At 54.4% G+C, this 57671-nt stretch carries 48 protein-coding genes and 1 pseudogene (1 of these 49 running past the window's edge); 19 read left to right on the top strand and 30 right to left on the bottom strand.

Annotated features, from left to right (window positions below; genetic code table 11):
- Positions 1-461 carry the 5' portion of an EmmdR/YeeO family multidrug/toxin efflux MATE transporter gene (locus FCN80_RS11265; protein WP_306767871.1) on the bottom strand. It extends 973 nt beyond the left edge of the window, so only the first 461 of its 1434 coding nucleotides appear in the window; the start codon lies at positions 459-461; its stop codon lies off the left edge, out of view.
- A gap of 252 nt (positions 462-713) precedes the next feature.
- Between FCN80_RS11265 and FCN80_RS11260 the strand changes: the two genes are divergently transcribed.
- Together FCN80_RS11260 and FCN80_RS11255 are read left to right on the top strand one after the other, a co-directional pair.
- Positions 714-899 (top strand): hypothetical protein, encoded by a 186-nt coding sequence (locus tag FCN80_RS11260; RefSeq protein WP_196239156.1) that lies wholly within the window; start codon positions 714-716, stop codon positions 897-899.
- A 484-nt stretch (positions 900-1383) separates the two neighbouring features.
- Positions 1384-2676 carry an MFS transporter gene (locus FCN80_RS11255; RefSeq protein WP_136990261.1) on the top strand — a complete coding sequence of 431 codons (1293 nt, stop codon included), beginning with the start codon at positions 1384-1386 and terminating at the stop codon, positions 2674-2676.
- Between the two features lie 14 nt (positions 2677-2690).
- Here FCN80_RS11255 and FCN80_RS11250 read toward each other — a convergent pair whose 3' ends face one another.
- Entirely contained in the window at positions 2691-3401 is a 711-nt protein-coding gene (locus FCN80_RS11250) for a glutathione S-transferase family protein (protein WP_136990260.1), read from the bottom strand.
- 160 nt (positions 3402-3561) lie between these two features.
- Entirely contained in the window at positions 3562-3840 is a 279-nt protein-coding gene (locus FCN80_RS11245; RefSeq protein ID WP_136990259.1) for a hypothetical protein, read from the bottom strand.
- 252 nt (positions 3841-4092) lie between these two features.
- Between FCN80_RS11245 and FCN80_RS11240 the strand changes: the two genes are divergently transcribed.
- Entirely contained in the window at positions 4093-4815 is a 723-nt protein-coding gene (locus tag FCN80_RS11240; RefSeq protein ID WP_136990258.1) for a response regulator transcription factor, read from the top strand.
- 3 nt (positions 4816-4818) lie between these two features.
- Entirely contained in the window at positions 4819-6279 is a 1461-nt protein-coding gene (locus FCN80_RS11235; RefSeq protein ID WP_136990257.1) for a sensor histidine kinase, read from the top strand.
- A gap of 107 nt (positions 6280-6386) precedes the next feature.
- On the opposite strand, the gene FCN80_RS11230 is transcribed toward FCN80_RS11235, so the two are convergent.
- The 7 genes from FCN80_RS11230 to FCN80_RS11200 form a co-directional block, all read right to left on the bottom strand.
- On the bottom strand, positions 6387-7616 hold the full coding sequence (locus FCN80_RS11230; protein WP_136990256.1) for an Ig-like domain-containing protein: 1230 nt from the start codon (positions 7614-7616) through the stop codon (positions 6387-6389).
- Between the two features lie 40 nt (positions 7617-7656).
- A complete protein-coding gene (locus FCN80_RS11225; protein ID WP_136990255.1) occupies positions 7657-8604 on the bottom strand; it encodes an Ig-like domain-containing protein in 948 nt (315 codons plus the stop codon).
- A gap of 102 nt (positions 8605-8706) precedes the next feature.
- Entirely contained in the window at positions 8707-9636 is a 930-nt protein-coding gene (locus FCN80_RS11220) for a hypothetical protein (RefSeq protein WP_136990254.1), read from the bottom strand.
- Between the two features lie 500 nt (positions 9637-10136).
- Entirely contained in the window at positions 10137-10526 is a 390-nt protein-coding gene (locus tag FCN80_RS11215) for a hypothetical protein (RefSeq protein WP_136990253.1), read from the bottom strand.
- 523 nt (positions 10527-11049) lie between these two features.
- A complete protein-coding gene (yjiA, locus tag FCN80_RS11210) occupies positions 11050-12006 on the bottom strand; it encodes a GTPase (RefSeq protein ID WP_136990252.1) in 957 nt (318 codons plus the stop codon).
- A 63-nt stretch (positions 12007-12069) separates the two neighbouring features.
- A complete protein-coding gene (locus FCN80_RS11205) occupies positions 12070-12273 on the bottom strand; it encodes a YbdD/YjiX family protein (protein WP_136990251.1) in 204 nt (67 codons plus the stop codon).
- Positions 12274-12342: 69 nt separating this feature from the next.
- Entirely contained in the window at positions 12343-14493 is a 2151-nt protein-coding gene (locus FCN80_RS11200) for a carbon starvation CstA family protein (RefSeq protein WP_136990250.1), read from the bottom strand.
- A 311-nt stretch (positions 14494-14804) separates the two neighbouring features.
- Here FCN80_RS11200 and FCN80_RS11195 point away from each other — a divergent pair, with 311 nt between their 5' ends.
- A complete protein-coding gene (locus FCN80_RS11195; RefSeq protein ID WP_136990249.1) occupies positions 14805-15431 on the top strand; it encodes an NADPH-dependent F420 reductase in 627 nt (208 codons plus the stop codon).
- 2 nt (positions 15432-15433) lie between these two features.
- Here FCN80_RS11195 and FCN80_RS11190 read toward each other — a convergent pair whose 3' ends face one another.
- A complete protein-coding gene (locus FCN80_RS11190; protein WP_373880328.1) occupies positions 15434-16609 on the bottom strand; it encodes a winged helix-turn-helix domain-containing protein in 1176 nt (391 codons plus the stop codon).
- A gap of 330 nt (positions 16610-16939) precedes the next feature.
- Here FCN80_RS11190 and FCN80_RS11185 point away from each other — a divergent pair, with 330 nt between their 5' ends.
- Positions 16940-17935: an Ldh family oxidoreductase gene (locus FCN80_RS11185; protein WP_136990247.1), complete on the top strand. Its 996-nt coding sequence runs from the start codon at positions 16940-16942 to the stop codon at positions 17933-17935.
- Between the two features lie 34 nt (positions 17936-17969).
- Here the strand turns inward: FCN80_RS11185 and FCN80_RS11180 are convergent, their stop codons facing one another.
- Positions 17970-19940, bottom strand: a complete 1971-nt coding sequence (locus tag FCN80_RS11180; protein ID WP_136990246.1) for a hypothetical protein — start codon at positions 19938-19940, stop codon at positions 17970-17972.
- Between the two features lie 176 nt (positions 19941-20116).
- Positions 20117-20740, bottom strand: coding sequence for an NADPH-dependent FMN reductase (locus FCN80_RS11175; RefSeq protein ID WP_136990245.1), 624 nt, complete (start codon positions 20738-20740; stop codon positions 20117-20119).
- Between the two features lie 71 nt (positions 20741-20811).
- Here FCN80_RS11175 and FCN80_RS11170 point away from each other — a divergent pair, with 71 nt between their 5' ends.
- The gene (locus tag FCN80_RS11170) at positions 20812-21303 is read left to right on the top strand and encodes a MarR family winged helix-turn-helix transcriptional regulator (protein WP_136990244.1); all 492 of its coding nucleotides are present in this window, start codon (positions 20812-20814) and stop codon (positions 21301-21303) included.
- Positions 21304-21417: 114 nt separating this feature from the next.
- On the opposite strand, the gene FCN80_RS11165 is transcribed toward FCN80_RS11170, so the two are convergent.
- Together FCN80_RS11165 and FCN80_RS11160 are read right to left on the bottom strand one after the other, a co-directional pair.
- Positions 21418-21660: a hypothetical protein gene (locus FCN80_RS11165; protein ID WP_230492614.1), complete on the bottom strand. Its 243-nt coding sequence runs from the start codon at positions 21658-21660 to the stop codon at positions 21418-21420.
- Between the two features lie 313 nt (positions 21661-21973).
- Positions 21974-22876 carry a LysR family transcriptional regulator gene (locus FCN80_RS11160; RefSeq protein ID WP_230492626.1) on the bottom strand — a complete coding sequence of 301 codons (903 nt, stop codon included), beginning with the start codon at positions 22874-22876 and terminating at the stop codon, positions 21974-21976.
- 106 nt (positions 22877-22982) lie between these two features.
- On the opposite strand from FCN80_RS11160, the gene FCN80_RS11155 reads away from it, so the two are divergent.
- Positions 22983-23864 (top strand): aldo/keto reductase family oxidoreductase, encoded by an 882-nt coding sequence (locus FCN80_RS11155; RefSeq protein ID WP_136990242.1) that lies wholly within the window; start codon positions 22983-22985, stop codon positions 23862-23864.
- A gap of 116 nt (positions 23865-23980) precedes the next feature.
- On the opposite strand, the gene FCN80_RS11150 is transcribed toward FCN80_RS11155, so the two are convergent.
- The 6 genes from FCN80_RS11150 to FCN80_RS11125 all read right to left on the bottom strand — a co-directional run bounded on the left by FCN80_RS11150 (position 23981) and on the right by FCN80_RS11125 (position 36010).
- Positions 23981-28867: a hypothetical protein gene (locus FCN80_RS11150; protein ID WP_136990241.1), complete on the bottom strand. Its 4887-nt coding sequence runs from the start codon at positions 28865-28867 to the stop codon at positions 23981-23983.
- 657 nt (positions 28868-29524) lie between these two features.
- Positions 29525-30430 carry a MarR family winged helix-turn-helix transcriptional regulator gene (locus FCN80_RS11145; protein ID WP_136990240.1) on the bottom strand — a complete coding sequence of 302 codons (906 nt, stop codon included), beginning with the start codon at positions 30428-30430 and terminating at the stop codon, positions 29525-29527.
- A 42-nt stretch (positions 30431-30472) separates the two neighbouring features.
- Positions 30473-32578, bottom strand: coding sequence for a N,N-dimethylformamidase beta subunit family domain-containing protein (locus FCN80_RS11140; protein WP_136990239.1), 2106 nt, complete (start codon positions 32576-32578; stop codon positions 30473-30475).
- Between the two features lie 11 nt (positions 32579-32589).
- Positions 32590-33606, bottom strand: coding sequence for an ABC transporter permease (locus FCN80_RS11135; RefSeq protein WP_136990238.1), 1017 nt, complete (start codon positions 33604-33606; stop codon positions 32590-32592).
- Between the two features lie 35 nt (positions 33607-33641).
- Positions 33642-35135: a sugar ABC transporter ATP-binding protein gene (locus FCN80_RS11130; RefSeq protein ID WP_136990237.1), complete on the bottom strand. Its 1494-nt coding sequence runs from the start codon at positions 35133-35135 to the stop codon at positions 33642-33644.
- A 2-nt stretch (positions 35136-35137) separates the two neighbouring features.
- The gene (locus tag FCN80_RS11125; protein ID WP_170975370.1) at positions 35138-36010 is read right to left on the bottom strand and encodes a sugar ABC transporter substrate-binding protein; all 873 of its coding nucleotides are present in this window, start codon (positions 36008-36010) and stop codon (positions 35138-35140) included.
- Positions 36011-37127: 1117 nt separating this feature from the next.
- On the opposite strand from FCN80_RS11125, the gene FCN80_RS11120 reads away from it, so the two are divergent.
- Positions 37128-37925: a PhzF family phenazine biosynthesis protein gene (locus FCN80_RS11120; protein WP_136990235.1), complete on the top strand. Its 798-nt coding sequence runs from the start codon at positions 37128-37130 to the stop codon at positions 37923-37925.
- Between the two features lie 221 nt (positions 37926-38146).
- Here FCN80_RS11120 and FCN80_RS11115 read toward each other — a convergent pair whose 3' ends face one another.
- From FCN80_RS11115 to FCN80_RS11090, 6 genes and pseudogenes are all read right to left on the bottom strand, one after another.
- Positions 38147-39289, bottom strand: a complete 1143-nt coding sequence (locus tag FCN80_RS11115; protein WP_136990234.1) for an MFS transporter — start codon at positions 39287-39289, stop codon at positions 38147-38149.
- Positions 39290-39331: 42 nt separating this feature from the next.
- Positions 39332-40255, bottom strand: coding sequence for an aKG-HExxH-type peptide beta-hydroxylase (locus FCN80_RS11110; protein ID WP_136990233.1), 924 nt, complete (start codon positions 40253-40255; stop codon positions 39332-39334).
- Positions 40256-40899: 644 nt separating this feature from the next.
- Positions 40900-41778 (bottom strand): N-acetylmuramoyl-L-alanine amidase AmiA, encoded by an 879-nt coding sequence (gene amiA, locus FCN80_RS11105; RefSeq protein WP_136990232.1) that lies wholly within the window; start codon positions 41776-41778, stop codon positions 40900-40902.
- A gap of 589 nt (positions 41779-42367) precedes the next feature.
- Positions 42368-42780: pseudogene (locus FCN80_RS11100) on the bottom strand (GTP-binding protein); the annotation flags it as partial.
- Positions 42781-43083: 303 nt separating this feature from the next.
- A complete protein-coding gene (locus FCN80_RS11095; protein WP_136990231.1) occupies positions 43084-44169 on the bottom strand; it encodes a porin in 1086 nt (361 codons plus the stop codon).
- Positions 44170-44386: 217 nt separating this feature from the next.
- Positions 44387-44611 carry a hypothetical protein gene (locus tag FCN80_RS11090; RefSeq protein ID WP_136990230.1) on the bottom strand — a complete coding sequence of 75 codons (225 nt, stop codon included), beginning with the start codon at positions 44609-44611 and terminating at the stop codon, positions 44387-44389.
- On the opposite strand from FCN80_RS11090, the gene FCN80_RS11085 reads away from it, so the two are divergent.
- Complete coding sequence (locus FCN80_RS11085; protein ID WP_136990229.1) at positions 44610-45425, top strand: helix-turn-helix domain-containing protein; 816 nt, start codon at positions 44610-44612, stop codon at positions 45423-45425. The genes FCN80_RS11090 and FCN80_RS11085 overlap by 2 nt on opposite strands.
- An 80-nt stretch (positions 45426-45505) precedes the next feature.
- On the opposite strand, the gene FCN80_RS11080 is transcribed toward FCN80_RS11085, so the two are convergent.
- Together FCN80_RS11080 and FCN80_RS11075 are read right to left on the bottom strand one after the other, a co-directional pair.
- Positions 45506-46801, bottom strand: a complete 1296-nt coding sequence (locus FCN80_RS11080) for a BNR repeat-containing protein (protein WP_136990228.1) — start codon at positions 46799-46801, stop codon at positions 45506-45508.
- Entirely contained in the window at positions 46798-48075 is a 1278-nt protein-coding gene (locus FCN80_RS11075) for an MFS transporter (protein WP_136990227.1), read from the bottom strand. Before FCN80_RS11075 ends, FCN80_RS11080 begins: the two co-directional genes overlap by 4 nt.
- A gap of 557 nt (positions 48076-48632) precedes the next feature.
- On the opposite strand from FCN80_RS11075, the gene FCN80_RS11070 reads away from it, so the two are divergent.
- The 9 genes from FCN80_RS11070 (at position 48633) to argE (ending at position 56657) form a co-directional block, all read left to right on the top strand.
- Positions 48633-49508, top strand: coding sequence for a MurR/RpiR family transcriptional regulator (locus tag FCN80_RS11070; protein WP_136990226.1), 876 nt, complete (start codon positions 48633-48635; stop codon positions 49506-49508).
- 246 nt (positions 49509-49754) lie between these two features.
- Entirely contained in the window at positions 49755-50723 is a 969-nt protein-coding gene (locus FCN80_RS11065) for an agmatinase (RefSeq protein WP_136990225.1), read from the top strand.
- 75 nt (positions 50724-50798) lie between these two features.
- Complete coding sequence (locus tag FCN80_RS11060; RefSeq protein WP_136990224.1) at positions 50799-51581, top strand: transporter substrate-binding domain-containing protein; 783 nt, start codon at positions 50799-50801, stop codon at positions 51579-51581.
- Positions 51578-52966, top strand: a complete 1389-nt coding sequence (locus FCN80_RS11055) for an MmgE/PrpD family protein (protein WP_136990223.1) — start codon at positions 51578-51580, stop codon at positions 52964-52966. Before FCN80_RS11060 ends, FCN80_RS11055 begins: the two co-directional genes overlap by 4 nt.
- Positions 52967-52970: 4 nt before the next feature.
- Entirely contained in the window at positions 52971-53660 is a 690-nt protein-coding gene (locus FCN80_RS11050; protein ID WP_136990222.1) for an amino acid ABC transporter permease, read from the top strand.
- Positions 53657-54316 (top strand): amino acid ABC transporter permease, encoded by a 660-nt coding sequence (locus FCN80_RS11045; protein ID WP_136990221.1) that lies wholly within the window; start codon positions 53657-53659, stop codon positions 54314-54316. Before FCN80_RS11050 ends, FCN80_RS11045 begins: the two co-directional genes overlap by 4 nt.
- A complete protein-coding gene (locus FCN80_RS11040) occupies positions 54313-55062 on the top strand; it encodes an amino acid ABC transporter ATP-binding protein (protein ID WP_136990220.1) in 750 nt (249 codons plus the stop codon). The genes FCN80_RS11045 and FCN80_RS11040 overlap by 4 nt, the downstream gene beginning before the upstream one ends.
- Before the next feature lie 24 nt (positions 55063-55086).
- Positions 55087-55494 (top strand): RidA family protein, encoded by a 408-nt coding sequence (locus tag FCN80_RS11035; RefSeq protein WP_136990219.1) that lies wholly within the window; start codon positions 55087-55089, stop codon positions 55492-55494.
- An 11-nt stretch (positions 55495-55505) separates the two neighbouring features.
- A complete protein-coding gene (gene argE, locus FCN80_RS11030) occupies positions 55506-56657 on the top strand; it encodes an acetylornithine deacetylase (RefSeq protein ID WP_136990218.1) in 1152 nt (383 codons plus the stop codon).
- A 254-nt stretch (positions 56658-56911) separates the two neighbouring features.
- Here argE and FCN80_RS11025 read toward each other — a convergent pair whose 3' ends face one another.
- The gene (locus FCN80_RS11025; protein WP_136990217.1) at positions 56912-57493 is read right to left on the bottom strand and encodes a hypothetical protein; all 582 of its coding nucleotides are present in this window, start codon (positions 57491-57493) and stop codon (positions 56912-56914) included.
- Positions 57494-57671 lie beyond the last annotated feature (178 nt).

Genomic DNA, 57671 nt, shown 5'->3' with positions numbered 1-57671 from the left:
CGCAGATAACTCAACGCCAGTGTTTTGACCTCCGGCTCGGCCTGATTGGCGATAAGATCGATGATCCAGGGACCGATAAATTCGATCACCACGGCAATCAATACCGATACCAGCGTCAATAGCGCGATGGATTGCCGGGCGGCGGTGCGGGCCTGTTTACGATTACGCCGACCCAGATTAAAAGCGACCACCACCGTGGTGCCAAGGTCAACGGCGGTAAAAAACGCCAGGATCACCATATTGAAACTGTCGGCCAACCCCACAGCGGCGACGGCTTCCTTACCCAGCCAACTCACCAGGAACGTACTGAGTACGCCCATTAATAATACGCAAAGGTTCTCGATAAGTATCGGGATGACCAGGGGAATCACTTCGCGCCCCAAAAGCACGCGGTTGGAATGCCGCTTACGATACCAGAAGGTATGCTTAAGCTTTTCCGCCAATATTACGCTGTAGTTCACCAAGATAGTTCCGAACGCACGGCCATACCCGTCCGACTGCAAGTGGTCTCTTGGTTGGCCGCGGTGGCTTTGCCGCCGCGGCGCAACCCGGAGTCCTCAGAGTATAAACAGCAAATTGAGATCATTAAAATCATGTGTAAGAATGAGCAAATAGGCAATATTTTTTCATTTGTTTTTAAACTTTTAGTTATTACAGAAAGTGAATGCAGCCCATTGCGATAGCCGGCATATACACTTGCGAATTCACATTGCATGGTGGCCAGTAGGGGCTTTGCCCTCACCATCGCCTCGGATGCGCATACCACCGCCCATCGGCGGTATGCCTCAGCCCTTCAGCTTATCGGCCAACATAATGACGTCTGGTCGACGCTATCCATACCCGGCAATCACATCGTCCTGAAAACCACCGAACAGATCCTTTCCGACTGGCGGCATTAGCCAATCCCCTCCCCCGGTTGCGTCGTTTACCGCGTAACCGGCGGCGAAAACGCGACTCACCGAAAAAATCGCCTGTGGTACATATAGGGCTAATGCCCAACGGCATTAACCAAAAAGTTGAGCAGCCCTCCATTTTATGTATGCAAACTCATCGTTTGCATTTTATATGTGAGATCTATCTCAAAGAAACAAACTTATCATACTTGAATGGTAGTTCTACATGTTTTAGCGTGCTCTCGATATCGGTACCTTCCCATCCCATCCGTGCGACGAGAATGCCCCGCGCCGTAACGAATCGCCGGGTCAGATGGGAAATCGCCTTGATCGATTTAATGACGGGCGCCGCTGGCAAGCGCCTTAGCGCCGCAACCGTTGCGCACAGGCGAAGGCCCCGGATGCCATTGACCATTGACAGGGCGGGCGCTCGGGGGAATGTTGCGCCTGCCCGTCCAGCGACGTGTTTTGTCCGTACAGGAGCATAACAATGAAAATAAAGCATTTGAGATGGTGGATGATAGGCTTGGTTTCCCTGGGAACCATTATTAACGCTCTGGCAAGAAGCTCGCTTAGCGTCGTCGCACCGACGCTATTCAAAGAAATCCACATGTCGGAACAGCAGTATTCGTGGGTGCTTAGCGCGTTTCAATTGGCATATACCGTCGCCCAGCCCATTTGCGGTTATATCAACGATGTCATCGGGCTTAAACTGGGCTTTTTCATCATGATTGTCGTCTGGTCGCTGGCTAATATGGCCCACGCCGGCTGCGCCTCCTGGGGGGGATTGGCTTTCCTGCGCGGCGTCATGGGCATCAGCGAGGCATCGGCCATTCCCTCGGGCGTCAAGGCCAATTCCGAATGGTTCCCGGCGACGGAAAGAGGTATCGCCGGCGGCATCGCCAATATCGGCACCTCCATCGGCGCCATGCTGGCGCCTCCGCTGGTGGTCTGGGCCATCATGAATTACAACTGGGAAATGTCTTTCGTCATCACCGGCGGTATCGGCCTGGTGTTCGCTGTCTTGTGGTGGTTTTTGTACGATACGCCGAAAAAGCACAAATTACTGACCCAGGAAGAAGCGCAATATATCGATCAGGGGCAGGAAACCTTCCTGCAGGCCGACGGCAAGAAACCCGCTGTGCTTTCGCTGCTGCGTAAACGCAACTTCTGGGGCATCGCGCTGCCGCGTTTCCTGGCCGACCCTACCTGGGGCACGATCAATTTCTGGCTGCCGGTCTACCTGATGACCGTGCGCCACATGCCGTTAAAGGATATCGCGCTGTTTGCCTGGCTGCCGTTCCTGGCCGCCGATTTCGGTGGATTGGCGGGCGGTTTCCTTAACAAATTTCTGATGCGTCGCTGGGGCATTAATACCATCAACGCCCGCCGCCTCAGTTTTTCCCTGGGCGCGTTGATGATGCTGCCGCTGTCGCTGGTGGGATTTGTGCATAGCGCCTATGTGGCGATCGGACTTGTGTCCATTTGCGCGTTCGCGCATCAGATGCTGTCCACGCAGGTCATTATCATGGCCACGGACCTGTTCAAGCGCGATGAAGTTTCCACCGTCAGCGGTTTCGCCGGATCCGCTGGCTGGGCCGGCATTCTGATCTGTACGCTTATCATGGGCGCGCTGGTGAAAACCATCGGCTTCAACCCATTCTTCGTGTTCCTGAGCGTACTGGATGTGCTGGGCGCCATCATCCTCTGGACTTTCGTGAAAGGGCCCAATGCCGGCAACGCCACGCAGCAAAGCGAAACCGCACTGCCGTCATTGCATTGATGCAAGGTTATGCATTAACGCCCGGCGCCCTCGGGGTAATTGGATGGAAACAACGCCCTGCGGCTTTGCTCATCAAAATCCGTCTTGAAACTGTGGTCCCGGCCCAGGGCGCGGGCCCGTTCCACTGCCGGACGGGCGTTAACCCGCGCATACCAGGCTTGCAGATGGGGGAACGACGCCAATGGCGGTTCCTCCCCTTTCAAAACGCGCGGCGCCCGGTCGATCCAGCCCCAGGCCGAAATATCGGCGATACTGTATTCATGGCCCACAATATACTGCCGATCGGCCAAATGGGTATCCAGCACGCGATAATGCCGCTCGGCCTCGCGGCGATAACGGTTCAAGGCATAGGGCACATCGTCGGGCGCCGCGAATTGGAAGTGGACGGCCTGCCCCGAGAAAGGGCCCAAACCGGAAGCGATGAACAGCAGCCATGACAACAGTTCCGGCCTAGACTCGGGGTCGCCCAGCAACATACCGGTTTTCTCCGCGAGATAAAGCAAAATCGCCGTCGAATCGAATACCCTGGCCTCCTTATGGCCGGGACCATCGGTATCGACGATCGCCGGCACCTTGCCATTGGGATTGATCAGTCGGAAAGCCGGCGAGTGCTGTTCCCCTTTGCCGGTATCTACCGGCACCAGTTGATAGGGCAGTTGCGTTTCTTCGAGAAACAGGGCGATCTTGGCGGGGTTAGGGGCGAGGTTGTAATAAAAACGGATCATTATCTTCTCCTGATGATGCGTGCCTGCTGCCACTATATTCCGTGTTGCGGTCAGGCGGCAAGTGCGCCGAACCCCGGCAAAATGCACTTGAGGGTTTAAGTTGTATTAGCTCAGACCTAATGATACCGTCAGTATCCCTTGGTAATCACACTAAGACAGTTTAAGGCATACTGCTTTGTTTCATATTTTCATTCCCCATTTTGCTTTGCGGCATGGCATCTTTTGATAAATTGTCATGACTCATGGCGTTTTTCCCTGTCATGGCATCTTCAGGGGTTTTCTTTTTCATAATTTTCTTTTTTTGCATATGACCATGAGACATTTTCCCCGTGGCATTGTTATTCTGCATGCTGTTTTGGCTCATGGTGTCTTCGGCATATGCGCCAACCGCGCTCAGCAACAGGGCAGCCGTTAATACTGTCATAAGCGTTCTTTTCATGGTATCGCCTTCTATTAAAGTTTATTGAGTTATTCGGGTATTTTTGAATATGAGTAAAATCGCCATATCCTGATTTAACCGGCGGCCGAAAATCCACTGAACAGCCTTATTCGGCCAGCCACGCAATAAAGTATTACCGGGATCTGTTCACCATGGCCTCACGCAACCTTAAACAAAATGTGATAACTTGGCGGGCGCCGGCTGTGTAATATGTCTAAAGTATCGGCAATGCGGTCGGCAAAGGTGAAAACAATGGATAAACGAAAAAAACTCCTGGTCGTCGAGGACGACCGTGATATCGCGGAACTGTTACAGCTACATTTGCGCGATGAAGGATTTTCGGTAAGCCATGCCGCCGACGGTGAACGCGGCATGGCCGCGTTGGAACACGGCGATTGGGACGCATTGATTCTGGATTTAATGCTGCCGGGTATCGACGGCCTGGAAATTTGCCGCCGGGTTCGCCGCATGACCCGCTACACCCCGATTATCATTATCAGTGCCCGTTCCAGCGAAGTGCATCGGGTATTGGGTCTGGAGCTTGGCGCCGATGATTACCTGGCCAAACCGTTTTCACTGCTGGAACTGGCGGCCCGGGTTAAAGCCGTTTTTCGGCGTCAGGAAGCCATGAGTATGAATTTACGTCTGGACGCCGGGACGTTGAAAATCGCTGATTTAATTATCGACCCGGTTTCCCGGGAGGTGCTACTGCAAAAGCAACCGGTCGACCTGACCCCCCGCGAATTCGATTTGCTGTATTATTTCGCTAAAAATCCGGGCAAGGTCTTTTCACGCCTGCATCTGCTCAATGAAGTGTGGGGATATCAACACGACGGTTATGAACATACGGTAAATACCCATATCAACCGCCTGCGCATCAAAATTGAATCGCAACCGGCCCGGCCGGAATACATCCTGACCGTTTGGGGTAAAGGCTATAAGTTCGCGCCCGCGGACCAGGAGCCCAAGGCATAATCCATGAATCTCACACTGACGCAACGATTGACGCTGGTTTTCACTGTATTGCTGCTGTTGTGCTGCGCCCTGTCGGGCTGGATGCAAATTCGCAGCAGCAATCAATATAGCCAGGCGGTCATCCAGCAATTGTCCGATCGTCTCGCCGGCCAGATTGCCGAAAGCTACCCGCTTATCGGTCCAAACGGGTTTAACGCCAGGGCCGTCAAAACCGTTTTCGATCAGGCCATGGCGGTCAACCCCAGTGTTGAAATCTATCTATTGGACGCCCGGGGTCGGATAGCCGCGGACGCGGCGCCGCCGGGACACATCAAATACCGCAATGTCGACCTGCGACCTATCCATGCCCTGCTCAATGGCGCGCGTATGCCGGTCTATGGCGACGACCCGCGCGATCCGGCGCAGCGCAAAGTATTTAGCGCGGCCGCGCTGAACGCCGCGGGGAAACCGGCCGGCTACGTTTATGTCGTTTTGCAGGGGGAAGAATATAATGCGTTGGCCGGTAACGCGCATTCTGCGCTGTTGGCGCTCTCCACCTTCCGATCAATGGGCTTTGTGCTGATTTTCGGCCTACTGGGCGGTGGCTTTGCCTTTCGCTGGGTGACCCGGCCGATACGGCGACTCACCCAGCACGTGGGCCGCCTGGACCAGGACGGTATCGCCGCGGTGCAAGCGCTGGCCAATAGCGACATACCGGTACGGCGCAACGACGAGGTGTCTTCACTGACCGCGGCGTTCATTCATCTTTCCCGACGGATCGCCAGGCAATGGGAACAGTTATCGCATCAGGATCAGCAACGACGGGAATTTATCGCTAACATTTCCCATGATCTGCGTACCCCGCTGACATCGCTGCACGGCTATCTGGAAACCTTATCGCTGAAAACCGACCGACTGTCGGAGGAAGAGCGGCGACGTTATGTGAATATCGCATTGGCGCAAAGCGCCAAAGTCAGTCAGTTGGCCCAGGCGTTATTCGAGCTGGCCCGGCTGGAATATGGCGTGGTGAGACCGCATAAAGAAATGTTCGCCATGGCGGATCTCGTGCAAGACGTCTTGCAAAAATTCGAGCTGGCGCTGGAGACCCGCCGGCAACGGATGATGATAGATATGCCGGCGGATATGCCGCTGATCCACGCGGACATCTCTATGATGGAACGGGTATTGACCAATCTTATCGATAACGCTATCCGCCATACGCCGGCACAGGGTGTGATCGCACTGCACTGGTGGCGGCAGCGCGATCAGGTCATGGTTCAGTTGACTGACAGCGGTCCTGGCATCCCCGACGCGCTGAAGTCCGACTTGTTCGAACGCCCGCCGCTTTCGGACAAGACCCATCGCCAGGCCGGCGGGCTGGGATTAATGATAGTGCGACGAATTTTGCAACTGCATGGCGGCGACATCATGCTGTGCGACAGCGACCATGGCGCCTGTTTTCAGTTCACCCTGCCGGCGGTCTAGGCCTTCCGCGGCTCCACTGCTACCGGCCAGTGGGGATAAGCCCGATAAATCAATCCGTCTCCGGCAATTTCGCGGCGCTCTTGACGCCGCGATAGGGCTTGAATGCGTTAAAGTATGAAGGTCAAATCGACATTGCTATTGGTGATCGGTTCACTTGTGACACTGGTCGTGACCCTGACTTGCTGGGGTATCGTATTGGTCAACCCCAATTCAAACTGACCTTGCGCATTGGTTGTTCCCGAGGAAACCGCAAGCTGGGCATTGCCGGTAACGGAGAATGTCAAACCGATATTCGGCTGAGGCATATTGTTCGCACGGGATAACACGGTGAACCGAACCCTATTTTGCGCCGAACCATTGGCCAATGCATGATCGGTCAAGACTTCATTGGCGATAAAATAGCGCTGCACCACCGCGGTAAAAACGACGACCACATGAATAGGCTGCAACCCCGTATCGGTGGCATTGGCCGTCACCGTGATATCTCCCGCCACACTGCTGGATACGTCAACCTCAACCTGGCCGTTGGCGTTAGTTAATGCGCTGGCGGGCGTCACGCTTGCCGTGGAAGGTGAGACACTGAAGCTCAGTTGCTGATTCGCCGCCGGCGCATTATCCGCGGTAAGCATGAACAGGATGCGGTTAACACCGCTACCGGCCGGCGTATTATTGACGAGCGTATTGGACGTCAGTAAAAAGACCGGAATCCTGATAAATTCCAGAAAAGTGTAATTAGTGGCATTAGGGGCAGAGGGAACCTGGGCTGAAACCAATACCTGTTGCGCGACGTTATTCGTCAGGGTCAGCGGAAATTGGCCTTGGGCGTTGGTGATACCCGATGGACTTGATAAGAGCGCGCTTCCGGTGGTGGAAAAATCAATTTGCACGCCAGGGACGCGCCTTCTGGCGGTGTCGTAAACGCTATAAAGCAATTCATTAGGACTGATACCATTGGCCGGCGCCTTATCCGTTACCACTTCCGCTGAGATATCAAGCCCGCTTTGCGCAGCGGCATTGAAGCGGGAATAACCACTGGCTTGCAGCTGGTAATAAACGCAAGTGATGTTTACCGTTTCCTGTACCGTATCGGTAAAAAAAACCGTCGCATTGCCATAGGCATCGGTAATGGCGGTAGTCTGTTTACCCCCTTGGCTAAATATCGCATGACCGGACAGAAGAAAACTGACTGGCTGACCGCTTATGGCGCAACCGTTTCGCGCTAAGTGGGCGGTGGCGCTATTGGTTTCGATACCATCGGCTTTGGCCAGGGAGGTCGTGGTCAATGTCAACGTGTTTTCATGCCGGCAATCCCCGGGGGGAAGAATCGTTTCTGACATAAATCACCTCTACTTGAATGATTGCATGAATTCAGTATTGCTAAATGAAAGTGACATCAACGTTATTTTTGACTGTTGGGTTAACTACCCAACTTCCCGACACTCTCACCTGTCCTGGAATTTGATTCACGATATTCACGTCGATCTGACCGTTGTTATTGGTCAATCCACTCGTCGGCGAGAGCGAAGCATTATTGTTGGCTGTAAAAGTCAACTGCTGTTGCGGCCAGGGTTGCCCTTGCAGGGTCATCAACGTAAACCGGACCACAACTGGTCTTAGGCCGTTGGCCGGCGCATGGTCGCTCAATACCGTCACGGCTAAAATGGCCGATTGCACGGCGCTGAACATAACCTCGGTGAATTGAAAAACATTCGGTTGCGACACCAGCGCGGCACGGACAGTCACCGGCCCGGATAGCCCGCTTCTTATCGCCAGTTCAAATACGCCAAGATTATTGGTCTGCCCCCGGGCGGCGCTCAAAGTGGCCTGTCCTTGGGTTACGACAAAATCAATCAGTTCGCCATCGACAGGATTGCCGGCGGCATCACGTACCGTATAGGCAATCAGGTTATTAGTCGTATTATTGGCCGGTGCGTTGTTGGCGATGATTTGCCAATTCAGACTTAAGGATGACGGTACGCCACCCTGGAAGGTGGTATATTGTGAGGCATAAACTTCCTCACCAACGATATCGCGATAGGAAGCCAATATTCTCGGGCTTTCAGCCACTGTGTTGGTAAAACTGACATCGGCATTGCCAAGACTATTGGTCAATACCGTGCTTTGTTGCGTGCCGTTGGCGAACAACGCGCTTCCGAAGAGCTCAAAGTTGATGGCTTGCTTATCCAGAAAAATATTGCCTGTTCGCAAAGTGGCCCTTACCGCATTGGTCGCGCTACCGTTCGCCAATGCGTTATCCGATGTTACCACCAAGGACAAGCTATAATCAGCGAACAACTCAGGTTCGGGTTGGAATTTAGCAAACATATTCAGCCTCTGGCGTCTTATAATTTCTTGCGAGTCTGTCCTTAAGAACCTATCCCATTAGGGCTAATCCATGATCACTGCCAAACTGCGGGCCAGGCCCCTTTAAGGTTCCGGCACAAAAACCATTTCCCGCATAACCACGGAACCACTGGCTTCCGGTAAAGTAAGGGTGACATTTACCCGTTCAGCGACCCGGTCGAAGATATCAATGGTCGCCGATTGATCGCTGTTGAGCAGAATATTCCCCACCTGACCCACGCCCACTATCTGCGCGCTGCCGCTGACCTGCGCCCGGACCATGGTGATGGGATTGCTCCGATTGGAGGTACGCTCGGTCATCAAATAAAGGGAATTAAACGTTCTGCCGTTGGCGGGGGCCCCGTTACTGTGATTTACCCGGATAATCCGGTCCGATCCAACCGTGAAGGGACCAAAAACCGTCGAACCCGAAAAAAATGCCCCGGAACCGGGATCAAAGGCGGTAACCTGATTATTCCCCTGAGAAAATGAGAAAAGACGAAAATCCGCTTGTCCGAAATTATCTAACCTGGCACTGTAAAACTGCGAATTATTCACATCAAATCTGGCATTTCCGAGCACATTGAGTTCTATAAGCTTTCCCGGCTCACCGTAAACGACGCCGCGATTGAATGGATAGACTTTTATAGCGTCGAAATCTTGATTTACCGCGCCGGTTGTTAAGAGTAATGACAATCCCGCCACAATATTGACATTAACGATTTCCGACAAACTTGTATTGAAAGCCCGGTCAGTAACAGTGTAGTAGATGTTGCTGATACCAAGGCTTATGTAAACCGTGGGAATCTGCCCGGAGATAGGGAAAAACTGCTGCTGGCTGGAAATGATGTACTCCCATACCTGCACGCTATTCCAAAACACCCGTATCCTGTCATCAACCGCCACGTTTGCATAACGTGGAATTTGGAAATACAGTCCGCCGCCATTTTGGATTACCGGTAAAGAAATATTCCCGTTATTGGCTTGTGGTAAAATAGGAGGTGCAAGTGCCATATACGCCCCTTAAAAAATTAAAAAGCGATTCACAAAATGCCTCTACCAGCCTGAGATTTATTCCATAAAGATAAAACATGGGGATTCCATTGCAATGTTTTTTTTTACCAAACCGCATGCTAAAAAAAACACCTTTCTTCTCTTACATGGATAACTTCAACCCGGAAGTTTATTAAGTATTGACCCCAGCAACTCTTTATGTGACTCATCTAAGCGGCATGCCCAAAGTGTGGTCCAAGGCGCCTCGGCGGTAATTGAAAACAAGCGACGTGTGAATTGCCTCCGTAGCCTAGAGAGCCATTGCGATGTTGCAGCGCCCTGATAAGGGTCTGACTCACACCTGTCCCCGTGAAAATTTATTCACGGCCACGTTGTCTGTAAGCGTCTTATCGAGCTGGGGAGCGGTGACTGATAATTCTGCCGGCATCCGACATCGTCAGTGCCTCCCGCGATACTGCCGGCAAGTTCCTCCAACAGGGTAAACAGCGCGCTTTGTTAACTTAACTGAATACCAGCTGAATTCGGCTGGTAATTTGGGGCGCATCCCATAAAGTGACGTTTATGGCCACCTCACTGGCAGATTGTTTAATCACATGCACCCGATATAAACCTGCGGCGTCGGAATAGGCGTATACCGGCGTGGTCGCATTACCATTACTACCAGAGACAGTCTGGTTCGCGACAAGGAAACTGCCCGGACCGGTCATACTGATCGTAGCAAGCACATTCCGCGAAGGCGCCCCGGTCAAGGCATCTCTCACCGCGAAATTCAAGCCGCCAATATTGCCAGTACTGGGAAAGATCACGGTCTGAAGACTCATGGAAAATCCAGACGAAGCGGTAACGGCGGCATCAGCGGGAATAACTTCGCTATCATTGAGCTCTGACATAATAAACCTCCAGTCGCTAATAAGTCATATCTCGGGCTACCAAGCCCGGTTTGGCATTCAACATTATGGTGTATACCCAAAATCATAAAACGACGAGATGAAGTAAGACGAATTGCTATACTGTGGCAAAACAGTGTAATATTAAAATTATCCAATTATTTTATCGAATACACTTTTCAAATACACTACTGATGCTTTTTCGATAGCTGATATTATCCCCCCTTATCCCCCCAGTCGCACAGATAACTTTGTCATTGGGCCAAGCGAGCATAAACAACAAAGGGGTGACTTGGATTTATGAAAAATCGCTATTCTCTCGCTGTTGATTAACTATGTCGCACGGACTGGCGTTTATCAATGTCATTTTTTGATCGTCGGCATGCTAAAAACAGAGAGAAACAAGCGGCATCGCTTTTGGATCAAGGGAAAATGATCCGGACAGGCATTCCCCGCGCAGCGTGGGCAGTCAAAAAAATGCGGGTTATGTTGGTATCTCAACCTGAATACCCGCGATTATCCCGTGTTAATTCAGGGCCGCAAAGCCGGCGCGTATCTCGTCTTCCGGCAAATCGATGCCGATAAATACCAGCACGCCGGCGGGCGTTTCATCAGGCGCCCACTCCCGGTCCCAGTCAGCGTTATACAACCGTTGCACCCCTTGGAACAACAAGCGGCGCGGCTCGTTTTTGACCGCCAGGATGCCTTTATAACGCAACAGGTTATCAGCATAACGGGTCAGCATTCCTTCCATAAAATCAGACAAGATGGCCAGATCCACCGGCTTGTTCAAATTCACCACCAGTGAACGAACATGATTTTCCGTTGGAATAAGTGGCCGGAAACGCGGTTTGGCCATTATCCGATCGTTGAGAATGAAACCCTCGACGCCAAATAATTGATTGACGGCGATATCGCCATTAACCACCCGGTACACCGGGGCGCGGGCATTGATGGCCTGCAAACGCCGCTCCAGCGCGCCGGCATCCGCGGCGACATCGGTCTTGGTCAGAAGAATGCGATCGGCAAAACCCACCTGGGCCTGAGCCACGGGAAACCGATCCAGTTGCTGACCGCCATGCACCGCGTCCACCAAAGTGATCACCCCGTCCAGCAAAAAACGGCGGTTGATGATGTCATGGGAAAAAAACGTTTGGATAATGGGGCCGGGGTCGGCCATGCCAGTGCATTCGATCACCAGCCGCTCGAACGGCGTTTCCCCCCGGTCAAATCCGTCCAGTAAATCCAGCAGCGCGCGTTCCAGCTCATTGGCGCTACTGCAACAAATACAACCGTTGCTCAATGTGGTGATTTGCGTGGCGCGTTCCCCCAACAGACTATCGTCGATAGGCGCGGCGCCGAATTCATTTTCAATCACAGCGATCTTTTCGCCGTGGCCGCCATCAAGAATATGACGCAGCAGGGTGGTTTTCCCCGCGCCGAGAAAGCCGGAAAGCAGCGTAGCCGGCAAAGGTTGGTTCATATTGTTACACTCCCCTTAAGACCGCCCCGCGCCGGAATCAGGCGGCGGTGACCTCGCAGTCCGCTAGCAGCAGCGAAAACCGCCTTTGCCGCTGCCGCCATAACGCGCTTCCTGCCGATCACGGAAGAAGGCTTCATAATCCATCACGGGTTGATCGGGATGATTGGCGGCCATGTGCCGGACGTAATTGTCATAATCGGGAATGCCCACCAACATGCGGGCAGCCTGCCCCAGATATTTACCTGCCTGACCCAGATTTCCAAACATAGGGCGCCTCCGGATAAAACAACCCGCACGGCCGGGCGTGGCCGTGCGGAACACAGATGACGCAACGCCCTAGTGGCTTGACACGGGTGTGACGCCGCCTTCGGGCAATGCGATATAAGCGGTTTCCTTATCAGTGCGTTTGCCGGATTTACGGGCATCCAGCACCGTCCTGATTCCATAGAACAGGATGCCATAAACAACAATCAGAAACAGTACGCTTAATACCGCATTGGTATAGTTGTTGACGACAATGTGATGCATATTGCTTATTTGCTGCGCGGTCAGCGTAGCGCCTTGCTCGCTTATCTTACGGCTGTAGCTGCGGGCCAGGAACAAGAAACCTTCCAGTTTCGGGTCCTGGCTGAACAATTTGAGTCCCAGGGCCCAGGTCGTGCAGATTAGTAGCCAAACCGCGGGGATCACGGTTACCCAGGCGTAACGGGCGCGCTTCATCTTGACCAGCACCACCGTGCCCAACGTCAACGCCACCGCCGCCAGCATCTGATTGGAGATGCCGAACAGCGGCCATAAACTTTTCACGCCGCCCAACGGATCCACCACGCCCTGGTATAACAAATAACCCCATAGACCGACGCAACCGGCGGTACCGGCGATACCGGCCACCAGCGAGTCGGTTTTTTTGAGGAACGGCACGAAATTGCCCAGCAGATCCTGCAACATAAACCGGCCGGAACGGGTACCGGCGTCCAGCGCGGTCAGGATGAACAGCGCTTCGAACAGGATGCCGAAGTGATACCAGAACCCCATATCGGCGCCTGGCAGCACTTTGTGGAAAACGTGGGCAATGCCCACCGCCAGGGTCGGCGCGCCGCCCGCGCGATTGAGAATGGAGGGTTCGCCGATATCATGGGCGGTCTGCAAAATCTGATCAGGGGTGATCACAAAACCCCAGGAACTGATGGTCGCCGCCGTGTGCGCCGTCACATCGCGCAGGTTGGCCAGAATCATTGCCGAGTCCGGCCCGCCGAGATTATGCAGATCCGGCATGGTAATGCCCAGGCCGGCCGGCGGTACATTCATGGCGAAATACAGTCCCGGCTCGATAATGGAGGCCGCCACCAGGGCCATGACCGCCACGAAGGATTCCATTAGCATCGCGCCGTAACCGATGAACCGGGTATCGTTTTCACTGGCCAGCAGCTTCGGCGTGGTGCCCGAGGCGATCAGGGCATGGAAACCGGAGACCGCGCCGCAAGCAATCGTGATGAACAAGAAGGGAAATAGCGCGCCCTTCCACACCGGACCGCTGCCGTCAATGAAGCGGGTAACCGCCGGCATTTTCAAATCGGGGCCGATAAACAGGATACCGACGGCCAAGCCGACGATAACGCCGATTTTGAGAAAGGTCGCCAAGTAATCCCGCGGCGCCAGAATAAGCCATACCGGCAGCAATGCCGATACAAACGCATAGCCGATCAAGGTATAGGTAATGGTGGTGTCTTTAAAGGTCAGCGCCGGTCCCCAATAGGGATCGTGGGCGATAACGCCGCCGAACCAGATGGCCGCGAGCAGCAGTACAACGCCGATGACCGAGACTTCACCCACCCGTCCGGGCCGGATGAAACGCATGTAGATACCCATCAGCAAGGCGATGGGTACCGTTGAGCAAACGGTAAAGACCCCCCAGGGACTTTCCGCCAGCGCTTTCACGACAATCAGCGCCAGCACCGCCAGAATGATGATCATGATGAGGAAGCAGCCGAACAGGGCGATGGTGCCGGGTACCGGCCCCATTTCCTGTTTGATCATTTCCCCCAATGAGACGCCATTGCGCCTGGAGGACATAAACAGCACCATGAAATCCTGCACCGCGCCGGCCAGCACCACGCCGGCGAGAATCCATAGGGTACCCGGCAGGTAGCCCATCTGCGCGGCCAGCACCGGGCCGACCAGTGGTCCGGCGCCGGCAATGGCGGCGAAATGGTGCCCAAACAGGACATTTCTGTTGGTGGGCACGTAGTTGAGGCCGTCGTTATTGATAACGGCCGGCGTGGCGCGCTCCGGATCCAGTTGCATGACGTGTTTGGCGATATACAGGCTGTAGTACCGATAGGCCACCAGATAAACGGCCACCGAGGAAACCACTATCCATAGGGCGCTGATTTGTTCGCCGCGGCGCAAGGCCACAACGCCCAGACAGCATGCCCCTATCAGGCCGAGGATAAGCCAGGGAATATGCTTAAGAAGTTTATTTTTCATGGGTACAATCTTCAGTAGGGGTAATCGTGACTGTACTTTATGCCGACGATGAAGAAACACACCGAGGAAAATGGTTTACCGGTCGAATAGCCGCGAGAGCGGTCGTATAGCGGATTAAATGGTTGCCGTTTTCCAGCCCCCGCCGCGCCTTTGATAGCTTGTGCTCTCTGCGGCGTTACATGCATTTTGGGACTGTTCAATCCAGGTTAATAGGCTATGGTGGAGGTTTCCCGCCCTCCTTGATGTCGCTGCTTTACTTGCCGCGACGCGAATCGGGAAGGCTTGGCTTAGTTACGGAGAAATCACAAACCATGAATATCGGTATCATCGGCGCGGGCTATGTGGGCCGGACATTGGCCTCGGCGGCGGTCAAACAGGGACATGACGCCATGATAAGCAATTCGCGCGGTCCCCATACGCTGTTTAGCGACGGCGTCATCATCGGCTGTAAAACCGGCACCATCCAGGAGGCCGCCGCCTTCGGCGAAATCGTGATTGTCGCCATCCCCCTGGCGCATTACCGGTCTGTGCCGGTTCAACCGCTGGAAGGTAAAATCGTTATCGACACGAATAACTATTATCCCCAGCGCGATGGAAAAATCGCCGCCCTGGACCAGGGCCTGACCACAAGCAGCGAATTGCTGGCCGCGCACTTGCCTAAGTCCCATGTCGTCAAAGCGTTCAATGCCATCATCATGACCCATATTGAGCGGGATCGTCAGCCGGCCGGTTCATTCGACAGACGCGCCCTGCCCTTATGCGGCGATGACGAACAGGCCAAGAAACGGGTAGCCGAACTGTATGATCAGTTCGGTTTCGACGTGGTGGATGTCGGCCCGTTATCCGAAGGCTGGCGATTCCAGACCGGCACCCCGGCTTATTGCGTGCGGTTTAACAAAGAATGGCTGCCAAAAGCGTTGGCGGCGGCGACCCGCTGACTTCATAACCGCCCGGCGCCGCCATTATCCATGGCGGCGAGATGAAAAAGCTCGAACTTATCCAGCGCTTGTTCAATAGCGGCCTTGAGCGCCGGACGAGCAGGAGTTAGCCAGTGCCAATTCTGAACAAGCAACCGGCCGGCCTGACGGTCCATTTTCAGATCAAGGGCGGCGACAATCTCATCCCCAACCAGTACCGGCAGGGCGAAATACCCCATGACCCGTTTGTGTGGGGGGACGTAAGCTTCAAAGAGATGCTGATAGCCGAAAAACAGCGCCAGCCGCTTGCGCTGAATGATCAGCGGATCGAACGGCGATAAAATGTGCGTCATGGGTTCCGTCGCCGGCGTGACGGGCATCTCCAACTGATCAGGTTCCGTCCAATGGGCAAGGCCGGGCGCCTCGGCCAGATTCACCGGCACCAGTCGCCGCCGTTTTACCGCCGCGTCAAGCCATTGGCGTACCGCGGCCTTGGCGGCGCTGTTGCCGTAACAGACCGAATCGACACTGACGATACCTTGCGATCGCAGCGCCCGGTTTATCAGGTAGTGGGCGAATTGCTGATCGCTGACGGGGCGCGGCCGCTGTCGCCAGCCAAAGTGCCTGACGGCAAGTTCATAGGTTTTCAGCATGCCCGTGCGTCTGCTGACGGTCAAATCCCCTGAAAAAAACCCCCAGCGCAACGTTTGCCGGGACGGTTTCCGGCTGCCCCAGGGATGGGTCTTTTCCACCAGCGCCTCATCTTTGAAGTCCCGTATCGACAGCGCGCCTTCCTCGCGAATACGCCGCAGAAGACCGGCATAATCCCGCGCGGTCACCGTGGCGTAACCGGCGGGCGGAGCGGCGCGAAACCGATTCATGGCCGGGACGAACATACGGTAATCCCGGGTGGGTATATAGGCCAGAGCATGGGTCCAATATTCGAACACCGATTTGTCCTCTGACTGCGCCGTTTCCAAATCCGTCGTGTGGTAATCCGGAATACGGGTATACAGGATATGATGATGGCTGCGTTCTATAACATTGATGGTATCGATTTGTACGTAGCCAAGATGTTCAACGGCCTTGCGAACAGCGCCCGGCCCGGCGCCAAAAGGCGCGGCGATATCCAGCCTTTGAGCGCGAAGCCAGATGGCGCGGGCCTGCGAAGCCGGCAGCGAGAGAAAGGGTTTTGACATGATCCTCATCCGGGGATAACTGGCCGCGGTCTGCGTAAAGAAGTGGATTTACATCAGTATACCCATCGCGAGAGCTAAAGTTTACCCTTCATAGGCTTACCCATGGCATTTTGTCCATGGCGCGTTCCGCCCCCGCCCCCCTAACGGCCACCCTCGCGACACACATTTCCAGTCCTCTGTCAGGCATGATCCGGATACCGGTTATCGGTAGAATCCTCAAGGAAATACGTGCAATCACCCATATGATTGGTAATATCGTCGCCAAAACGGGCCAAACCGGGCGCGCCCGGCCGCCGCCGAAAATCCACGAATGCAAGGGGAAAGAAGCAAATGAAGACCATCAGTATTCAGGCTGTCGTCACCCTCGCCCAGGCGGGACTTGAACGCCTGGGCGTGCCTTCCCCCGCCGCCGCCGAAACCGTACAGGTCCTATTATCGGCCGAGCGCGCCGGCGTTCCTTCTCACGGTTTCGCCCGTTTGCCGTTTTACCTCGCTCAACTGCGAAGCGGAAAACTGCAGGCGGCGCCCACGGTGTCCTGCCGGGAACAAGGCGCGATTATCGTGATCGACGCCGGTTACGGTCTGGCGTTTCCGGCGGTGGCGCTGGGATTGCGGCGCGGCATGGTCAATGTCAAGACCAATGGCATCACCGCCGTCAGCATCCGTCGCTCCCATCATTTCGGTATGGCGGGCTATTATGTGGAACAGGCCGCCGAACGAGGCGTTCTGGCGCTGGCGATGAGCAACACGCCGGCGGCCATGGCGCCCTGGGGAGGGTGCCGCCCGGTATTGGGCACCAATCCACTGGCTTTTTCCACGCCCCGGGCCCGTAACCGGCCGCTGACGATGGATTTGTCATTATCCGAAGCCGCTCGCGGCAAGATTATGCTGGCTGATCAGCAACATCAGCCCATCCCCGCCGGTTGGGCGCTGGACGCGCAAGGCCGCCCCACCACCGACGCAAAGGCGGCCCTGGCCGGCAGTTTGTTGCCGGCCGGCGGCGCTAAAGGCGCCGCGCTGGCCTTAATGGTGGAATTGCTGACCGCGGGTCTGGCGGGGGGCAACTTCGCTTTCCAGGCCAGTTCGTTTTTTACCGCCGAGGGCAACGCGCCAGACGTGGCGCAATTATTGCTGTTGATCGATCCGGGCTTTTTCCACCCGGGATACCTGGAACATATCGAAGCATTGTTGTCCGCCATGCTCGAACAGCCGGGGGTACGGTTGCCCGGCGATCGGCGCGCGCGGTTTGCGGCGCGCGCCGAAGAGAACATCAGCTTATCCGACAGCCTGCTGGCCGATCTGACAACCGCCGCTTCGGCTGGTTGAGCGTCGTGACGGCGAGTCGCCGGGATGGCCTGAGTCAGGCCACGCCGCGTTGCTTCATCAGCAAATTGACAATCGCCTTGATAAATAATTGCCCCACCAGTCTTTCCGTATCCCTCTCACTTCTGCCGGACCGACCGATATAATCCTGGTTGTAAGCTCTGGACAACGCGATATCGTGGATATATTGCGCAATGGAGTCTGCGTTATCCATCATGATATTCCGCTGTAGCATAGGATCCTCCTTAACCTTTTGCAAAAATTGGGCAACGCTAACCTGCACATTCAGAAAATGTTCATAACTTTGGATAAATAATTCATCACAAGCGATTGCTTCATTACCGTAGGCGTATAACGCTTCATTAAACACCTCAAGGATTTCACTGGCGTCGCCGACAAACCGGGTAATGGGTGAATAAACAAAATCCCGCGAACCCGCTTGGATATGCGACGCTTCATGCAACATGGTAATATGCAGGCGATTATTCAAAATAATACCGTCTTCAAAATAATCCACCATTAGCACCACCCGATTGGCATTATCCATCGGCATCACAAATCCCAGCAAGGGTTGCTGGGAATTGATGCTATCGTAACCGGGCTGTTTCGCCGTAGCGAATATAATGTTACTTTTGTATTCATCAAAGTATCTTTTCAACTGTAGTAGATAATATTCTAGTCGCAGCATCGCCTGATGAAGAATATTCTCATCATCGGTTCCCAAAGCGCCGCGGAGGTAGACTTTAATTGAATTTTTCGGCGCATACTGCAAGTAGCCATAATCATTTCGGAGGGTGGTGCGCTGAAATTTATATAATGCCAAGTTAACCAGGCTTTGTGCTTTTTCTATTTCGCCACGAAAATCAATAATATTATTTTTCAGGAACTGAAATCTTTCGGGTATGGTTGCGTCACTATCGACAAGACGATGCAGGTAAATATCGCTGGTTCGATAATTTGCAGCGATATGCTGCTTCATGGCCTCTAGCTGATCGGCTTTTTCATGACCAAAAAGCCAGCGATAATAATTCATTGGATGGATAAATTGCGATAACCGGGGGATGGCCTCAATTCCCGTTTCATAAACCACGCCGCCAAGGTGGGGTCCTGGCAACGCTTCAGGGGACAGGGTGACGATGTCCGCCGCGGCACGTTCTCCCGTATCCTGCCCAAGTGCGGTCCCCGCCGCGCCGCTTTTGCTGGCGGGCGTCACGATAGGGATCATGGGTTGTTCCCGCCGCGCGTTATTTTTAGCGTTATATGGCTTGGTTAATTCTTGCGCCGGCCGCCCGGCGGCGCCGGTGGCTATCCCTGCGACGACAGCCCCGGTTCCCGCCACGGCCAGCGCGCCGCCCAGCAGTTTAATGCCGGTTCCCACCGCGCCGGCCGCCGTACCGACAACACCGCCCATCGCGCTTGCCGCCCGGTGGGTATGGCCCCCGGCGATTTCGCTCATTACCGTTTGCCGGGCCGCTGTTCTGGCGGCGGCCCGGGCTTCGGCGCGCGCCCTGGCCCTGGCCTTTTCCCTGGCTCTGGCTTTGATACGCTTTTCTTTTTTCACCCGTTTTTCGGTGTCGCATGCGCAGGTTTGCATTCTTTTGCGGCGACTCGTAACACCTGGCCATGCGCCATGACCGATACCATCGCAATCCGTCTCGACGACCTCCTGAGGTGAGGCCATGCCGTGGGCCGTTGCGGGAAATGGCGGCGACAATGAGGTTGCCAACGCCTGTGAGCCTTCGCGAGCCAGTCCGTCGACACCCGCGACGGCGGTAAGAAGCAGCACGCAGTTGACCAGCGACATTGTCGATATGGGCTTGCCCTTACCCACGGCGGGCCCGACAGGGGGGATCGCATACCGGCAACACCGCATATTTACGAGCGGTTTCGGTATCGCCGCCGTCCGACCGGCGAGTTGCTCCCGCCGGTCGGTCAATTGTCGCCGATAGGCATGAAACCAGAAATCGTTTTTTTGACGCTGGGGATAATGATTTAATGAAATAGGCATGTCCGTTCCTTTATACGATCCGATAAGGCCAGCGGTGTCATCCAAGCTATAAATTGTTTTATACGATTGGGACAATCGCTGGGAACGTATTGGGTCCCGCCAACAAATAAGCCACGTTACGGTAAAAGGAGTATAGGGTTTGTTCGTCGGCGTCTGCCGTAATATCCGAAAGCCCGTTAGCGCGTTATTGATGAAATTTCTTTTTGCAGTTCGCTCAAGGCACGCCGAATCGTCCCGGCATACGCCGCTAAATCCCGCTGTGGATCCAGCGGCGCACCTTGGCGGATCACCGCGTCGTCCAATGTCAATGCCGGCGCGGTCGCCACCATCGCCATTTTTAACGCGGCGGCCACCTGCCGAAGTTGCTCGGCGCACTTTTCCCCGCCATGGCCGCCGTAGCTAATGATTGCCGCCGGTTTTCCCCGCCATTCGCTATAAAGATGGTCTATGGCGTTTTTCAGTACCGCGGGATAGCCCCAATTGTATTGCGGGGTGACAAAAACGACGGCTTGCGCGCTGCGGATTTTCTCGCTCCAGGCGCGGGTATGCGGTTGAGCATAGCGCCCCATGGCGGGTATTGCAGGCTCATCGTCCATCGGCAATAACCACTCGGCCAGGTCCACCGGTTCAAACGCCAGGTGGGTACTCGAGCATCCTATATCGGCCACCCAGCGCGTGATCGCCGGACAAAGCCGGCCGGCGCGAACACTGCCCATAACCAGCAGCGCCAGTGGAGGGCGTTGTGTTTCGATCGCCGCCCGGTTCGCCAATGACGCCGCGCGGGTTCCGGTGGAGCACATAATAAGGCCTTCCCGTTTATTTACGTGTATGATACATGTAATAGTATCCCTAAGAAGGATTGAAGTAAAGCATGTATGATACACGTAATACCGATGCGCTCGCGTCGGCTTTGCTGGATTTAATCGGTTGTTTGAACAGCCCGCGTCAGGATGAGATTTTATTGCGCGAAGCGGGCATCGCCCTTGATCGCGCCCTTTTTCCCCTGTTGGTCGGCTTGAGCCGCTCACAGGGGTCGGCTATCGCTCAGTTGGCGGAACAGGTCGGCCGCGATCCCTCCACCATCAGTCGCCAGATCACGCGGCTGGCGGAACTCGGTTATGTCAAGCGCAGGCCCGGCGAACACGATAGGCGCGTCAAGGAAGCCGCCGTTACCCCCGAAGGCTTGCACGTTATTGAAGCCATTACCCAGGCCCGTCGTAGGTTATTGGCGCAATTGTGGCAGGATTGGAGCGAAAAAGAACGGCAAGCGCTGCCCGCGCTGCTGCAAAAGCTGGTGCGCGCCATGAAAAGCAGGCAACAAGACCTGCCCAGGCCACGTGAGGGAAAGGAGAGCATGTCGTAATCGGGCATGCGCCATCGCGGGCGGTTATCCGTTGTGCAAAAAGATATGCTTGCGATGATAGGCCAGTTGCGACAGATCGGGAGGGTAGCTGTCGGGCAGACGGATGGGTTTGCCTTACAATTCGCGATCGGTTTTCGATGCGCCGCGCAGGCCTGTTCGGCCGGACTCAATGATGAAGGGATCGAGGCTGGCGAGATTCACCAGTTTCATGGCCAACGCGGAAGGCGTACGGTTGATCAGCGCCGCAAAACGGATGATCTCGGGATTGCGCGAGTGCAGTTTGCCGAAGGGAAGTTGACTATATAATGTGAAAGCGACCAATAACGGGTCCCGCGTCCAGGGTTGAGAAACAGCCATGCGTTTTTTCCCGTCAATTTATTGTCTTTTTTCGGTGCATTTAAACTATATATACTCTAAATAATTCAAGCCGCATCGCGGCGGCAAGGGAGTCCAGTCCCCGGGAGCATAGATCACAATGTGACTGGGGCGAGCAAGCGCAGCCAACCAAGAGGCAGCTTGAAGTATGGCGAGTATACAACCGATTATGCTGCTAACTATGACAGGTATTATCCGGCATTGCGTAGGATCTTCCGGCGGGAACGGGCAACCGCCACAGCGGATGGCCGGGTAATGGGCACGGTAACACTGTTGATCGAGTAGATGTAAGCGTTCACCAACGCATGGTCTGCACAAAATCCACAAACGCGCGCAGCGGCGCGGGCAGATAACGGCGGCCCGGATAATAAAGCGAAGGACCGGTAAACGACGGCCACCACGGTTCAAGCAATGGCGTCAGCTCGCCGCGATCCATATAAGGCCGCAACCATTCCTCGAAAAGATAAATCACGCCAACGCCGGCCACCGCGGCATCGACGGCGAGGTCCGTCGCGGCGCCCAGGCCAACGATAAGCGGTCCATCCGGCTCAACAATCAGGGTTTCGCCACGGCAGGTGAATTCCCAAGACGGCATGGCGCCGCTGGCGAACCGTCCGCGCAGACAGATATGCTCACGCAGCGCGTCAGGATGCGCCGGCTGGCCATGCCGTCGCAAATAGCCCGGCGCGGCGGCAAGGGCCATTCTTTGCCGGCGGGGGCCGATAGGGATGGCCACCATATCCTGCTCCAGCCGCTCTTCATAGCGAATACCCGCGTCACAGCCTAATTGCAGGAGATTGACAAAGCGATCCTCGGCGATGATTTCCAGGCAGACTTCCGGATAAGCGGCCAAAAAGGGGGGAATGATCCGTGGCAGAACCAGTTTGGACGCGCTCACCGGCACGTTCAGCCGCAATTTACCGGCCGGCCGTTGGCGAAAACCATTTACAATATCCAGCGCCGATTCGACTTCCTCCAATACGGGCGCCAGCCTATCCAGTAAGCGAGCACCAACTTCAGTGAGTAGGACACTGCGCGTTGTGCGGTGAAAAAGCCGGACGCCCAGCCTGGATTCCAGACGACGGATAGCCTCGCTCAAACTTGACGCGCTCACGCCCGACATCCGTGCCGCATTGCGAAACCCTCCCTGCCGGGCCACGGCGACAAACGCCTTCAGATCCTGCAAATCCGTCATGATAAACTCTGGTATTGTCCTGTTTTCCGCACAGTGTGTTCCACTGTATCGTATTGTCTTATAGCCGGGAAGCTTACAAACTGAAGACCCTCGATTAAGGAGCGTAATCATGACTAAAGCAAAACTTGCCGGCGTCTATCCACTGGGCGATGTGTCCGTAACGCGTATGGGCTATGGCGCCATGCAGTTAGCCGGACCACATGTTTTCGGCCCCCCCGCCGACCGGCAATCCGCCCTCGCCGTGCTGCGTGAGGTTGTCGAAAGCGGTATCACCCATCTGGACACCAGCGATTTCTATGGTCCGCATGTGACCAACCAGCTTATCCGCGAAGCCCTGCATCCTTATAAAGAGGATTTGGTCATCGTCACGAAAGTCGGCGCCCGGCGCGGCGCCAACGCCTCCTGGGAGCCGGCGTTTTCGCCCCATGAACTGGAATCGGCGGTATATGACAATTTACGCCATCTGGACTTGGACGTGCTGGATGTGGTGAATCTGCGCTTGATGTTCAATACCGCCGGACCCGTAGAGGGGGATATTGAGGAACCTTTGACGGCACTGGCGCAATTGCAACATAAAGGACTGATCCGGCATATCGGGCTGAGTAACGCGACCGCGCGGCAGGTCGCACAGGCGCGGTCCCTCACGCCAATCGTTTGTGTGCAAAACCTGTATAATTTGGCGCATCGCGGCGATGACGATTTAATCGATCATCTGGCGCGGGCCGGCGTGGCCTACGTGCCCTTCTTTCCGTTGGGTGGATTTACGCCTTTACAGTCCTCGGCGCTCAATGCCGTCGCCGAGCGGTACAACGCCAAACCGCTGCAAGTGGCGCTGGCCTGGTTGCTGCAACGTTCACCGAATATCCTGTTGATTCCCGGCACATCCTCGCCGGCGCACCTGCGACAAAACATCGCCAGCGTCGATATGACTCTTGACCCCGAAGCCATTGACGCGCTGAATAACATCGCCGCGGCCGGCGACCCACTCTGATCACGGCCGGACAAACCGGAACCCGGTCCGGCGATATCCGCCCGGCCGCCGCCTTTTCGGCAAAACAGCGCCGATCGGGGCGCCACCCTCCGCCGCGGGCCGCGCCCGGCCGGTATTCAGGGCGCATCGCCGGCCCGTAAAACGATTTCCGAAAGAATATAAGTGCCATTAGACGGGCCCACCGCGCTGAAATCGCCGATATCATGCAAGGCCAGCAGGCGATCAAAGGCATTGTCGAATTTGAGGGCCATCTGTTTGGGTTTGGGGTAATGCGCGTCAGGCAGGACCAGTCGCGCCAACGGTAAAAAATGATGGCCCAACGAGGCGGCCATGGTTCCGTTGGGGGTGTCGTCGATGCGGTATAATTCAACATAGCCGTCGGAAAATCCCAGCGCGGCAATCATATTCAAGGCGGAAAACGCCACGCTGACCACCGCGCCCAACCCGTAACCAGGCCGTTTTGGCGGCATGTCGCGTACCAACCGCTGCCAATGTGCGTTGCCAATGTCGAATAACAGTATTTCGTTATTCCCCTGGTCGGGATCACGTATGTTATAACCGATATAGCGCTGGTCCGCGCTGACGAAGTTCGGACGGTACCCTTCCGGCGCCACCCATCGTTTTTGGCATTGATCATGGCGGCGCCAATGGGTGTCCTGTGGGATGAACAGCTTCCCCTCGTCGGTTACCCACCACAGTTCCGGAGAACCAATGAAGTCAGTAACCAATAATGTTTCATAAGCTTCTAGACTTTGCGGGGTTTCTGACCGGCTTTCTCCCGGAAGACGATAAAATTCCGCCCGTTGCAAAGAAGATGAAAGGGAACGAATCAAAACCACAATGGCGCCATCGGGGGACATCACAATAGTGTCGACTTTTATTGCCGCCGGGCAAGACTGACACAGTAGCCGGGTACGGGTACCGTCTGGCGCCTGTACCCAAATATCGCCATATTCGTTTGTCCATAAAGTGGGCTGACGAAAGCCTGAGAGGTGAACTTTCGATACAATCGTATGCTGTATATGGCGATTGGCCGGTAACCAGCGCCGGATACCCGGCCCCTCGGAAATGGGTGACGCATAAAGGCCGTCAGCGAGAATATTTACCGCAAAATCAGTATTATTAGGTCCATGGGTAGCGTCTTCGACTTTGTTTAACAGGAAAATATGCTGTTCATGGCCTTGAGTCATCATCACTGGTGGCGGTATCCGCCATGCCCCCTCTTTTACCCGGGAGAGTATCCTACTAAGCCAGCTTTTATCGCCCGCTTGGCGCGACAGACAGGTATTGATGATATCTTCGGCCCGGGCCCATAATGCCAATGCCGGAAACTCCACCGGCCAAAGGCTCCCCCGTGCCCTCTCCATCAAAAAGGTGCGTAAAACGGCGCTTGAAGCATGCAGCAGCGCTTTGCGCCGCTTTTCATCAAGACGCAACAATAATGCTACCTGACGCAAACGCGCATTCAGGGCCGATTTGCCATATTCGCCCCCCACATGATGGCAAAGCGCGTGCAACGTCGGATAGTCTTCCTGATTGAATAACCGCCCGGCAAAAGCCTCAAACCAGGATGCGCCCACCTCCGCGAGAGAAAGCGGAATGTCGTCGGTTTCACCGACCAACTCGAAACTTCCGGTAAACAGTTCATAACGCAAGGTCCAGTCCATCGGGGTACCGTCTTCCCGGGTACAGGCATAAAAAGCATTGTGCAATGGCGCAATGCCGACCGTCCGGTCGCCGATTCGCAAAAACAGCCGGTTGCCGTCGCGAAACGCCCCGCACAACAACGGCGGCAATAAGTATTCAGAGAAACGCGACGCATTCGTCGGCGTCTGCATTTCAATTTTTTGCCGTAATAACTCGCCAATACGGTGGACATGCAATGCCGCGCTTGGCGCCGCCAATACAAAACCATTGTTGCCCACGGTATAAGACAGCCGATATGCGGGCCGCTCGGATTCCCGAGGGTGAATAAGCAGGAAGGTGGCGGCATGCGGCTGTGGACTGAGCCGGAAACGGCGTTCGCCTATTTTGACATTTAATGTAGTATCGTCGTGGATAGATACCGGTCCTGCCGAAGACGCTTGATCCGGTAACACATAATCCGCAACCAACGACAACCATTGACGGTGATGATAAAAAGCGGCGGCACGGTTGTCATCAGCCTGAAAAGGGATCAGGCGTAGGTTGAAGGAGCGGTTGTTTGTTCCAGGCTCAAGCATGGCGATCGTCTCTCTGCGGCTACGGTGCTCCTCCCGCCAATTATCGCTGTCGCCCACTTGCGCCAAGGCGCCGCTATGACGTTCAAATCCCCAGCGCCTGCCATCTATCTCAAAAACAACCCAGGAGGTATCGACATGGGTCAGGCTGCTGAAGGGATACGCCACCGCCAGGCGCACGGGCGTATTCAGCGAAAATGAAAACCGCCACTCGCCGCTTTTTTTTATAAAAAGCGTCTCAGTGTTATTTAATGTATTGTCTAATTCCGGTTGGCGGTAGATCTCCAGCCGGCAAAAATCGCCGCCACGATTGACGCAAAGGTATTTCTTAGGAAAGCCCCGTTGATTCTGGATATCCAACTGGACATAAAGCGGATGACCGCTATGGGCCATTTCTCCCGTTTCCACTACCACCAGGCTACTGTTTTTAAGCCGTAAAACCGAATAAGACACGCCTTTGATATCGACATTGATAGGGTCGAGTCCGTCTCTGCCGTAACCATAGATAATCGGGAAATCCAGCAAATCCGTTCCAAGGGCAATCTTGGGCAATTCAAGGGCAATTTTTTTAAAGCTGGAAGCGAGTGGGGCAAGAGGCAATATGGATTTATCGGTTATCGCTCGAAACAAGCCCTTACTAATAACACTAAGAGCGCTCAATGGCACCACACCCGGGTCCAATATCATCAAAAATTCTTTACCGATGACATTCAGGTACTGTATGGCCTGAGCGCGCGTGCCTCGTATGCCTCCCGCGATTTGCGTGGAAGTGGGAAGGGTAGTTTTGAAGATTTGTCGTTCTGATGCCCGAAAAGCCGGACCAATGGTGGCTTGCGCCAACGTCATGGCGCCACCGCGAAAAAGCGTCTTTCCCGCTTTGATACCGGCGAAACTGAATGGGATCGCAACCAAGACGGCATCTGTCAGGCACTCAGTGAATGCCGCCTTGTGATTTTCATTGATCAGAGAATTGATGCAACTGTAAAATGGAATAATATAATCGACAATAGCGTGCGATATTTTGGAAAAATAAGAAGTATCATTTTCTAAACCTTTTTCATAAATTTTTCTGGAATAATAGCGATAATGCAATTCGGCGTATTCGGCAAGCAACTTTACCAGAGGTTGGGCGGTTGATTTACCGGCCCCCTCTTTCTGCCAGGCCACAATGGATAATTGATGATAACTGGCGATGTCAATGTCAGGCCAATTTTCCATATAGGGTCGTAATTCATCCAGGTCGGGAGTGGACAAATTGACTTTTTTAATCGTATAGCCTTCCCGCGTGATCTTTAACACGAAAAACCGTGTTTCTCCCGACCACTGCGCCCTAAAAAATAATGTATCGGGCTTGTTGTAATAGACTACCGCCCTATTGGAAAAAAACATTTCTCTTACCTGTCTTTTACGAATAAGTCGTAACTTCACCCATTGGGTCTGCGCTTTAAGTAAAAAAGCATAATCGTTGTGCTGTAGATGGTCATCACTGATATCGCTGGGTCTAAACGAGGCTTTCAACAAAGCGATATCCAGCTTTCTAATTTTCTTGGCATAAGCTTCCACGGCGCGGGAAAAATAGACATCCAGATGGGGTATCCGCTTTCCGGTACTTCGGCATCGTTGCCCGGAAGGTTTTTGCATTAACTGTCTCACTGGATCCGGTCTGGAAATAAAAGGGCGCATCTGCAAATAGGATGTGTTGACCAAAGACAACGCGCCAATGCTTCCGCAATATTTTCGCAGCAACATTCTGGCGGCATTTTCTCGCGAGCGCCAGACTAATTGCTCATAACCTTTCTTATAGTCGGCAAGACTTTCCTGCACCTGCCGCACAACAGATTGATAAGTCGCAAGCTCTTCGATGAAGTCTCCGAACGCCTGCCGAAGCACCCCTTCACCGTTTAATTTATCAAGAGTGAATTTCGGCCGCGCTCTCAGGTAAAACAATAGCAACCCCAAGTACATCGTCGCCTCAACGCCGGAAACCAATTGGCCTTGTCGGAACAGGTCGGTTAATTCCAACCCCAGGGCCATCATTTGCCCGGCGGTCGCCGATTCCAGTTTTTCCGGGTCTTGCAGCGCAATCAGGCGCGCGCCAAATTGCATAAGCGTCCACGTCAGACTGCCCACCCATAGATTATCCGTTTTCTCCGCATCATCGTGTTTATCGTCTTTACGCCGGCCCCCGGGTTGGGTCCGAAAAGCATCATGGAGAACAAACACGGGTATTTCGAACGCGAGGTAACGCAACCGCCAAGCCCGTCGAGCCTTTTCCCCCAGACAGTTTTCGCCGCACGCGCCCACCCGTTTGATGAATTCCCCTTGCGTCACGGCACGATTCGCGGCGAACAATCGGGCCAGATACATTTCGATACCGTCTTCCCCATATAACAGTTGGCATAATGCCCGGCCGATCAAACTCTTCTGTTGAACCTCGGCGAGGCGTTCGCCTTTGCGTTCGCCGTAAAACCGACTGCCGCCTAATGTCAGCCGCGCAATCTCGGCGGTCAACGCGGGAAAACGTTCGAGACCGTCCAGGATAGTCTCGGCAAGCGTCAGGTCATCAAACCGCGCCAGATCGAGTTGTGCCGCGGCATGTTGCCTGAGGTACCAGGCGACATGGTATCGCCAGTCAGCATGCGCGGCTGGCGGCAACACAGGGGCGTTGCGTCGCGTTCTGCCCCTGCCGGGACTTATTGGCCGGGCAAGGGGGGCCGGAGACGATGCGACGGCAAAGAACGCCCCATCAATACCGGTCCCGCCATAGGTTTCAGATAGGGTCATCGCATTTAACGGTTCCTGCCGGATCGCATTATCAACACGATATTGTTGCAAAGTAGAAAATATCGCCAGGGAATACACCAGGCGCTGCGAAAAATTACCGGGTTTTTTCCACAACTTTTGTGGGTAAGATCCTGAAGGATTCTTTCTTCTCTCTTCCATTTCCAATGTGAGTAAAAATAACTCTCGACCGCTTTTAAAAAAATCAGAACATTCCCGCTGATGAGCATACTGCGAGACAGCGTAAGGCTTTTTTCTTAAAAAAAAACGACCGTCCCTGGGACATTCCTTCATTGTTCCGTTTAACGACACACCTATAGGGGAAAAGCTGTGCATCATGATATCCTTATATCTGATTGATACGTTATTCCCTTTTTTCCTTGGTAAAACACAGCACGGCGTCGCTCAAATTGATATTGCAATTATTATATACTCGTACTTATTCGGGCCATGCCCCGGCGCAGGGGGAAATCGCCCGAATGTAGCCAACCCTGTTATCACGGTGTACGAGCGCGTCCAAGAGGCGACTTGAATTATGTCAAGTCTGATTTAAAAGCAGGGATAGCGCTCAAAGATAACCGGCGATTGACGAGAAAAGCCAATTATCAAAATTCAAAGAGAATTTTCTTACCGGGTTGACCAAGTCTTGGGAACGCACGCTCAGCCGGCTACAATATTGAAAGGAAGACGGGCGACCTGGCAGGTAAGACGCTGAAATTCAGGCACGGCCAATGGCGGTAACGGTTGTATCAGAGCCTTTTGTAACCGCGCCAACCGCCCGCGCAGCTCGGCATGCACGCTGCGACCCGTATCGGTCAGCGACAACAGCGAGCGCCTGGCGTCCAGCGGATCGCGCGGATCGCGCATCATGTGCGTGCGCACCAGCCGCATAACCATACGCACCGCGTTACTCTCCTCAATGGATACGCGCAGCGCGGCACCGCGGATATCAATATTCGGGCTGGCGGCCACGACATCCAACAGGGCAAACAGAGAGCTGCTGATATTGTCATCCACCAGCTCACGCCACAATCGCCGATAGAATCGACAGGCCTGGCGCAGGAAAAACCAGGGATAATGCTCAAGCGTGGGAATACCGCCGCCATCCTCGTCCAGTGGCCTCTCCGGCTCTTTCTGCATGACGTTCTCGGCCAGGATCGCCCAGCTTTGCACCAGGGCCGCCTGCTCGGCAAGGCTCAGGGGCGCCATAAGCTGGCTATCCACCCTTTTAACCTGAACCGCCATCTCAGCCAGGGCTGTTTCGCCCAAAGGTTGTAATGTCAGCACCGAGCGGCGGGAGTCCTGGGGATCTTTGCGGCGCTCCACCAACTTTTGATCGATCAGCTTTTTGAGGATGGGACCAATAGTGGCCCGATCTATTCCCAACATATCCGCCAGGCTGTAATGGCCGCTGCCAGGCTTATGGAACAGACCGCACAACGCCAGGAATTGCGGCTGGGTAAAGCGATTATCGATGGTATTGCGCCAAAGGGCCGTGCTCATCTGCTCCGCGGCGGTAAGAGCGAAACCAGGCGTGGTGATAATAATCGGCAAATTATCGCTCATAATGTCGGCGGCGACGCCGCCGCCCGCTCTCCGCTCAGGTTGTCATGTCCGCCGCCTGCCGTTGAAATTCACAATGACATTGTACAGCAGGCGCGCAACGTTATTATCGCCCTGGTTCACCGGCAACGCGCCGGTAAAAATGATGGAACCGACGGAAAATACCGCGCCGCCCCCGGGATGCTCCACCAGTACCATATCGGAGCGAACCTGACGATTATAACGGGCGTTCAACGTGTTAGATACCGTTGTCACATCTTCCGGCACCGGCACATACCATTCGCTGTGCGGCTCGGATGACGCCAGGACGATAGTTTGCGCCGGCGTGCCATAACGATAGTCGATACGATCGATCTCATCGCCACTTGTCCCGTTCATGATAAAACCGAAATTCCCGATGACGTTCTCTTCGATGCCCGCAAATACCCAGGCGACGTCCGGCTGGCGGGAACGCGCGGTGCGGCGATAGCCCGGCGCCTTATTATCCCAGCCGTGACCCGCCATACCGATGCCGAACAGGCCATGCGCGCTTCGCCCGCGACTGCGCCAGATCCCCCCCAACTCCCCTGTGCCGGCGTGATAACGTTCGCCCGGATCGGCATCCCAGTGCCGCAAACCTTCCGATTTCCGCACTTCCAGCACATGGGGCATATCCGGTAACGGCGTGGTGACCCAGTAAAAGCCGTCGCCTCCCGGATACATCAGCCCGCCGCCGTCGGCGACATGCCGTTCATAGGCGTCCAGCATCGCCCCGCTATAGTATTCCGGATGGCTGCCGGTTATCACCGTCTGATAAGGCGCCAATATCGTCCGGCTTTCCTGATGCAGGTCATGCTCGGTTAAAACATCGAACGCCAGTCCCGACCGGGTAAGAAACCAGACCAGGTACAAATCCGCGGAGAAACGGCGCGGCGCATGGAAACCCCAGAAACGATAATCAGGACGCATATTGGCAATGGGACGCAGCGCGCTCGAATAGGCCACGCCCGAACCATCGTTATGCAAGTCATAGTGGCTCTTTCCCCATTCTTGATGGACAGCCACCAGATCTTCCCAATCCCCGGTTTGCACAGGGATCTCGCTGCCTTGTTCGAAATCGCCCTCGGTAAGGTGTTCGTTGGCGTAAGCCAGGTAGGTATAGGTCGCCAGCACCAGGGCCACCGGGGCGGTTTTCGCGCCATCGCCCGGCCTGACCGCCAAAGGAATATAATCGGTTTTTTCAGCCGGCGCCCGCAATCGCACGCCGTAGACGCCGCTTGGCAGATCCGTCGGAATCGTCAAATGGGCGCCGATGGGCCAGCAGGCATCGGATAAATCATCCTCATGGAAATGAATGGCATCATACTGTTCCGGCGCTTGTTTCCAGTCATGCACCCGACTATCCCAATCCGGCCCGGTCATGGCGCGGGTTGGCGCGTTGACCAGCGATAGCGGGCAACAATCAAGACCGTCAGGCACCCGCTGAGTGTGCATTTGCTCCGCCATTCGCCAACGCGCCACTTCCCTGCCGTCCACGCTGAGCGCAGGCCGGGCGATTTTCCCATTATACAGACCGATGGGAAAATGCCGCCCGGCACGTTCCTCGGTCCGGATCGCCGCCAGCATGACGGTACTTTGGCCTCGAAATGCCACGCCCGCTCCGCGAAACGTCTGTTCCGGCATCCCTTCGAGACGTATTCGCACCACCGAGGCCTCGGCGGTCATGTCGACTTCCACGAGATACCAATGACGCGCCAATAGGCATTGCCCGGATTCGGTTACCCTTTGGTCGCCATGGTATAGGGCAAGGTTTCCTTGGGGGGTGAGACCGATAAAAATACCCGTTTCGGGGAAACTGAAAACAGCCTGAATACCACCGCGGCATGGCAGGGTTGGCCACAAGGCGAACGACACTTGTAGCCGCCGGCCCAGCGAGACAGCCGTTTGCCCCCGGGCATAAGACCCGATTGGCGTCGGCTGCTCCTCCCCCTGGATACGCTGCGCGGCGATCTGCGGGATCTCGTCATACAAAAACCCCGGCCCCGCCGGATTGTTGTCCCCATGAATGAGCCGGACGAGATCCAGGGTGACCTCAGCCGCCGTACTGCTGACCATGACATCCACCGATTGTCCCGCGCGACAGCTCAGCGCGGAGAGGTAACCGATTAACATGCATTCGCTCCTTAACGGGTTTTATGAATGAAATACCGCGCGGCCTCCAGTGCCGCGGCCAGCACCAACACACCGCCGGTGATGATACCGCTGAGCTCGGTGCCGATATCCATAAGAATTAGACCGTTGCTCAGCGTACCGATCAGCCATACGCCCACCAGCACCCGCCAGATGCTGCCTTTCCCACCGGTGAAGGGGACGCCGCCCAACAGCACGGCGGTCAGGACAATGACCTCGAATCCCTCTCCCAGCGTGCCCGATGGCGCGCTGTTCAGGCGCGCTATCTGCAACAGGCCGGCGATGCCCACCGCCAGGCCGGTAAGGCTATACAGTATCGTCACAATCAGGCGCACGCGGATGCCTATCAGGAAAGCCGCCCGGGGATTCACGCCGATGGCGATGATCTTGCGGCCTACCGGAAAACAGGTTGAGGCGATAACACAGGCAATACCCACCAACACCGCGACAATCACCAGGTTCGGTATACCGAAACTGGCGTTGGAACCGAAATCGGCGAAGGCGTTCGGAAAACCGTAAATGGACCCTTGCCCCAGATATTGGGCAAGACCACGGGCCGCCGCGAGTCCCCCCAAGGTCACCACAATGGGTGAAAAGGACAACATGCCGATCAGCACGCCGTTGATAACGCCCGCGATAATCCCCACGGCCAGGCCCACCAGAATACCCGGCCACAATCCCCAGGCGTTCAAGGCCAGTCCGGCGGATACGCCGACCAGCGCCAACACCGACCCCACCGAAAGATCGACATACCCCGCCATCATCAGCAAAGCGAAAACGCTGGCGACGATGAACGTCGGCGTATTCTGGGTGGCAATGGACAATAAATTATCCACCGTGAGAAAAACCGGTGTTTGCGTAGAAAACCAGACCATCAGCGCCACGGTGGCCACCGGTAAAATCCAGCGGGTTATCATTAACCCGATATGTTTGACGCCGGCCGTACCGGCCTCGACGCCCGATTTGGCGTCAAACAGCGTCTGGGAAGAATTCTTCAGGGAAGTCGACATGGATATTCCGCCATAAACAAGACGCGGGCCGCTTGTCAGCCGTGCGCCAGGGATAACAATTTTTCTTCGCCGATATGGGGAGACACGACATCGGTCATCCGTCCCTCCACCAGGATAATCACCCGATCGGCCAACGCCACAATCTCCTCCGGATCGCTGGAGGCGAATATCACCGCATGCCCGGATTGAGCCGCATAACCACGGATCAATTCGTAAAGATCGTGACGCGCGCCGATATCCACTCCCTGGGTAGGCTCGTCGAGCAGCAATAAATGACTGCTGTCGACACCTGTCATCCAACGCCCGACCATAAGTTTCTGGGCATTGCCGCCGGAAAACTGGGCGCCCTCACGCTCCGGATCCGGCGGTTTCAAACCCACCCGTTCCGCCAGTCCGGCAAAAAGAGAGCGCTCATGCCGGAAACGCCGCCATGGTCTGGACAGGAGGTCATAATGGGGAAGCAACAAGTTATCCAGCGCGCTCATACTGGCGAACAGGGATTGTTCCTGGCGGTCTGAGGCAACCAGTACAATGCCCCGCCGACGGGCTTTGCGCGGGGATTGACAGGCGATATCCCTGCCCCTGAGCAGCAGTTGGCCCGTGGCGCGCCTGACGCCGGCCAACCCTTCAAGCAAGTTGGTGCGTCCTGATCCCAACAGACCGAAAACCCCGACGATTTCCCCTTCGCGTACCGACAAATCCACCGGGCCGGTCCAGGTGGAGCGGTAATTTTTGAAATCGATTAACGGCGTGTGAAGACAGGTATCACCTTCCCGGCGGGTTATACGGTTTTCCGGCGAAATGGCATGCACCAGATCATCCAGGTTGAGCGCTTCAATGGGCCGGGTCCACAATATGTCCCCGTCACGCAGGACTGTCACGGTATCCGCTACCTCCAATACTTCACGCAGCAGATGGGTTACGTAGATGATAATCAAGCCGTGTTCCTGCGCCAGCCGACGGACCAAATCCAGTAATGCGGTAATTTCGTGTTCACTTAGCGCCGCCGTCGGTTCATCCAATATCAATACCGAAGGTTCTTTGAGCAGCGCCCGGGCGATCTCAACCGTCTGTTGTTCGCCCACGCTCAATTCTTCCACCAGCCGGCCAGGCTCGACATTGACGCCCAGGGATTCCAGAATCTCACGGCTTCGCTGCAGTTGTTCGCGTTTACGCAACGCGCCGAAAGCGTTGCGCATTTCGTTTTCCAGAAAAATATTGTCGCTGACGGTCAACGATCCAATTAACTGAAAATGCTGATAAATACTGGCGATCCCGGCTTCGAAGGCCGAGGTCGGCGTAAACTGTCGATAAGCACGGTCACCCAGAATGATTTCCCCGGAATCCGGCGTGACCGCGCCGCTAAGACATCCCAATAACGTCGATTTTCCCGCGCCGTTGGGTCCCAGCAGAGCATGAACTTCGCCGGCCTTGATATCGAGATTGATGCCGCGCAGCACATCCTGCGCGCCGAATGCTTTACGTAGCGCGCGTATAGAGAGACCTTGGCCGGTGAGATCGATGGTCATGATCAGTCCTTGTATTGCGCAATCAACGCATCAAGCCGTTGCGGATGGCGCAATGTGCCCAATTCCACGGCGGTCTGATAATCGGTGCGTCCTTTGCCGGTAATGGCGGCAATGGAATTGTCGATAATGGATTTCGCCAGGTCGTCGAGAAGGATGGCGGCGGAGGCGCGATAAGCGCCGCCCTGTTTCACCGCCTCCAACCCCTCGACGGTGCCATCCTGGCCGGCGATATACACATCGCCGGGGTTAACGCCGGCATTCTTGAACGCCCGCAACGCGCCGAGCGCCGCGTCATCATTGATGCCGATGAATACCCGCAGATTGGGGTGCTGGCGCAGGGCATCCTCGGCAATTTGCATACCGCAAGCCTGGGTCGCGCAATCTTGCTGCGACACAATGGGCAAACCCGCCGCCTTGAATAGCGTAATGGGTTCCTCCCAACGGCCGGCAAAGCCTTTCAACGGCGTCAAAGTGGTCACCGCCGCGGTAATGCCGCCGTTGGGATAACGTTTTTTAACCCAGCTCAGCGCATCTTTGGCCACCAGGTCGCCGCTCTGGGTATTATCAAAACCGACGGCCCCGTCCGAACCCGGCGTCGCGCCCGCATAGGTCAGCCATTTAATGCCTTTCTTCTGGGCCTTGACGCGTAAACCGTCCAACGCGGTGGCCTCGACAGGCAATACCACAATGGCGTCGACTCGTCGCGTGACCCAGCTTTCCAGCGTGGCGCGCTGGGATTCGAGATTGCTTTGGTGGGTATTATCCAGCAAAACCTTAACGCAGCCTCGCTGCTGCCCGGCGGCTACCACTTTCTTTTTTAAGGCAATGGCAAATTGCGACTCGCCGACCGGATGACTAAAACCAATGGTATACATTTTATCGCATTTCGCAGAATCCGCCCCATGGGCGAGTGGCGTGAATGCGGTCAAGAGGGCACACAAGCCCACTGAGGTCATTGTGGTTAACTTGCCAATAATTGCGGACATATCAGGCTCCATAATGTTATTTTTCGTGTTGGTTTTTTTATTTCCGACAGTGCCGACCGGAATGCAGCAGGTGTAATAAAACTGGGATAAGAGCGATTCCTGAAGACTAAACTAGAACGTATAGCATGTAAATAGGTGCAAAATTAACCAATTCTCTCGGGATTAAACATGGCTTATGGCTGTATTTTTGCCGTCTTGAGACCCGAAAGATTCTCATAGTGGATTTATCAAAAATATTAACCTAGTAAATCGAGTTTATAGAGTATAAAATTCCAATCAGCTTACGATGATAGTATAGGAAATGACAATATCTCTTCACGGCGGGACCCCCATTACGTCATATCGCACAAACTCCGCCATAGCCGCGCCACCGGTTCACATGAAAGGTCTTCAGGATCGATTCCCCTTGTGGAACATCTGTGATTCCGTTCTATCCTCCACAAGTATTTCCTATGACAGAGTCGCCATGGTTCATCGAATGCCCCCGTTCCGGGTAAAGCAGCAGCCGTGCAATGCATGAGCCGGTATGGGGAGGATAATGTTTCATGGAAAGCCGACAGTTTGCGCAAGTGCGCACGGCAAGGGAAATAGCAGCAAAGCCCCGATTGCACTGCTCACGTATTGAACTTGTTTTGCGGTAAAAACGATCTGTTAAGGAATTGTTTAACTCCAGAATGCCATTATACTCTGGCATTCAATGCTATAAGATTCAAAAGAGTCAGTAATACCGGCCGGGTCGCCAAACCCGGCCACCCCTATTTACAAACAATTCAAAACAGCCTTCCCCACACAGCTCAATCTGACAAATCGGGCCGAAGCAGGGAATAAATCAATATACTCTAGACAATTCAAGTTGCCTCGCGGTGTCAACGAGCAACAAATTCCCCAGGTTTTTTGAACCGCCAATGATAGACAGGCATACTTGTCGGGATATATGCCTCAGAGTAAAATCGCTTTATCCCGTATAAGCGCTGTCGTCGGTAAGCCATTGCAAGGAAAATTACCCATGGAACTTGATATTTATCAGGTGGATGCTTTCAGTTCAGGTCCTTTCTCCGGTAATCCCGCGGGTGTCTGCATCACTCCCAGCGCCTTGAACCCGATATTGATGCAAAATATCGCAGCGGAAATGGCGGTATCCGAAACCGCGTTTTTATCATTGGATAATTATCGGCTGCGCTGGTTTACGCCCAGAACGGAAGTCGATTTATGTGGTCACGCCACCCTGGCGACAGGCCATATTTTGCGGCAAAGCGGGCGTCTGGACGACGGGGAAACGGCCACATTCACCACCCTGTCCGGCCCTTTGCAAGCCCGCGTTGCCGGCCGGTCGATTCAATTGGATTTTCCGCAATTAACTCCCCATATGTCATTGCCGCCGGACAAAGACCGGCTGGCAGCACTTGGATTGGCTGTTTCGGAAATTGCCGACTACGGCCTGTTTGGCGAAAAGCAATTAATAGTCGTGCATGACGAACGGATAATGACATCGCTTCAACCGGATTTTGGAAAACTTTTGTCCCTTCCGGGAAGGGGTATTGCCGTCACGGCGAAATCGCGCGGCGAGTACAGCATAATTTCCCGTTATTTCGCGCCTTGGGTCGGTATTAACGAAGATCCGGTCACCGGTTCCGCGCACTGCGCCCTGGCCGTCTATTGGTCGGCCAAGCTGGGTGAGCAAAAACTGTCCGCTTATCAAGCATCCTCTCGCGGCGGCGCGTTGCACCTAACTGTTACCGGGTCGGGAAGGGTGCTGCTTTCGGGGGAAGCATGTACAGTACTGGCCGGGAAATTATACGTTTAGCCATGACGATGGCCCACAGCACAATAACGTTTAGGCAAGGTTTAGTCGATAAATGCCACTATAATTAGGCATTCATTGCTGTGAGTTGTAAACGAGTCAGTGTTACCGGCCGGGTCTTCAGGCCCGGCCACCCCTAGATCATCAAGTTTCCCTTTTGCGACCTAATCCCCAAAATATCAATAATAGCAAGTGGTTATCCGACATATGTGACAAGACAGTGCTCATACGCATGCCTTCGGTATGCGGCTTCGCGTGAAGTAAAACGATAACGCTAATAATGTTATAACCAAGGGTAAAAACATCAAGAAACGGCCATAAACCATAGCGGCCATGGCCGAACCTATAGCGATGGCCAGGCTGGAAATGCCGTCAAGCAACGCCACCTTAGGTTCGCTTTCCGCCGAGGCAATGACGGTCTCTATCCCCGCCCCGTAGAATATTTCCAGGAATGTTACCCCCAGCACAATCAGCAACAGCCCCGGCCAATCAACCCAATGGAAATGGTATGGCAGGAAAAACCCAATACAAATCGCCGTAAACAACATCATGGCATTGATAACGCCCACTTTGAGGGTAATGAACCGATAGAGCGGTATTTGGCATAAGATGATGACCACGGTATTAAGCAGCATCACCGGCCCCACCAGACCTTTCAGCTCCAATTTCACCAATTCAAGGGGTACGATCGTTTCAAACGTATAATAAAGCATGGCAAATGCGATGCTTAACGTAGCAACCAGTGCGGATTCCCGACTGAGAACCCCTGTTAATTGCCTCGCCATCGCCGGCGGTTCCTGCGTTCGCTCGCAACGCTTAAGACCCACCGCCGCCAGCGCGCCCACCATAAAAAAGAAAAGCAAGGCGATTAAGGCGGTGGTGAAGGTCATGTTAAAAAATACCAGCGCACTGATGATCAGTGGCGATATAGCCGCCCCGGTATTGTTAAGCGTCATGCGAACAGAGAAACTTTCGCTGATATTCTCCGACGTGGCGCGAATATAAAATTTGGATGCAGTGGAAAATATTGAGGCCGCCAAACCATTCACAAGCATAACCACCAAGCAGACGGTAAAATTACTACCGTAAAAAAAGATCGCCAATGAAATGAATTTAATAAAAAGCGCAAAACCAATTGTTTTCTTTATATTGAATCGGCAAATCCATGGAACCACAAAAAAATAAAAGACTGCATGCGCCCAAAATTTTACTGTGCCGAGATAAATAAACTCCTGTGTGCTTAAGCTGGTACCGGCAAGATACAATAACGCCAACGGCATTAACAAATTAGTGCCCATTGCGTTGAACAAGAAACACAAATTAATACTTATATGTTCTTTTCCGAATAAATAAGTGGATAAGCGCACGCCAATCTCTCAGTTGAAAAAAATCGAAAACTCCCTTCGAACTTAGTCAAGCTCCCACAATTCGCAGATACCGTTATAAATCCTCTCCCCCACTTGCGTAAATTGCGCATTTTTCTTGACGATAACATACGTAGCCTGGAGTTTCGCCAGTGCGCCATTGAATCGCTCTCGACATTCTTCGGTATATTGGTCGGCATCCGCCCGGGAAATTTGCTTAAAGACAGAACAAATCCGCGATAGGACAAAAAATGCATGGAACAAGCCGATCATGGGCCGGTTATCCGCCCGTAAAGGGGCCTCATAGGTTTCCGAGGGATCGTTTAGCACAAGCTCATCAAAAGCATTGAGAATATTCAACGCCGTATGACCACACTCATGAGCTAAAATATCAATGTAATACGGCACCGTGTGTTCGTTATGAACATAAACGAACATCATGCCCCACATATAAAAATTAGTGCCCGAACGCATAAATCGCGAGCCATCCTCCGTCTCGCGGGTCAGATGGACGGCATGCAGGTAGGTATGGATTTCATCATAGGCCGCCGGCGCATAGTCCTGGATGACATCAAGGGCCTGATAGATTTTTTCGGTTTCAACGGCCGCCAGTTGCAAGTCATTGCAAAACCCGAAACCGAGCTCGCGATCGTCCTTGATGATCTTCAACATCATTGCGGTTTGGAAAGAATGGTCGTCGACGGTCAAAGGAGAGACGGCGATGCCTTCCGCGGGCGAGACCGTGTTCAGATATTCCAGGTACTTGATTGCCTCGCCATGGGCTTCAGACTCGGCGCATCGCATAGCAAGATAATGCGCGGCACAAACCTGCCAGGTCAGCGGCGGGGGTTTTACCGTTTTTTTCAGCTCATAAAATTCACTAAGATAATTGATTGAAGCAAGCAAGTTTGCGGAAAAATATTCCCTTGCCGCGATATGATCGTACCCCGGCAATACAATATCAAACATATCAATTCCTCAAAATCACGCTCATATGAGCGTGATTTATTATTTAATCCGAATTTGATTCGTCATTTACTAAACGACCAACCGGATAACGGGGATTTAATTTTTAGCAGTTTTGCGGGATTGAGTTTTTTCATCATAACCTTCCTTAGTGGAATGAATACGGTAATTTATCTCCGGAGACAAGTAATAATTAACCGAAAATCGGCCTATTTGCAATAGGTTTTTTTGAATTTTAAATTACTCTATCAAAATATTTATACAATCTTTTATTACAAACTCATTATTTCAAATCTAAAATATAACTGATCCATATACTCTACCTACGTCGAATTGCATGGCGCCTATTCCCGCCACCCTTTCATCCATTGCGCAATTGCGCTTTTCAGACAATCCGCCATGCCCGGCAATGCTTTACCCAGTGCCGAAAACGGCCGCGCCGGGATCATCTCCCACGCCTCCGCGGCCTCGGGAAACGCTAGAAATGGCAGAAGATGAATATTTACTCATCTCCCACGCCCCCGCGGCCTCGGGCTTGGCGGCACAGTCCCGCTGACATCCCGTGGCGCAAGGCGATGCGTATGGCCGTTTCCGGCCGTATCGGCAATCACCGCGGGACAGCGTGGATAATCTTGGTTCGAACACCGTCATACCCGTTGAACATCGAAAAAACTGGAAACCCCTCCGGCAATGGCTCGGGCGATTTTCATGCGGAATGCCTTGGTACCCAACAGTTTTTCCTCGGCCGGGTTGGTAATAAACGACGTTTCAATCAGCACCGAGGGGATGGACGGCGATTTCAGCACCACAAACGCCGCCTGTTCAGTATGCTGGCTGTGCAGGTGATGCACCTCGCGGATATGACTGATAAGATGATGACCGAGGGTCAGACTATTATCGATGGTTTTCTGTTGTACCAAATCGAATAGTACGCGTTGTAACTCGGCATCTTTTGTTTTCACATCAATGTCGGCAAAATCGTCGGCGGCATTTTCCCTCTGCGAAAGGTAGCGGGCCATTGCGCTGCTGGCCCCACTGGTGGATAGCGCGAATACCGATGCGCCATGCGCCTCCGGTCGGGTAAAGCCGTCGGCGTGTATTGAAAGGAAAATATCGGCGTCATGCCGATGAGCGATGTTAACCCTTTCATAAAGCGGAATGAAATGATCCTCCTCTCGGGTCAGACGCACATTCATTCGTTTGTTTTGTTCAAGTAATAGTTTGATATTATTTGCAATTTCCAAAACGACATGCTTTTCCTCCGAACCGTTTTCCCCTATGGCGCCGGGGTCCTTTCCGCCATGGCCGGGATCGATCATGACCCGTATCAGTCTGTTTTGCGCCTGGTCGTGGGCCGCGGAAATGTGTGTCGCCCCCATCTGGGCGGGTTGGCGCCCCTGGCGGATTGGATGGAAATGCAGCGAGGCAAATTCTTCTCGCGCCAACGCGGGCGCGCATAATGCCAGTCCTGACAAAAGAAGCCGACGCCGGTTGATTAATCTGTTCAACAAATGTTTATCTGACATTGTCTCTTCAGCCTTCGTCAAAGTTGACTACCTGTCGGGTATTTGTAAGCCAATGTGTTTCAGGCTGGACGAATTGGGCGGCATATCGGATAATATCCCTGGTCATAGTAATGCTTTAATCAGCGCCCAAAACGACTGCAAAATACTCGCCAGATCCCAAACTGTTTATTTGATCTGAAAACGCCCGACGATCGCATAACGGATTCGCCCACCAACAATTCCGGCGCAAAATCCCCTCGACATCGCGTTTTTGATACAACCCGGATTTTACTGAAGGATGACGTTTCAGTTTATTGCCGAGTGTTGAATAATCTTTTCCGTTGAAATACCTCGATACCCGCCGTACTTCACGTTGCCCCTTTGCCGGCAGGGCGAGGCATTATTAACCTTTACCGTGCGAACCGGGGTCAATGGGGTCCGGACAACTCCGCCCTCTTTCTGGTCCTTCGGCCATTTCGCGATCGGCCAGCAAGGCGGCATCCAGCTTTGCCCGCAGGGGTTTCTCATCCATATCCATACCGATAAACATCAGCGCCCGGCGAGCATCGCCGCCCCCGTCCAGCCAGTTGGGCAAAATAGCGTGCCAGAATTCCTCATTAATCAAATCGGTGTTATCGGGCACCAGAACAACGCAACATTCGATTTGATCAATGACTAAATCCACAATGCCGCGCTCATCTCCCACACCCAGGGATTCCCCTCGGGATTCATTACTGTCATCGGATTGATAATCCTTTAAGAAGTTATAGGCGTCCACCACCGTAATCATGGTGTCCAGACGGGCCACGCGGGAAAGATTGACGCCATCGTCCCCCTCTCCGATTCAAGGCCGCGTCGATATTCACTTCTGACATATCGCTAACGAACACCGCCACTCGCCAGCCCTCGCGATTATGTAAAATAGGGATTCAGCAAGGTAGTCTTACCCGCCCCTAACAACCCGGATAAGACGGTAACGGGCGGGCGTTTATCGTTAGAGATGGCTATAGCTTCGTGCGACATTTCCAACGGTTCCTCCCAGTGATGCCTTTTTGGGCGTTAACCCCTCCAGCGATCCGGTGAATTTTTACCAGCGGCGAAAATGGTTATGTTATAACGTAATAAATCAAAGCGCCAGTGAATCCTTGCCTTGCGGGCGGCGAGCGCCCGATCACAGACGCCACGACAGCGTATTCGTAGCGCTTGACTATAGACCCAATGTTATAGACTCGTCATACTGCACGTTGCCTCTTGGTTGGCCGCGATGCAACTCGACGTATTGAGAGGATAGACGAAACAACTGATTAAGTTTTCCGTTGGTCTTCTTTAAAAATGATAGGTCAAACCAAACCCGATAACATTGTCGTTAGTGATACCCAGCGCGGTATTATCCCCCAACTGATTGATTTTATAGTCCACATAGGTCACCATATTATCATTGAGATAATACATCACCGCCAGGTCGATATACCTCATCAAAGCCACGTCGCCGTAACCTTCCACTTGCGTCGCCTTGGACCAGAAATACCCCACCTGCGGCTTAATGCCGGAATCAAACAGGTACCCCGCCACCGCTTCCCAATCACGGGTCTTGTTGGCGAACCCCAGCGATTTTATCGGCGTCAGGTTATAGGTTTGCGCATAGATTGACGCCATATACAATTTCGGCCCGGCGTATTTTATCCCCGCGGTCCAGATTTGCGCATCTTTACCTTTACCCAGTTCCAGTTCCTGCTGGTCAGCCGTGCGTTTGGAGGATGAATACGCGCCGGCGAACGTGATGCTATCAGTGATATTGTACGCCGCGGAAACCCCATATCCTTCGCCATTTTGCTTTATCACCGGACGGCCAGTGGCGTTATTGCTGTTATCGTCATTGGCGCCCTGATATTGCAACGCCAAATTCAAACCTTTCACCAGACCATAGGCATTGCGGTTGCGCCAGGTCAACATGCCGGTGCCCCTGCCGGTCATGAAGTTATCCCCGCCGCTGTAAGTCAGGTTATTGAAAATCGGTGCATAGTCGGTGAATGACGCAACATCATAGTCGATCCCCCAATTGCGGCCATAATCCACCGAATCGTAGCGGCCGATATTCAAACCGGCATACGCCAGGCGGGTGGCATTGCCGGTTTGTACGTCACTACCGGATTCCGTGTGGTTCGCCTGAATGTTGGTTTCCCATTGCGCATAACCTGACATCCAGTCATTGATTTGGGTACGACCTTTAAAACCAAAACGGATGAAAGTATTATTCCCATCAAGGGATGTATCGTTACTGGAATAATATCTTGTGTGTACCGCACCGGTCAGTAATAATTGGTTACCATCTTTATTATATATTTCCGCGGCCTGCACGGAGGTGGCGCCGGCAAGGATCAACAACGCTATTGTTGATTTTTTAGCTATCATGATAACTCCAAACCTGTCAATGTTTTCAATAGATATGCTCTGCCCTGTCCGTAAACAGACAAGATGAGGGAAGGTCTTTTTCATTTTCTCTATGCCGGCGGTTACCTGCCGCATCGGCAGAGCCACTATAATGTCAACAAAATGGCTTTAGTACCGTTCGATGAACTAACTGTGAAAACCATCAAGCTCATTTGGAGTATGATGCCAAAATGTCACGCTATTTGGCGTAATACTTTCTTTTGAGATATTTGGCGCTGAAGACAATGTTAACCGTCTTCGAAGGTGCGTAAAAAAAGGGGCCAATTCCCCATAATTTTTCACCATTTTGTGATACTGAGCAAATAATGACGGCACCAATTGATAAATAATGAAACATGGTTTCAAATTTTACTCTGTCTGAAAGCAGTCGGTTACCTTGTCCGTAATGAGGGAAATTATCCATGACGCTTACTCTCCCGCGCGACACCCATTTCCACCATCCGCTGGAAAAAGTGGTGTTTCACTTCTGGCAGCCTGAAAAAAGCATTAGCCAGGAGCATACCCATGAATATTGTGAGCTTTTTCTCGTTGAGAGCGGTAGCGGCGTGCATGTCATCAATGAAAAACCCTGTTTGCTGACGGCGGGTACCTTGTGCTATCTCAATCGGCAGGATTACCACCTCTTCGAGGAAATGAAAGATCTGAATCAGGTCAACCTGCTCTATTTAGGTCGTGATCAATTCAATGTGATCAAGGGGATTGACCATCTGCTGCCTGGACCGGAAGAGACCAACGTTTGGCAAATCGATACCCGCATAATACGTAAGGTTATTGACAAGCTGTCTACCCATCATGAGGGTGAGTTCACCAATAAATATCTGGCGGAAAGTCATAAGGAAATGATGTTTCTTGAGGCACTGCATACCTTAAGCGAGTGGCGATATAAAACCCATGATTTTCATTCTTGCGATGACCGTATCAGCCAGATTATTATCTGGATGAAAAGTCATTTGGACCAACCACTGGATATTGATGGTCTGTGCCGTATGTTCGCTATCTCCAGGCGTAGCCTCCAGCGTGGATTTACGGATTATGCCGGTGTTTCCCCACAACAATATTTGTCCACCACTAAACTATTGCAAGCAAGATATTATTTGCAGTTTTGCCAAATGAATGTATCGCAGGTGGCCCAACGTTGCGGTTTTAGCGATATCAGTTATTTTTCCCGTCTGTTTCGTAAGCATTTCGGTATTTCACCCAACCAGTGTCAGGGGTAGAAAATAAAACCTGTGTTTAGTCTCTTTTCGCGCTTAGGCGGGACAAAGGCGCCGTATGGCGCCCGATGATGCCATTACCGTCAAATCCGCTCGATCAGTTCCAGTTGTCCGGCGCCCACCGTGGCGGAATGGGGAATATCGCGGCAGATGGGCAGCGATTCCCAACGCAGCCAATATCTGTCCTCCGGCCGGCCGTCGCTGTTTTGCGCGGCGATGATCTGCACTTGGGCATCGGGGTGCAGTTGTTGATGCGGCGTCAGAAGTTGCGCGCTAAGAACATGTCGCGCGGGAAGGGTCTCAAGTACGCGCAATGTCACGTCATCGATAACCCAGATACCTTGACCAACCCACTGGGAATACCACTCCACTTCGAGCCGCCCGTTGCCCACCGGCCGAGGGGCGGTTAGCGTTACGTCAGGGGGAATTGAGCCTGGGCCCTGAAAATCCCAACGAAATGTCCACGCGCTGATTTGCTGTTTTTGCCACTGTCCCAGCCCGTCCGGGCGGGCCAGATAAGCCTGCGAATGGCCCTGTTCGTCGTAACGATGGTAGATGAGCACCGGCTTGCCTGCGTTATCGAACCCCACTTCCTGGACCATATTGATAAGGCCTTCGCCGGGGGCGGCGGCGTCGACGATTTCCCCCGTTTCCCGTGTGATGGGCAACGACAGCGACTGGCCGGCTGACGTCTCCCAGTGCAGGAGATCTTTGCTGCGGGCATAGGATAAATTATTGTTGGTTTCGCAATGGGGGGATTCCCGCCACATCCAGATCATATGCCAATAGCCATCGGGACCAGCCAGCGGCGGCCGGGCATAGCCATTGCGCGCGCCTTCGCCATTGAGTAACGGCCGATCCAGCAGCCGTGACCATGTCTGGGTCCGCGTGTCATAGATATTGTAAATATCATCGCCATTGCCGCTGCAACCATCCCGGTAACGGAACAACAGCCGCCCTTGTCGATCTTTGAAAAACAACGGGTAAGTCGCCCGCATTTCCCGATCGCCGGTCATTGCCCGCACGCAACGCAATGAGGCGATATCCAGCGGGCGCGCCGAACGAAAATAAATCAACGGATCAACATGCATATTCCCCGACACATGCAGAAAACCCTCATGGTCTATGGCCATCGTCAGATAATTATGGGAATCATGATCGGTCACCGTCGACAACCGCTGCCGTTCAGCTATCTCAAATCCCTCAGGCCGGACAATCTGCCAGTGCTTTTCCCCCGGCCGTCGAGCGCCCACGGTAAGACGATGTTGCGCGTCATACCATGCGGCAAACAAATAGTCGTGATAACAAAGCAGAGAATAAAGCACCGTAAAATCCGCACAAGCTTCACCCACTTGTGAAACGGTCACCTCTGATCTCATATACTGCTCTCCTGATGAGTGAATGTTTTTTTACGCTTAAGGAAATAACCGGCCAATATAATGGCGCCCAACGGGTGAAGCACCGCACCGACATAGATGGGTAGCGAATAACCGAAATGATCGATTATCGTTCCGACGAACCCGTTGAATATAATGGAGCTGATACCGCCGAGGGCGCTCATAATACCGATAGCGGTACCGATGGCGACCCGGGGCGCCAGGCCGCCCATCATGATGGTCGCCATGCTGAGCCAGGCGGTGCACATAAAATTGATTATCGTCATGATAACCAGCGCCGCCCACGGATGGGTGACCGACGGTAGCAGGAAGACCAACGGCGCCAGGCAGGTCACCGACCAGATAATAATCAGTCGCGCCCGAGTGGCCTCAACGCCGCGCGCCACCAGCTTGTCGGAAATGCGGCAAACCAGGAGTACGCCGAAGACCGCCACCAGCGGCGGCAACCACATCATTTTTCCCACCTGCGCCAGGCTTAATCCAAGTTTTTCCTGCATAAAGCCCACCTGCCAATACTGGTAAAAGAACCAGAACGGGTCAGTCAATAACCGCGCCACAATCAGCGTCCAGATCGGCGCGGATGCCAAAACCAGTTTATAACGCTGGGCGATGGGCAGTTCCGGTGCTTGTTGCACGGGTTCGCCATCACTCACCACCGGCGACCGCCGGCTGAAGACAAACCACAGAATACCGACCACAACGCCGGCAACCGCCGGAATAAAGAAGGACCAGCGCCAGTTGGCGGCCAATGTCACCCACGCGACGAACGGCGGCGCGATAATCAGCCCCAGGGACTGGATAATATTGGTCAATTGAAAAGCGAAGGCGCGCTGTTCCGCTTTGAACCAGGTGAATATCGCCAGCGTCAGCGCCGGCACAATCCCCGACTCCGCCATGCCCAGCAGTATCCGGCCGACGATAAGGCCCATAAAGGAATGCGATAGGCCGGTGATAAGGGTCGCCAGGGCCATTAACGCCATCAATGCGGTAATGACATACCGGCTGCCGAAGCGATCGACCAGAATACCGGAAAAGAAATACATGAATGTGTAGGGAATCATAAAGGCGGTAATCAATATCGAATAATCGATATTGCTGACGCCCATTTCATGCATCAGGGTCGTTTTCAGAATGGAGACTATTTGTCTGTCAAAGGAAAAAAAGAAAAGCACACAACCTAATAAAATTAATAGTATAGAGACCAGCAAGCCGAAACTCGCCTGATTGGCCTTTATCGGTGGACACTCGTTGTTCATATACGCTCCGCAAGGTTCTTGTTCTTTATCACAGCCAGGATGTGAAGCGAGTATATGCGCCTGCCACCGGGTGTTTATCGCCAGGGGGGGAGTTTGTGAATACCGTCATTTCGATTTGCACCTTGGCGCCAGATTGCCGGGTAAATTGGCGTTTTATTCATTCAATACCTGGCGGCGACGGTCATGGCATAGGTATTTCCGCCACTGAACCCCTTATCCTCCGCCTAGGCATTCCGCCCAGGCCGGACGCGGCATAATCCCATAACGGCTCGCCTGTCTGCACCGTTTCGGTGCGCAGACGCACCACAATATTTCATTGGCGGCCGCGATACCCCATTTTCCCCGAACCAGCAGACGGTAATTGTTCGCCATAAATCATTTTTTCGCGTCAAAAATGAATCAATCGAATCATTCGCGTCGTTTTTATAGCTGAAAAGCAATACATAATGCGAATGACTCTATGCATGAAGTGAATCAAATGAATCATTATGAATCATTTTTGGCATAGGTGTTGCAATTTCATACTTATTCGCCCCATCGCAACGCGAGGAAAGACAATGGACTCCGCGACGCTACGACACCATATCAAAGCGGTCTATGACAGCTTACCGAAACAAGAGCGTCAAGCCGCCAGTTTTGTGCTGGACCATCCACAGGAAGTCGCGGTGATGTCCATGCGCGAACAGGCCCGTCTGGCCGGCGTACCGCCATCGACCATGACGCGTCTGGCGAAGCGACTGGGTCTGGCCGGTTTTGATCAGTTGCGCGAGATGTTCGTCAACGCGGTACGCGCTCAGGGGCATGAATACGGTTCCCGCGTACCGGGGCTGGTGGCGATGAAACGGGAAATGGGCGACGCCTCGTTGGTCATGGATATGGTGAATTCCCTGACCGGCCATGTCCAGCAACTGTGCCAGACTGACAATCTGGCGGCTATTGTGCGCGCCGCGCAACTGCTTTCCTCGGCGCGCACCATCTACTGCCTGGGCATGCGCTCTTCGTTTCCCGTGGCATTCCATTTTAGCCATGTGGCGTCGTATTTCCAGGATAACGTCCGGCTGATAGAAGGCGCCGGCGAAAGCGGCGTGATGTCGCTGATGGGCAATATCGGCCCGAAAGACGTCTTGCTCGTCTCAAGCCTTGCGCCCTATGCGCGCCGCACCATCGCACTGGCGCGTTATCTGGCGCAGGAGAAGGCGAAAGTCATCGCCATCACCGACAACGACAGTTCACCGGTGGCGCGCATGGCTAGCGAAACCATATTGGTGCAAAAAAGCTCCACATCGTTCTTCGACATCCTGACGCCGGCCTTCTTTGTCAGCGAATTGCTGGTGGCGCTGCTTGCCGCATCATCCAGACAAGACGTCCGCAAACTGGTCAATAACACTGAAGAAAAATTATGGGCGATGGGGGAATGGTGGAGCCTCGGCTAAGCGGTTTTCAGGGGTTGCGGTGACGGCATGTCGCAGACGATGCGGGAAATCACCGCTGACTCGTCTCGAGGCCGAACGTCACACCTGTCGCCCTTAGGGTCAAACCAACGCCATGATCGTTCACGCTTGGCGATGTTTATACACTCTACATACTTCGCGTTGCATCGCGGCGGCAAGCGAGCGCGGCCAACAAAGAGGCAACGTGGAGTATGGCGGGTATACACACTCATTACATAGGATAAGGTCATGACTGACTATCACGCTAACCTGACCACCGCGCCTAAACATGGCCACAAAAGCCTGTTGTACGCCGAAGTGATCACGGATCTCGACACGCTGACGTCGGTGGATATCGCGGTACTGGGCATTCCCTATGGTTCGCCCTATTCCATAGACGAAGTCACCAACGACCAGACCAACGGCCCCACCGCGGTGCGCCAGGCCACCGACCGGGCGCTACGCAGCATTGAACGTTACGATTTCGATATCAACGGCCCGATGCTGGGCAATCAGCCCATCCGCATGGTGGATGTCGGCGATATTGCCGGCGATGCGCGCGAATTGGGTGGCCACTACGCGGCGGCGGAAGCCGTGGTCCGCAAGATCCTGGCGCTAGGCGGTATGCCGCTGGTGATCGGCGGAGATCACGGCGTGCCCATCCCGGTTTTGCGCGCCCTGGATTCAGTGGGCCCCATCACATTAATACATATCGATTCCCATCTGGATTGGCGGCAGGAGGTCAATGGCGTGACCGACGGCTATTCCAGCCCAATCCGCCGCGCATCGGAGATGGCCCATATCGGCGAGATATTTCAAATCGGCCTGCGCGCCAACGGTTCCGCCCGGCAAGAAGAGGTGGATGCCGCCCTGGCCTATGGCGCGCACCTGATCACCGCGCACGAATTGCACGATGAAGGTCCCGACGCCATCCTTAACCGCATCCCCGACGGCGGCAATTATTACATCACCATGGACGCCGATGGCATCGATCCGACCATCATGCCGGCGGTAGCCGGTCCCGCGCTGGGCGGCGTCACCTACAGCGAAGCCCGAAAAATCATACACGGTCTGGTAAAGAAAGGCCGGGTGGTGGGAATGGACATCGTGGAAATCACCCCCAAAAAAGATGTTAACCAAATCACCGCCATCACCGCCTGCCGTTTTTTTATCAATCTGATCGGCAAGGCCGTACAGGCGGGCTATTTCAACAAATAACCCCGCCGGCAGGGTCCGGTTTCGATGTTATTGATGACATTGAGTCATTTCATCCTCCAATACAGGAATACAGCAATGAGAAATCGTCTGGTATTTACCGCGCTGCTCGGCGCGCTGTCGCTCTTCTCCGCCGCTTCCCGAGCGGCCGATGTTCTGGATACCGTTATGCAGCATAAAAACCTGCGCGTGGCCGTACCGGTGGATTATCCGCCATACGGCTATGTGGGCTCGGATATGCAGCCACAGGGGGTGGATATTGATGTCGCCCATTTAATTGGCGAAAAAATGGGCGTCAAAGTCACGCTGATCCCCGTCACGGGCCCCAACCGCGTGCCTTATCTGCAAACCGGCAAGGCGGACATGACCATTTCTTCGCTGGGCAAGACCGCCGAGCGCGCCAAAGTGATTGACTACAGCATCGCTTATGCGCCGTTCTTCGACGCGGTATTCGGCCATAAGGCGCTTCAGGCGAACACTTTTGCCGAACTGGCCGGCAAAACCGTAGCGGTAACCCGCGGTTCAATGCAAGACGATGAGCTGAGCAAACTGGCGCCCAAGGCGGTGGCCGACCGATTTGAAGACAACAACAGCACCATTTCAGCGTTTTTATCGGGACAAACCCAATTGGTGGCCATCGGCACCACCGTGGCCGGGGCATTGAAACAAAAGAACCCGAATCTGGATTTGCAATTAAAGGTCATCCTGTCCAACTCCCCTTGTTACGTAGGGATGCCAAAGGGCAATCCGGCGCTGGTCGCCAAAGTGAATGAGATCCTGCGCGCCGCCAAGAAAGACGGCACCCTGGATAAGATTTCCGAAAAATGGCTCGGCGCGCCGGCCGGCGATTTACCCGAATGACGACCTCGCCTGACGCGTCGCTGACGCCCTTATCCGTCTGGCTGTCATCCTTGACGGAAGAGGCCCTACCCGCCGAGGTACGCCATGTCGCGCTGCGCTGCCTGGTGGATACCGTGGGCGTCATGCTGGCGGGCGCAAAAACGCGCCAAGGGCAGTTGGCGCAACGGCACGCGCTGGAAACCGGCGCCGCGGGCCCGGCGCAATTGGCCGCCGGCCGGGTCGTCTGCGGCGCGCCGGCGGCGGCGTTCGCCAATGGCGTCGCCGCCCATGCCCTGGATTTCGACGACAATTGCTACGCCGGGTTCGTCCACGGTTCGGCGGTCATCGCGCCGGCGGCATTGGCAACGGCGCAATGGCTTGACGCTAGCGGCTCAGCGCTTATCACGGCGCTGGCGGTAGGCGCCGAGTGTCAATACCGGATCGGTTTGTCCCTGGGACGCAAATTATACGATCGCGGCTGGTGGACCACCGGATTACTGGGCCGGATCGGCGCCACGGCCGCGGCCGCCTGGTTGATGGGCTTAACTGAACAGCAATTCGGTCATGCCCTGGGCTTGGCGATCGCCGGCGCCGGCGGCGCCAAGTCCGTGTTCGGCAGCGACGCCAAACCGCTGTTGGCCGGCCAGGCCGCCGAAGCCGGCGTTCGTAGCGCCATGCTGGCCCGTCTGGGCGCCAGCGCGCCGGCGGACGCGTTATCCGGTCGGTACGGGCTGGCGGCATTGTGCAACGATGGCCGACTGGATGGCGGCGCCTTGGCCGCCGGCGGCCACCGCTGGTGCTTGCTGAACCCGGGCGTGGATATTAAACGCATACCGGTATGCCTGTCGTCACATGCGGCGGTGGATGCGGTCTTGTACCTGGCCGAGCGGCATCGCTTCTCGCCGGCGGCCATTCGGCGTATCGAATGCGACGTGCCGCCCATAGTCCGGGCGAATCTGGCGTATGACCACCCGGCCACCCCGCAACAGGCGCAATTCAGCATGCCATTCGCCCTGGCGGCGGCCTTGTGCTTCGGCGATCTGACGCTTTCACATCTGGATGCCCGCGTGCTGGCGGACCCGCGTATGCGGCACTTGATGGAACGCGTGGTGATGAAAAGCGGTTCGTACTGGCGCGATCCCACGCTGGCGCGGGACGCCCCCGAGGGCGCCGAGGTCACCATCACGCTGGAGGACGGCCTGGCGTATTGCCACCGCGTGGACCAGGCTTACGGTACGGCGGCGCATCCGCTGGATGACACGGCGCTGGAACGCAAATTTATGCAGTGCGCCGGTCCGGTCATCGGCAAGCAGGAAGCCGGCGCTGTGCTACGGCGTCTCTGGTCCGCCCCGACCCTTACCTCGCTGGATTGGCTGCTCGGCGTACCGTCACGCCAACAGGAGTAACGATATGGTATTCGATTTCGGCCCGGTGTTGAGTCAATGGCCGCTACTGGTCGCCGGTCTGCTCACCACCCTCCTGATGACCCTGCTCTCCACGGCGTTCGGCCTGGCGCTGGGCATCGGTTGCGGCTGGGCGCGCGCCGAAGGGCCGCGCTGGCTTGGTTGGCTGGTGGCAGGCTATGTGGAACTGTTTCGCAATACGCCCTACATCGTGCAATTGTTTTTTATTTTCTTCGGCCTGCCCGCCATTGGCTTAAAGATGTCGGCCCTGAACGCCAGCGTGTTGTCTCTGGTGCTCAATTTGGCCGCTTACGCCACCGAGATTGTCCGTGCCGGAATTCAAAACACCCCGCGCAGCCAGAGAGAGGCCGCGGAAAGTTTAGCGCTGGATCGCTGGCAGGTGTTTACCCGGGTAGTGCTGCCCCCCGCGCTGGCGCGCGTCTGGCCGGCGTTGGTCAGCCAGGTCATTATCATCATGCTGGGCTCGGCGGTATGCAGCCAGATTTCCACGACAGAGTTGTCTTACAGCGCCAATCTGATCGCCAGCCGTTCGTTTCGCAATTTCGAGGCCTATATCGTCGCCACGGCGCTGTATCTGGGCCTGGCGGTGGCGGTGCATCAAACCCTGCATTGGTTCGGTCCGCGCTTTATTTTCGGCCGCGGATCGCTCGCCGGTGAACGCCGGAGGCAGTCATGAGCGATTTTTCATTATGGGATATCTACCGCAATCTGCTGTGGGCACTTTGCTGGACCGTGGGTCTCTCGGCCATCGCTTTTACCGGCGGTAGCCTGGTGGGCGGCACATTGCTGGTGCTGCGCTTGCTGCAACGGCGCAAATTGACGCGCCTGATAGCACTGTATGTCCAGCTATTTCAGGGCACGCCGCTCTTGATGCAACTGTTCTTAACCTATTTCGGCTTGGGGCTATTGGGCATCGACACCTCGCCGATGTTCGCCGCCTGCCTGTGCCTGACCCTCTATGCCAGCGCCTACCTGACCGAAATCTGGCGCGGTTGCGTGGCCGCCGTACCGCGCCAGCAATGGGAGGCCGGCGCCAGTCTGGCGCTGTCGTTCGGCGAACAATTACGCTATGTGATTTTGCCCCAGGCATCGCGGCTGGCCGTCGCGCCCACGGTCGGCTTTCTGGTTCAGGCCATTAAAGCCACCGCCCTGGCCTCGGTAATCGGTTTTGTGGAACTGACCCGTTCCGGACAAATCATTGCCAATGCCACCTTCGCGCCTTTCCTGGTCTACGGTAGCGTGGCGTTGTTTTATTTTTTGCTGTGCTTTCCCTTATCGCTGTTAAGCCGGCATCTGGAACATAAATTCACTCTTGGGAGCCGCAAACCATGACCGAGACAGCTCAAACGCCCGTTTTCGCCCAAGTGGACATTCGCGGCCTGCATAAGCGCTTCGGCGACAACGAAGTCCTCAAAGGCATCGACCTGCAAATCAAACGCCAGGAAGTGGTGTGCATTATTGGTAAAAGCGGTTCAGGCAAAAGCACGCTATTACGGTGCATCAACGGTCTGGAGGCATTTCAGGAAGGCTATCTGGCCGTTGATGGTCAAGCGCTCGAACACGACAGTCCGGCATCGCTGCGTGAATTACGCCAGAACGTCGGCATGATCTTCCAGAGTTTCAATCTGTTCCCCCACCTCACCGTCGGCCGTAATGTCATGCTGGCGCCGACGCTGGTGAAAAAAAAGTCCTCCGGTGAAGCGGAGCGTCAAGCGCGTCACTTGTTACGGCGAGTCGGGCTGGAGGAAAAATTCGACGCCTGGCCCGACAGCCTGTCAGGCGGGCAGCAGCAGCGGGTGGCGATTGCCCGCGCCTTGGCGATGGATCCGGAAGTGTTGCTGTGCGACGAGATCACCTCGGCGCTGGATCCGGAACTGGTGGGTGAAGTACTGCAAGTGGTGGAGGCGCTGGCCCGCGACGGTATGACCATCATCATGGTGACCCATGAAATGAATTTCGCGCGCAAAGTCAGCGACCGGGTCGTGTTTATGCATCAAGGCAAAGTCCATGAAGTGGGCACGCCGCAAGACATTTTCGAGCATCCGCAATCCGCGGAACTTAAGCAGTTTCTAGGCTGATGTTATCAAACAGGAGACATATCAATGGTACACACCCGTATTCGTCCTTTTAACACCAAAGAGACCTATCCCGAGCAAAACCTGAACAACGATCTCTGCCAGGCGGTAGTGGCGGGCAATATGGTATTTCTGCGCGGCCAGATTGGCCAAAACCTGGATACCCGGGAATCCGTGGGGATCGGCAGCGTGGCGGAACAGACCGAACAAGCCATGGCCAATATCAAAATGCTGCTGGAAGAAGCCGGTAGCAAATTGGAGGATATCTGCAAAGTTACCGTTTATCTGACCGACGTGCGTTATCGCGAAACCGTCTATAACATTATGGGGCGCTGGCTGAAGGGCGTATTTCCGGTTTCCACCGGTTTAATGCTAACCGCGCTGGCACGGCCGGAATGGTGGGTGGAAATCGACGTCATTGCGGTGAAACCCTGAGGCTGACCGGTATGAACGAGGTCATGGCGATTTTACAGCGTCTGGTGGCGTTCCCAACCCTGAGCCGGCAGACGAATTTGCCGCTTGTGGATTATGTGGAAAGCTATCTGGCGGACTACGGCGTGACGGCGCGGCGCGTTTACAGCGAGGATGGACTGCGCGCCAATCTGTACGCCACGCTGGGGGTCGCGGATCGCGGCGGTCTGTGCTTTTCCGGCCATAGCGACGTGGTGCCGACGGCGGGCCAGCCCTGGCGCAGTGATCCGTTCGAACTGACGCGGCGCGGCGATCGGTTGTATGGCCGGGGCACAGCGGACATGAAAGGCTTCCTGGCCTGTATGCTCGCCTCCCTGCCGGTTTTTCAGCGCGCCGTCTCGCGGTCCGGCGCGCCGCCTATCCACCTTGCCTTCAGTTATGACGAGGAAATCGGCTGTGTGGGCGTGCGGGGGCTACTGGACGAACTGGCCGCCGACGCAGCGCGTCCCATAGGGTGCGTGGTGGGCGAACCGACATTGATGCGCCCTATCACCGCCCATAAAGGCAAAAGCGCCTGGCGTTGCACCGTGCGCGGGCAGGCGGCGCATTCGTCCTACCCGCAGCGCGGCGTCAACGCCATCGACATCGCCGCCGAGTTGGTGTTGTGGTTGCGACAGCAAGGCCGAGACTGGCAGCGGCAATCCCTGGACGACCGTTATCAGCCCGCCTGGTCCACCGTGCAGGTGGGACTGATCCAAGGCGGTAGCGCGGTGAATATCGTGCCGGACCGCTGCGTGTTCGACTTTGAGATCCGTTCATTGCCCGGTACGTCGCACGGGCAGTTGGCCCAGGCGCTGGCGTCTTTCGCCCAGCGACATCTCCTACCCGGGATGCGCCTGACCAGCCCCGATACGGATATCCAGTTTGAACGGCTGGTGGAATACCCGGGGTTAAATGATGATACGGCGCTGGATGCCCTGAAAGCCCGCTGTAACGCCGCGCTCGGCCGAAAGGATTTCGGTGCGGTATCCTTCGGCACCGAGGCGGGATTATTCCAGCAGGCCGGTATCCCGACGCTGGTATGCGGCCCTGGCGATATCGCACAGGCCCATCAGGCCGACGAATATATTGAACTGGCGCAATTACGCCATTGTCTTGAATTTATGGAACGGCTGGTTAACCTGTGATTTTCGGCGCGCTTGCGCGCCTGTTCCGGTTCGACCGGGTTTGCGTTAAAAATCGCCGCCCCCGCGCGGCCTGTTTCCTATTATCGGAAATAACGCTGGCAACCGCCATTTACATTGAATACGCCCGCACGCCCCATTAGCCGATTTATCAAGAATTCCTCGATTACGCAACGGATGCGGCCCTACCCTCAATTTCGGTTAAAAATCGCCATTTACAAGCGGCCCGCATAATTGTAATAGCGATGCGGCCGTTTTCAGGCATCCTTGCCGTCATTTATTATTGAATTCAATCGAATGTCCTCAAGACTTGACGAGGGCCTGTTCCGCGAAAAAAAACAACCTGTATGATATTGGCTAACCGACGGGGCCTCATCAAATATTACGCAAGACAGATTGTCGCGATAGTACATCATTTTTGTATCCTCGTTAAGAGGGTTCCCTGTGAGTGTTAACTCTTTTAATTTTATGGGCAATAATCCAGGTATATCTTTTATTTTATTATAGCTTAAATCAACTTTAGCTAGGGTTTGACTGTAAGGAAAAGGATATTGGGTCAATTTATTATGGCCGGCATTGAGAGTTTTGACATGTTTGGGTATGAGGGGTAGGCAGCGCAGTCCGAGATGGGATAGATCCAATTCTTCTTGTTGATGTTGCAAACAATACAATAGTTTCTCCAAAGCCACTTGACGATTCCTTTTTTCCTCAAACCAGGCCTCTTTAGCCCAACGGACCCATTCGCCATCATAATCGGGAGCCCAATCGTCTAACCTGTACTCGCCATCATCAACGATGACCCGTTGTGGCCAACAGGTAAAGTATTCAGATAGTCGCATAATCTCCCTCCAAAATTGATTTATGAATAAACAAAATTCAACGGTAAGCTACTAAGCTAAATAAACACCCGGCGATCAAAACCATTTGGCGTATAATAATGCTGAGTAGGCCCCCTGCGAAACCAGACAGTAGAAGTCTCTTAACTTAAGAGATAGGCTTGGATACATGTCTAACACT

Origin of the sequence: Martelella alba (assembly GCF_005217455.1) — a bacterium.
In the GTDB taxonomy this organism is placed as follows: Bacteria; Pseudomonadota; Gammaproteobacteria; order Enterobacterales; family Enterobacteriaceae; genus Acerihabitans.
The sequence above is the reverse complement of the archived record's forward strand: the minus strand, read 5'-3'. Positions and strand labels throughout refer to the sequence as shown.

Excerpts from the sequence above, each read along its gene's own strand:
- FCN80_RS11050 (WP_136990222.1), top strand. The coding sequence starts at position 52,971 with ATGGTATTCGATTTCGGCCCGGTGTTGAGTCAATGGCCGCTACTGGTC.
- FCN80_RS11170 (WP_136990244.1), top strand. The coding sequence starts at position 20,812 with ATGTATGATACACGTAATACCGATGCGCTCGCGTCGGCTTTGCTGGAT.
- FCN80_RS11095 (WP_136990231.1), bottom strand. The coding sequence starts at position 44,169 with ATGATAGCTAAAAAATCAACAATAGCGTTGTTGATCCTTGCCGGCGCC.
- FCN80_RS11255 (WP_136990261.1), top strand. The coding sequence starts at position 1,384 with ATGAAAATAAAGCATTTGAGATGGTGGATGATAGGCTTGGTTTCCCTG.
- FCN80_RS11250 (WP_136990260.1), bottom strand. The coding sequence starts at position 3,401 with ATGATCCGTTTTTATTACAACCTCGCCCCTAACCCCGCCAAGATCGCC.
- FCN80_RS11145 (WP_136990240.1), bottom strand. The coding sequence starts at position 30,430 with ATGAGCGATAATTTGCCGATTATTATCACCACGCCTGGTTTCGCTCTT.
- argE (WP_136990218.1), top strand. The coding sequence starts at position 55,506 with ATGAACGAGGTCATGGCGATTTTACAGCGTCTGGTGGCGTTCCCAACC.
- FCN80_RS11135 (WP_136990238.1), bottom strand. The coding sequence starts at position 33,606 with ATGTCGACTTCCCTGAAGAATTCTTCCCAGACGCTGTTTGACGCCAAA.
- FCN80_RS11025 (WP_136990217.1), bottom strand. The coding sequence starts at position 57,493 with ATGCGACTATCTGAATACTTTACCTGTTGGCCACAACGGGTCATCGTT.
- FCN80_RS11075 (WP_136990227.1), bottom strand. The coding sequence starts at position 48,075 with ATGAACAACGAGTGTCCACCGATAAAGGCCAATCAGGCGAGTTTCGGC.
- FCN80_RS11165 (WP_230492614.1), bottom strand. The coding sequence starts at position 21,660 with ATGGCTGTTTCTCAACCCTGGACGCGGGACCCGTTATTGGTCGCTTTC.
- FCN80_RS11225 (WP_136990255.1), bottom strand. The coding sequence starts at position 8,604 with ATGTTTGCTAAATTCCAACCCGAACCTGAGTTGTTCGCTGATTATAGC.
- FCN80_RS11040 (WP_136990220.1), top strand. The coding sequence starts at position 54,313 with ATGACCGAGACAGCTCAAACGCCCGTTTTCGCCCAAGTGGACATTCGC.
- FCN80_RS11200 (WP_136990250.1), bottom strand. The coding sequence starts at position 14,493 with ATGAAAAATAAACTTCTTAAGCATATTCCCTGGCTTATCCTCGGCCTG.
- FCN80_RS11240 (WP_136990258.1), top strand. The coding sequence starts at position 4,093 with ATGGATAAACGAAAAAAACTCCTGGTCGTCGAGGACGACCGTGATATC.
- FCN80_RS11085 (WP_136990229.1), top strand. The coding sequence starts at position 44,610 with ATGACGCTTACTCTCCCGCGCGACACCCATTTCCACCATCCGCTGGAA.
- FCN80_RS11090 (WP_136990230.1), bottom strand. The coding sequence starts at position 44,611 with ATGGATAATTTCCCTCATTACGGACAAGGTAACCGACTGCTTTCAGAC.
- FCN80_RS11125 (WP_170975370.1), bottom strand. The coding sequence starts at position 36,010 with ATGTATACCATTGGTTTTAGTCATCCGGTCGGCGAGTCGCAATTTGCC.
- FCN80_RS11065 (WP_136990225.1), top strand. The coding sequence starts at position 49,755 with ATGACTGACTATCACGCTAACCTGACCACCGCGCCTAAACATGGCCAC.
- FCN80_RS11260 (WP_196239156.1), top strand. The coding sequence starts at position 714 with ATGGTGGCCAGTAGGGGCTTTGCCCTCACCATCGCCTCGGATGCGCAT.
- FCN80_RS11055 (WP_136990223.1), top strand. The coding sequence starts at position 51,578 with ATGACGACCTCGCCTGACGCGTCGCTGACGCCCTTATCCGTCTGGCTG.
- FCN80_RS11150 (WP_136990241.1), bottom strand. The coding sequence starts at position 28,867 with ATGACCCTATCTGAAACCTATGGCGGGACCGGTATTGATGGGGCGTTC.
- FCN80_RS11110 (WP_136990233.1), bottom strand. The coding sequence starts at position 40,255 with ATGTTTGATATTGTATTGCCGGGGTACGATCATATCGCGGCAAGGGAA.
- FCN80_RS11230 (WP_136990256.1), bottom strand. The coding sequence starts at position 7,616 with ATGTCAGAAACGATTCTTCCCCCCGGGGATTGCCGGCATGAAAACACG.
- FCN80_RS11205 (WP_136990251.1), bottom strand. The coding sequence starts at position 12,273 with ATGTTTGGAAATCTGGGTCAGGCAGGTAAATATCTGGGGCAGGCTGCC.
- FCN80_RS11045 (WP_136990221.1), top strand. The coding sequence starts at position 53,657 with ATGAGCGATTTTTCATTATGGGATATCTACCGCAATCTGCTGTGGGCA.
- amiA (WP_136990232.1), bottom strand. The coding sequence starts at position 41,778 with ATGTCAGATAAACATTTGTTGAACAGATTAATCAACCGGCGTCGGCTT.
- FCN80_RS11155 (WP_136990242.1), top strand. The coding sequence starts at position 22,983 with ATGACTAAAGCAAAACTTGCCGGCGTCTATCCACTGGGCGATGTGTCC.
- yjiA (WP_136990252.1), bottom strand. The coding sequence starts at position 12,006 with ATGAACCAACCTTTGCCGGCTACGCTGCTTTCCGGCTTTCTCGGCGCG.
- FCN80_RS11195 (WP_136990249.1), top strand. The coding sequence starts at position 14,805 with ATGAATATCGGTATCATCGGCGCGGGCTATGTGGGCCGGACATTGGCC.
- FCN80_RS11245 (WP_136990259.1), bottom strand. The coding sequence starts at position 3,840 with ATGAAAAGAACGCTTATGACAGTATTAACGGCTGCCCTGTTGCTGAGC.
- FCN80_RS11080 (WP_136990228.1), bottom strand. The coding sequence starts at position 46,801 with ATGAGATCAGAGGTGACCGTTTCACAAGTGGGTGAAGCTTGTGCGGAT.
- FCN80_RS11235 (WP_136990257.1), top strand. The coding sequence starts at position 4,819 with ATGAATCTCACACTGACGCAACGATTGACGCTGGTTTTCACTGTATTG.
- FCN80_RS11190 (WP_373880328.1), bottom strand. The coding sequence starts at position 16,609 with ATGTCAAAACCCTTTCTCTCGCTGCCGGCTTCGCAGGCCCGCGCCATC.
- FCN80_RS11120 (WP_136990235.1), top strand. The coding sequence starts at position 37,128 with ATGGAACTTGATATTTATCAGGTGGATGCTTTCAGTTCAGGTCCTTTC.
- FCN80_RS11215 (WP_136990253.1), bottom strand. The coding sequence starts at position 10,526 with ATGTCAGAGCTCAATGATAGCGAAGTTATTCCCGCTGATGCCGCCGTT.
- FCN80_RS11175 (WP_136990245.1), bottom strand. The coding sequence starts at position 20,740 with ATGTGCTCCACCGGAACCCGCGCGGCGTCATTGGCGAACCGGGCGGCG.
- FCN80_RS11185 (WP_136990247.1), top strand. The coding sequence starts at position 16,940 with ATGAAGACCATCAGTATTCAGGCTGTCGTCACCCTCGCCCAGGCGGGA.
- FCN80_RS11070 (WP_136990226.1), top strand. The coding sequence starts at position 48,633 with ATGGACTCCGCGACGCTACGACACCATATCAAAGCGGTCTATGACAGC.
- FCN80_RS11035 (WP_136990219.1), top strand. The coding sequence starts at position 55,087 with ATGGTACACACCCGTATTCGTCCTTTTAACACCAAAGAGACCTATCCC.
- FCN80_RS11180 (WP_136990246.1), bottom strand. The coding sequence starts at position 19,940 with ATGCCTATTTCATTAAATCATTATCCCCAGCGTCAAAAAAACGATTTC.
- FCN80_RS11130 (WP_136990237.1), bottom strand. The coding sequence starts at position 35,135 with ATGACCATCGATCTCACCGGCCAAGGTCTCTCTATACGCGCGCTACGT.
- FCN80_RS11060 (WP_136990224.1), top strand. The coding sequence starts at position 50,799 with ATGAGAAATCGTCTGGTATTTACCGCGCTGCTCGGCGCGCTGTCGCTC.
- FCN80_RS11220 (WP_136990254.1), bottom strand. The coding sequence starts at position 9,636 with ATGGCACTTGCACCTCCTATTTTACCACAAGCCAATAACGGGAATATT.
- FCN80_RS11140 (WP_136990239.1), bottom strand. The coding sequence starts at position 32,578 with ATGTTAATCGGTTACCTCTCCGCGCTGAGCTGTCGCGCGGGACAATCG.